General features: G+C 69.3%; 54 protein-coding genes, 2 tRNA genes and 1 pseudogene (1 of these 57 only partly in view). 31 read left to right on the top strand and 26 right to left on the bottom strand.

What is annotated here, in order from left to right; genetic code table 11:
* The first annotated feature begins 44 nt into the window (after positions 1-44).
* The 5 genes from ORI60_RS14690 (at position 45) to ORI60_RS14670 (ending at position 5,704) form a co-directional block, all read left to right on the top strand.
* Positions 45-653 (top strand): DsbA family protein, encoded by a 609-nt coding sequence (locus ORI60_RS14690; RefSeq protein WP_266037766.1) that lies wholly within the window; start codon positions 45-47, stop codon positions 651-653.
* Between the two features lie 50 nt (positions 654-703).
* Positions 704-1,549: a DNA-3-methyladenine glycosylase family protein gene (locus ORI60_RS14685; RefSeq protein WP_266037764.1), complete on the top strand. Its 846-nt coding sequence runs from the start codon at positions 704-706 to the stop codon at positions 1,547-1,549.
* A gap of 757 nt (positions 1,550-2,306) precedes the next feature.
* Entirely contained in the window at positions 2,307-3,659 is a 1,353-nt protein-coding gene (locus ORI60_RS14680) for an aldehyde dehydrogenase family protein (RefSeq protein WP_266037763.1), read from the top strand.
* A 41-nt stretch (positions 3,660-3,700) separates the two neighbouring features.
* Positions 3,701-4,915, top strand: coding sequence for a GNAT family N-acetyltransferase (locus ORI60_RS14675; RefSeq protein WP_266037762.1), 1,215 nt, complete (start codon positions 3,701-3,703; stop codon positions 4,913-4,915).
* A gap of 57 nt (positions 4,916-4,972) precedes the next feature.
* Complete coding sequence (locus ORI60_RS14670) at positions 4,973-5,704, top strand: hypothetical protein (protein ID WP_266037761.1); 732 nt, start codon at positions 4,973-4,975, stop codon at positions 5,702-5,704.
* Here the strand turns inward: ORI60_RS14670 and ORI60_RS14665 are convergent.
* Positions 5,701-6,501, bottom strand: coding sequence for an Fpg/Nei family DNA glycosylase (locus ORI60_RS14665; protein WP_266037760.1), 801 nt, complete (start codon positions 6,499-6,501; stop codon positions 5,701-5,703). The genes ORI60_RS14670 and ORI60_RS14665 overlap by 4 nt on opposite strands.
* The gene (locus ORI60_RS14660; RefSeq protein WP_266037759.1) at positions 6,494-6,943 is read right to left on the bottom strand and encodes a ribose-5-phosphate isomerase; all 450 of its coding nucleotides are present in this window, start codon (positions 6,941-6,943) and stop codon (positions 6,494-6,496) included. The genes ORI60_RS14665 and ORI60_RS14660 overlap by 8 nt, the downstream gene beginning before the upstream one ends.
* A gap of 21 nt (positions 6,944-6,964) precedes the next feature.
* Here ORI60_RS14660 and ORI60_RS14655 point away from each other — a divergent pair, with 21 nt between their 5' ends.
* Complete coding sequence (locus ORI60_RS14655) at positions 6,965-7,636, top strand: 2-phosphosulfolactate phosphatase (protein ID WP_266037757.1); 672 nt, start codon at positions 6,965-6,967, stop codon at positions 7,634-7,636.
* Positions 7,633-8,241, top strand: a complete 609-nt coding sequence (locus tag ORI60_RS14650) for an MBL fold metallo-hydrolase (RefSeq protein WP_266037755.1) — start codon at positions 7,633-7,635, stop codon at positions 8,239-8,241. Before ORI60_RS14655 ends, ORI60_RS14650 begins: the two co-directional genes overlap by 4 nt.
* Here ORI60_RS14650 and ORI60_RS14645 read toward each other — a convergent pair.
* From ORI60_RS14645 to ORI60_RS14635, 3 genes are read right to left on the bottom strand one after another with little or no spacing between them, the layout of a single operon-like run.
* Complete coding sequence (locus ORI60_RS14645; RefSeq protein ID WP_266037753.1) at positions 8,222-8,557, bottom strand: histidine triad nucleotide-binding protein; 336 nt, start codon at positions 8,555-8,557, stop codon at positions 8,222-8,224. The two genes, ORI60_RS14650 and ORI60_RS14645, sit on opposite strands and share 20 nt — an antisense overlap.
* A gap of 16 nt (positions 8,558-8,573) precedes the next feature.
* A complete protein-coding gene (locus ORI60_RS14640; protein ID WP_266037751.1) occupies positions 8,574-8,909 on the bottom strand; it encodes a VOC family protein in 336 nt (111 codons plus the stop codon).
* Positions 8,906-9,205: a winged helix-turn-helix transcriptional regulator gene (locus ORI60_RS14635; protein WP_266037750.1), complete on the bottom strand. Its 300-nt coding sequence runs from the start codon at positions 9,203-9,205 to the stop codon at positions 8,906-8,908. Before ORI60_RS14635 ends, ORI60_RS14640 begins: the two co-directional genes overlap by 4 nt.
* A gap of 57 nt (positions 9,206-9,262) precedes the next feature.
* Between ORI60_RS14635 and ORI60_RS14630 the strand changes: the two genes are divergently transcribed.
* The gene (locus ORI60_RS14630) at positions 9,263-9,817 is read left to right on the top strand and encodes an NAD(P)-dependent oxidoreductase (RefSeq protein ID WP_266037749.1); all 555 of its coding nucleotides are present in this window, start codon (positions 9,263-9,265) and stop codon (positions 9,815-9,817) included.
* A 150-nt stretch (positions 9,818-9,967) separates the two neighbouring features.
* On the opposite strand, the gene ORI60_RS14625 is transcribed toward ORI60_RS14630, so the two are convergent.
* Positions 9,968-10,038: transfer RNA gene (locus ORI60_RS14625), tRNA-Gly, on the bottom strand.
* Positions 10,039-10,098: 60 nt separating this feature from the next.
* Between ORI60_RS14625 and ORI60_RS14620 the strand changes: the two genes are divergently transcribed.
* Positions 10,099-10,172 (top strand) — tRNA-Pro (locus ORI60_RS14620).
* A gap of 47 nt (positions 10,173-10,219) precedes the next feature.
* Here the strand turns inward: ORI60_RS14620 and ORI60_RS14615 are convergent.
* Complete coding sequence (locus ORI60_RS14615) at positions 10,220-10,978, bottom strand: alpha/beta hydrolase family protein (protein WP_266037748.1); 759 nt, start codon at positions 10,976-10,978, stop codon at positions 10,220-10,222.
* A 19-nt stretch (positions 10,979-10,997) separates the two neighbouring features.
* Here ORI60_RS14615 and ORI60_RS14610 point away from each other — a divergent pair, with 19 nt between their 5' ends.
* Entirely contained in the window at positions 10,998-12,752 is a 1,755-nt protein-coding gene (locus ORI60_RS14610; protein ID WP_266037747.1) for a hypothetical protein, read from the top strand.
* 9 nt (positions 12,753-12,761) lie between these two features.
* On the opposite strand, the gene ORI60_RS14605 is transcribed toward ORI60_RS14610, so the two are convergent.
* Positions 12,762-13,700 carry an ABC transporter substrate-binding protein gene (locus ORI60_RS14605; RefSeq protein ID WP_266037746.1) on the bottom strand — a complete coding sequence of 313 codons (939 nt, stop codon included), beginning with the start codon at positions 13,698-13,700 and terminating at the stop codon, positions 12,762-12,764.
* A 342-nt stretch (positions 13,701-14,042) separates the two neighbouring features.
* Here ORI60_RS14605 and ORI60_RS14600 point away from each other — a divergent pair, with 342 nt between their 5' ends.
* The 3 genes from ORI60_RS14600 to ORI60_RS14590 are packed head-to-tail and all read left to right on the top strand — an operon-like array spanning position 14,043 to position 17,877.
* On the top strand, positions 14,043-14,960 hold the full coding sequence (locus tag ORI60_RS14600) for a quaternary amine ABC transporter ATP-binding protein (protein WP_266037745.1): 918 nt from the start codon (positions 14,043-14,045) through the stop codon (positions 14,958-14,960).
* A 1-nt stretch (position 14,961) separates the two neighbouring features.
* Entirely contained in the window at positions 14,962-16,902 is a 1,941-nt protein-coding gene (locus tag ORI60_RS14595) for an ABC transporter permease subunit (protein WP_266037744.1), read from the top strand.
* A 12-nt stretch (positions 16,903-16,914) separates the two neighbouring features.
* Positions 16,915-17,877 carry an ABC transporter substrate-binding protein gene (locus ORI60_RS14590; protein WP_266037743.1) on the top strand — a complete coding sequence of 321 codons (963 nt, stop codon included), beginning with the start codon at positions 16,915-16,917 and terminating at the stop codon, positions 17,875-17,877.
* Between the two features lie 71 nt (positions 17,878-17,948).
* On the opposite strand, the gene ORI60_RS14585 is transcribed toward ORI60_RS14590, so the two are convergent.
* Complete coding sequence (locus tag ORI60_RS14585) at positions 17,949-18,125, bottom strand: hypothetical protein (RefSeq protein ID WP_266037742.1); 177 nt, start codon at positions 18,123-18,125, stop codon at positions 17,949-17,951.
* Positions 18,126-18,294: 169 nt separating this feature from the next.
* Here ORI60_RS14585 and ORI60_RS14580 point away from each other — a divergent pair, with 169 nt between their 5' ends.
* Positions 18,295-19,431, top strand: a complete 1,137-nt coding sequence (locus ORI60_RS14580) for a cytochrome P450 (RefSeq protein WP_266037741.1) — start codon at positions 18,295-18,297, stop codon at positions 19,429-19,431.
* On the opposite strand, the gene ORI60_RS14575 is transcribed toward ORI60_RS14580, so the two are convergent.
* From ORI60_RS14575 to ORI60_RS14540, 8 genes are all read right to left on the bottom strand, one after another.
* Positions 19,428-20,903, bottom strand: coding sequence for a PKD domain-containing protein (locus tag ORI60_RS14575; RefSeq protein ID WP_266037740.1), 1,476 nt, complete (start codon positions 20,901-20,903; stop codon positions 19,428-19,430). The genes ORI60_RS14580 and ORI60_RS14575 overlap by 4 nt on opposite strands.
* Positions 20,904-20,916: 13 nt before the next feature.
* On the bottom strand, positions 20,917-22,425 hold the full coding sequence (locus ORI60_RS14570; RefSeq protein WP_266037739.1) for a PKD domain-containing protein: 1,509 nt from the start codon (positions 22,423-22,425) through the stop codon (positions 20,917-20,919).
* 120 nt (positions 22,426-22,545) lie between these two features.
* On the bottom strand, positions 22,546-23,445 hold the full coding sequence (locus tag ORI60_RS14565) for a glycosyl hydrolase family 18 protein (protein ID WP_266037738.1): 900 nt from the start codon (positions 23,443-23,445) through the stop codon (positions 22,546-22,548).
* Between the two features lie 3 nt (positions 23,446-23,448).
* Positions 23,449-26,358, bottom strand: a complete 2,910-nt coding sequence (locus ORI60_RS14560; RefSeq protein WP_266037737.1) for an alpha-mannosidase — start codon at positions 26,356-26,358, stop codon at positions 23,449-23,451.
* Between the two features lie 4 nt (positions 26,359-26,362).
* Positions 26,363-27,481 (bottom strand): glycoside hydrolase 5 family protein, encoded by a 1,119-nt coding sequence (locus tag ORI60_RS14555; RefSeq protein WP_266037736.1) that lies wholly within the window; start codon positions 27,479-27,481, stop codon positions 26,363-26,365.
* A gap of 20 nt (positions 27,482-27,501) precedes the next feature.
* Positions 27,502-28,323, bottom strand: a complete 822-nt coding sequence (locus ORI60_RS14550; protein ID WP_266037735.1) for a carbohydrate ABC transporter permease — start codon at positions 28,321-28,323, stop codon at positions 27,502-27,504.
* The gene (locus tag ORI60_RS14545; protein ID WP_266037734.1) at positions 28,320-29,189 is read right to left on the bottom strand and encodes a carbohydrate ABC transporter permease; all 870 of its coding nucleotides are present in this window, start codon (positions 29,187-29,189) and stop codon (positions 28,320-28,322) included. Before ORI60_RS14545 ends, ORI60_RS14550 begins: the two co-directional genes overlap by 4 nt.
* Before the next feature lie 7 nt (positions 29,190-29,196).
* A complete protein-coding gene (locus ORI60_RS14540) occupies positions 29,197-30,450 on the bottom strand; it encodes an ABC transporter substrate-binding protein (protein WP_266037733.1) in 1,254 nt (417 codons plus the stop codon).
* Between the two features lie 113 nt (positions 30,451-30,563).
* Here ORI60_RS14540 and ORI60_RS14535 point away from each other — a divergent pair, with 113 nt between their 5' ends.
* On the top strand, positions 30,564-31,553 hold the full coding sequence (locus tag ORI60_RS14535; RefSeq protein WP_266037731.1) for a LacI family DNA-binding transcriptional regulator: 990 nt from the start codon (positions 30,564-30,566) through the stop codon (positions 31,551-31,553).
* Between the two features lie 27 nt (positions 31,554-31,580).
* On the opposite strand, the gene ORI60_RS14530 is transcribed toward ORI60_RS14535, so the two are convergent.
* The 3 genes from ORI60_RS14530 to ORI60_RS14520 all read right to left on the bottom strand — a co-directional run bounded on the left by ORI60_RS14530 (position 31,581) and on the right by ORI60_RS14520 (position 34,402).
* Positions 31,581-32,480, bottom strand: coding sequence for a LysR family transcriptional regulator (locus ORI60_RS14530; RefSeq protein ID WP_266037730.1), 900 nt, complete (start codon positions 32,478-32,480; stop codon positions 31,581-31,583).
* Positions 32,481-32,773: 293 nt separating this feature from the next.
* Positions 32,774-33,514: a hypothetical protein gene (locus tag ORI60_RS14525; protein WP_266037729.1), complete on the bottom strand. Its 741-nt coding sequence runs from the start codon at positions 33,512-33,514 to the stop codon at positions 32,774-32,776.
* 180 nt (positions 33,515-33,694) lie between these two features.
* Positions 33,695-34,402 carry a hypothetical protein gene (locus tag ORI60_RS14520; protein ID WP_266037728.1) on the bottom strand — a complete coding sequence of 236 codons (708 nt, stop codon included), beginning with the start codon at positions 34,400-34,402 and terminating at the stop codon, positions 33,695-33,697.
* Between the two features lie 217 nt (positions 34,403-34,619).
* On the opposite strand from ORI60_RS14520, the gene tig reads away from it, so the two are divergent.
* The 6 genes from tig (at position 34,620) to ORI60_RS14490 (ending at position 41,358) form a co-directional block, all read left to right on the top strand.
* On the top strand, positions 34,620-35,966 hold the full coding sequence (gene tig / locus ORI60_RS14515) for a trigger factor (RefSeq protein ID WP_266037727.1): 1,347 nt from the start codon (positions 34,620-34,622) through the stop codon (positions 35,964-35,966).
* 198 nt (positions 35,967-36,164) lie between these two features.
* Entirely contained in the window at positions 36,165-36,752 is a 588-nt protein-coding gene (locus tag ORI60_RS14510) for an ATP-dependent Clp protease proteolytic subunit (protein ID WP_266038020.1), read from the top strand.
* 35 nt (positions 36,753-36,787) lie between these two features.
* Positions 36,788-37,402, top strand: coding sequence for an ATP-dependent Clp protease proteolytic subunit (locus tag ORI60_RS14505; RefSeq protein ID WP_188134676.1), 615 nt, complete (start codon positions 36,788-36,790; stop codon positions 37,400-37,402).
* 329 nt (positions 37,403-37,731) lie between these two features.
* Positions 37,732-39,012, top strand: coding sequence for an ATP-dependent Clp protease ATP-binding subunit ClpX (gene clpX, locus ORI60_RS14500; protein ID WP_266037726.1), 1,281 nt, complete (start codon positions 37,732-37,734; stop codon positions 39,010-39,012).
* Positions 39,013-39,077: 65 nt separating this feature from the next.
* Positions 39,078-39,656, top strand: a complete 579-nt coding sequence (locus ORI60_RS14495; RefSeq protein WP_266037725.1) for an RBBP9/YdeN family alpha/beta hydrolase — start codon at positions 39,078-39,080, stop codon at positions 39,654-39,656.
* Positions 39,657-40,059: 403 nt separating this feature from the next.
* Complete coding sequence (locus ORI60_RS14490) at positions 40,060-41,358, top strand: serine hydrolase domain-containing protein (protein WP_266037724.1); 1,299 nt, start codon at positions 40,060-40,062, stop codon at positions 41,356-41,358.
* Here the strand turns inward: ORI60_RS14490 and ORI60_RS14485 are convergent.
* The 3 genes from ORI60_RS14485 to fdhD are packed head-to-tail and all read right to left on the bottom strand — an operon-like array spanning position 41,355 to position 44,217.
* A complete protein-coding gene (locus ORI60_RS14485) occupies positions 41,355-42,233 on the bottom strand; it encodes an alpha/beta hydrolase (protein WP_266037723.1) in 879 nt (292 codons plus the stop codon). The two genes, ORI60_RS14490 and ORI60_RS14485, sit on opposite strands and share 4 nt — an antisense overlap.
* A gap of 39 nt (positions 42,234-42,272) precedes the next feature.
* Positions 42,273-43,403 (bottom strand): CaiB/BaiF CoA transferase family protein, encoded by a 1,131-nt coding sequence (locus tag ORI60_RS14480; protein ID WP_266037722.1) that lies wholly within the window; start codon positions 43,401-43,403, stop codon positions 42,273-42,275.
* Positions 43,390-44,217, bottom strand: a complete 828-nt coding sequence (fdhD, locus tag ORI60_RS14475) for a formate dehydrogenase accessory sulfurtransferase FdhD (RefSeq protein ID WP_266037721.1) — start codon at positions 44,215-44,217, stop codon at positions 43,390-43,392. Before fdhD ends, ORI60_RS14480 begins: the two co-directional genes overlap by 14 nt.
* A gap of 65 nt (positions 44,218-44,282) precedes the next feature.
* Here fdhD and ORI60_RS14470 point away from each other — a divergent pair, with 65 nt between their 5' ends.
* Complete coding sequence (locus ORI60_RS14470) at positions 44,283-45,797, top strand: phytoene desaturase family protein (RefSeq protein ID WP_266037720.1); 1,515 nt, start codon at positions 44,283-44,285, stop codon at positions 45,795-45,797.
* A 47-nt stretch (positions 45,798-45,844) separates the two neighbouring features.
* Positions 45,845-46,336, top strand: coding sequence for a hypothetical protein (locus ORI60_RS14465; protein WP_090071217.1), 492 nt, complete (start codon positions 45,845-45,847; stop codon positions 46,334-46,336).
* Here the strand turns inward: ORI60_RS14465 and ORI60_RS44750 are convergent.
* Positions 46,227-46,631, bottom strand: a pseudogene (locus tag ORI60_RS44750) (DUF2238 domain-containing protein); the annotation flags it as partial. The gene ORI60_RS14465 and the pseudogene ORI60_RS44750 overlap by 110 nt on opposite strands.
* Before the next feature lie 187 nt (positions 46,632-46,818).
* On the opposite strand from ORI60_RS44750, the gene ORI60_RS14460 reads away from it, so the two are divergent.
* Both ORI60_RS14460 and ORI60_RS14455 read left to right on the top strand, forming a co-directional pair.
* Positions 46,819-47,376: an ArsR/SmtB family transcription factor gene (locus ORI60_RS14460; protein WP_266037719.1), complete on the top strand. Its 558-nt coding sequence runs from the start codon at positions 46,819-46,821 to the stop codon at positions 47,374-47,376.
* Positions 47,377-47,399: 23 nt separating this feature from the next.
* Positions 47,400-47,558 carry a hypothetical protein gene (locus tag ORI60_RS14455; RefSeq protein ID WP_266037718.1) on the top strand — a complete coding sequence of 53 codons (159 nt, stop codon included), beginning with the start codon at positions 47,400-47,402 and terminating at the stop codon, positions 47,556-47,558.
* A 1-nt stretch (position 47,559) separates the two neighbouring features.
* On the opposite strand, the gene ORI60_RS14450 is transcribed toward ORI60_RS14455, so the two are convergent.
* Positions 47,560-49,848, bottom strand: coding sequence for an FdhF/YdeP family oxidoreductase (locus ORI60_RS14450; protein WP_266037716.1), 2,289 nt, complete (start codon positions 49,846-49,848; stop codon positions 47,560-47,562).
* 163 nt (positions 49,849-50,011) lie between these two features.
* Positions 50,012-50,767: a hypothetical protein gene (locus tag ORI60_RS14445; RefSeq protein WP_266037715.1), complete on the bottom strand. Its 756-nt coding sequence runs from the start codon at positions 50,765-50,767 to the stop codon at positions 50,012-50,014.
* An 85-nt stretch (positions 50,768-50,852) separates the two neighbouring features.
* Between ORI60_RS14445 and ORI60_RS14440 the strand changes: the two genes are divergently transcribed.
* The 6 genes from ORI60_RS14440 to ORI60_RS14415 all read left to right on the top strand — a co-directional run.
* Positions 50,853-53,480, top strand: coding sequence for a valine--tRNA ligase (locus ORI60_RS14440; protein ID WP_266037714.1), 2,628 nt, complete (start codon positions 50,853-50,855; stop codon positions 53,478-53,480).
* 5 nt (positions 53,481-53,485) lie between these two features.
* Complete coding sequence (folC, locus tag ORI60_RS14435; RefSeq protein WP_266037713.1) at positions 53,486-54,823, top strand: bifunctional tetrahydrofolate synthase/dihydrofolate synthase; 1,338 nt, start codon at positions 53,486-53,488, stop codon at positions 54,821-54,823.
* Positions 54,820-55,224, top strand: coding sequence for a DUF4233 domain-containing protein (locus ORI60_RS14430; RefSeq protein WP_266037712.1), 405 nt, complete (start codon positions 54,820-54,822; stop codon positions 55,222-55,224). The genes folC and ORI60_RS14430 overlap by 4 nt, the downstream gene beginning before the upstream one ends.
* A 187-nt stretch (positions 55,225-55,411) precedes the next feature.
* Complete coding sequence (locus ORI60_RS14425) at positions 55,412-55,708, top strand: PE domain-containing protein (protein WP_266037711.1); 297 nt, start codon at positions 55,412-55,414, stop codon at positions 55,706-55,708.
* 13 nt (positions 55,709-55,721) lie between these two features.
* Positions 55,722-56,075, top strand: a complete 354-nt coding sequence (locus tag ORI60_RS14420) for a hypothetical protein (RefSeq protein ID WP_266037709.1) — start codon at positions 55,722-55,724, stop codon at positions 56,073-56,075.
* Position 56,076: 1 nt separating this feature from the next.
* On the top strand, positions 56,077-56,162 hold the start of the coding sequence (locus ORI60_RS14415) for an ESX secretion-associated protein EspG (protein WP_266037707.1). The gene runs 613 nt beyond the window's last position; 86 of the gene's 699 nt are visible here — the first part of the coding sequence; the start codon lies at positions 56,077-56,079; the stop codon falls past the right edge of the window.

The raw sequence follows: 56,162 nt of genomic DNA, 5'->3' as shown, positions 1-56,162 counted from the left end.
CTGATGGGGCGATAACGCCACCGACCGTCACTAAAGGGGCACGCATGACCGACAAGGCGAAGGTCGACTTCTACTTCGACCCTCTTTGCCCGTTCGCCTGGATCTCCTCCCGGTGGATCCTCGAGGTGGAGAAGGTCCGCGACATCGACCTGAGCTTCCACGTGATGAGCCTCGCCGTGCTGAACGAGGGCCGCGACCTGCCCGAGCAGTACCGCGAGCTCATGACCAAGGGCTGGGGACCGGTTCGCGTGGCCATCGCCGCGGAGCAGAAGTTCGGCAACGAGGTGCTGCCGAAGCTGTACACCGCGATGGGCACGCGCATCCACAACGAGGGCAACCAGGACTTCGACGAGATCATCAAGCTGGCGCTGGCGGACGCCGAGCTGCCGGCCGAGCTCGCCGAGGCCGCGCACTCGACCGAGTACGACGAGGCGCTGCGGGCGTCGCACCACCGCGGCATGGACCCGGTCGGCATGGACGTCGGCACGCCGACCATCCACATCGACGGCGTCGCGTTCTTCGGCCCTGTGCTGACGAAGATCCCGCGGGGCGAGGAGGCGGGCACGATCTTCGACGGCGCCCGGATGCTCGCCGGCTTCCCGTACTTCTTCGAGCTCAAGCGGACCCGTTCGGGTGACCTCGACTTCAGCTGAGGCCGCTCGGCCGGATTTTCTGTCAGGGGTGCTCGCTAACGTCCCCTGACATGGCAGACCACCACGTCGAAGTCGCGGTGCAGGGCCCCTGGTCGCTGGCGACCTCCAGGGCGTTCTGGGAGGGCTTCACGCCGTCGGCGTTGCCCGAGCGCGAGGGAGAGGCGCTGCGCGCGGCGTTCCTGGTCGAAGGTGAGTGGCGCCGTGCTGAGGTCTCCGTGACCCAGCGCGGCGCCACTGCCGTTCTGTCCCTGTCCGGTGCCGGCGACCTCGACCTGGCGGCGGCGCAGGTGTGCCGGTTCCTGTCGCTGGACGTCGACGGGCGGGCCTGGCCGGAGGTCGCGCGGCGCGATCCGGTGATCGCGTCGGCACAGGCGTCCTTACCCGGCTTGCGGCCGTGCGGCTTCTACTCGCCGTACGAGGCCGCGGCCTGGTCGGTGCTGGCGCAGCGGGTCCGCATGTCGCAGGCGGCCGCGCTGAAGGCCTCGCTGCTGCGGGACGGCGTGTTCCCCGCGCCCGCGGAGCTGCTGGCGCTCGACCTCGACCTGCCCGGCCGCAAGTCCGAGTACCTGCGGGCGGTGGCCGAGGCGGCGCTGGACGGCCTGCTGGACGCGGTGACGCTGCGCGGGATGAAACCGGCCGCCGCGGTGCTCGCCGTGCAGCAGATCAAGGGGCTGGGGCCGTTCGCGGCCGAGCTGGTGGTGCTGCGCGGGGCGAACGCTCCTGATGCCGTGCCGCACAACGAGTCCCGGCTGACCGACGAGGTGGCTGAGCGGTACGGGCGGCCGTTGGCGGAGGTGTCCGAGGGGTGGCGGCCTTATCGGACTTGGGCGGCGGTGCATCTGCGGGTGCTGCGGGAGCGGCGGCTGGGAGGTGTGGTGGCTGCTTCGGGCCGGTGAGCGTTGAGCGGGTTCGGGCTGGTGGGGCTCGCGGTTGGTGAAGTCGGGGCTGCCGGGTTGCTGGGCAGCTTGGGTGGCGGGTTGCGAGGCCGGCCTGCCCAGGGATGGCGGGCTGCCTGGGTGGGCGGGTTGCGCCTCTGTCAGGAGGCCGGGTTGACGGGTTGCCCAAGGTTGGCGGCTGCTCGAGCTGGCGGGCTGTGCTGCTGTCAGGAGGCAGGGCTGGCGGGTTGCTCGAGCTGGCGGGTTGTACTGCTGTCAGGAGGCCGGTCGGTGGGTTGCCGGGCTGCCCAGGGCTGGCGGGCTGCTGGTGCGTTAGGGCTGTCTGGTCGCCGCGTTGACCCCGCTCGCCCATCCGCTTCCGTTGCTCGCCCTCTCCGCACCCGCTGGCGGCTCTGCCCGCACCCGCCACTCGGCCCGCCTGCTCCGCCGCGCCTGTACCCGCTGGCCCTGCCCGTCCGCCCGCACCCACCCAATCCGCGCTCACGTCTGCCAGCCCACCCCTGTCCTGCACAGCCCACCCGTCTGCCAGCACACCCGTCCCGCCTGCCCGCCCAGTCTGCCCCCCGTCCTGCCAGCCCCACTTCGTCTTGCTCCCGCCCCGCCTGCCCACCTCACCCCGCTTGCCGACCCCGCCTTACCTCCCGCCCCGCCCTCCACCGCCCACGCCTCCAGCGCTCCCGACGTGACCGCCGCAGCCGGATGTGACAGGCTGAGGCGTTGTCAGCGCAGTGGTGTCACATCCGCCTGGAGGGCTCTCGTGATCGAGGTCGTCAACCCCGCCACCGAGGAAGTCATCGGCACGCTCGCCGAGGGCACGCCGGCCGACGTCGACGCGGCCGTGGCCGCGGCGGTGGAAGCCTTCCCCTCGTGGGCGGAGACCTCGGTGGACGAGCGGGCCAAGGCGGTCCGGGCGATCATCGACGGGCTGAAGGAGCGGGCCGGTGAGCTCGCGGCGGCCATGACCCGGGAGATGGGGACGCCCCTCACCTTCAGTCAGAAGGTGCAGGTCGCGAACCCCGTCGCCATCGCGGAGGGGGTCGCCGCCGTGCTGGAGGGCGGGTACTTCGAGCCCGAGGAGATCGGCAACTCGCTGGTCTTCCGCGAGCCGGTCGGGGTGGTCGCGGCCATCACGCCGTGGAACTTCCCTCTGCAGCAGATGGTCGCGAAGGTCGTGCCGGCGCTCGCGGCCGGCAACACCGTGGTGCTCAAGCCGAGCGAGCTCGCGCCGCGCACCGCCGACCTGCTCGCCGAGATCGTCGCGGCGGCCACTCCGGCGGGGGTGTTCCAGCTGGTGCACGGCACCGGGGCGGTGGTCGGTGAGGCGCTGGCCGCGCATCCGGACGTGGACATGGTGTCGTTCACCGGCTCCACGAAGGCCGGGCGGCGGGTCTCCGCGGTGGCCTCGGAGACGGTGAAGCGGGTCGCGCTCGAGCTCGGTGGCAAGTCCGCGTGCGTCGTGCTCGACGACGCCGACCTCGGGCGGGCGGTGAAGATCGCGGTCGCGAACTCGTTCATGAACAACGGTCAGGCCTGCAGCGCGTGGACGCGGTTGCTGGTGCCCGCCGAGCGTCACGACGAGGCCGTCGAGCTGGCCGCGCAGGCCGCGAAGAAGTACACGCCCGCGGACCCGGCCGAGCCGTCCACGCGGATCGGGCCTGCGGTGTCGAAGGCGCAGCGCGACCGGGTCGTCGGGTACATCCGCAAGGGTGTCGAGGAAGGTGCGACGCTGGCCGCCGGTGGGCCCGAAGCGCCGCTGCCGCAGGGCTTCTACGTCGCGCCGACGGTGTTCGGCGGTGTGACGCCGGAGATGACGATCGCGCAGGAGGAGATCTTCGGGCCGGTGCTGTCGGTCATGCCGTACGCCGACGAGGACGACGCGGTGCGGATCGCGAACTCCACCATCTACGGGCTGGCGGGTGCCGTGTTCTCGGCGGACACCGACCGCGCTCTCAGGGTCGCCAGGCGGCTGCGCACCGGGCAGGTCGACATCAACGCCGCCGCGTTCAACACGAGCGCGCCGTTCGGCGGGTACCGGCAGTCGGGCAACGGGCGCGAGTTCGGCCGGTTCGGGCTGGACGAGTTCTGCGAGGTCAAGTCGGTCCAGCGGTAATTGAGCTGCGAGTCGGGCCGCACCCGCGTATCACTGCTGGCATGGCTGACTCGGCGCTGAGCATCCGGACCATCGACGAATCCGACCTCCCCGACTTCCAGCGGGTGATGGCCTGGGCGTTCCTCGGCGACCACCTGGGGGAGGACAGCAAGTGGCTCAAGGTCCTCGAACGGGACCGGGCGCACGCGGTGTTCGACGGTGACGAGCTGATCGGCACCAGCGGGATCCTGACCCGCGAGATCACCGTTCCGGGTGGTCGTCAGGCGCCGGCGGGCGCGGTGACCGTGGTGTCGGTGAAACCGGGCCATCGGCGTCGTGGCGTGGCGTCGTTGCTGATGAAGACGCAACTGCACGGCATGCACGAGAGCGGTGAGGCGCTCGCGATGCTGTGGGCCTCGGAAGGCTCCATCTACCGCAGGTACGGCTACGGCGAGTACGCGACGAGCATCGCCATGCTCAGGATGCCCACGCGTATGGCGTTCCACCCTGGTGTGCACGTCAGCGACGCACGGATCCGTCAGGTGACGCGAGAAGAAGCGCTGCCCGTCATGCGTGAGTTCCACGAGCAGGTGCGGACCACGCGGGTGGGCTGGCTGAGCCGCGTCGAACACACCTGGGACGTGCAGCTCGCGGACCGCGAGGTCGACCGCGACGGGCTCACCTCCTACCGCTACTGCCTGCATCCCGAGGGCTATGTGGTGTTCCGGGTCAAGGGGAACGGCGATGCGAGCGGACCGGCCAGCGAACTGCACGTGCGCGAGCTCGTCTGCACGACCGAACAGGCCTATGCCGACCTCTACCGGTTCCTGCTGGACATGGACCTCGCGGCGGAGATCTCCTTCTACACCGCCTGGGACGACCCGATCCTGCACATGGTCGACAACCCGCGGAAGGTGCGGCGCGAGGCCGGAGACGCGTTGTGGGTGCGCCTCGTCGACGTCGACCGCGCGCTGCCGCTGCGCACTTACTCGTCCGATGTGGACAGTGTGCTGGAGGTCGAGGACTCGTTCTGCCCGTGGAACTCCGGCCGCTGGCGCTTCACGGTCAAGGGCGGCGAAGCGACGGTGACGCGCACCGAGGACCCGGCCGACGTGTCGCTGGACGTCGCCGCGCTCGGCAGCGCCTTCCTCGGCGGCGTGCGGCTTTCCGTGCTCAGGCGGGCACACCGCGTGGTCGAGCACACGCCCGGACACGTGGACGCGCTGACGATGGCGTTCCTCGGTGTGATGGAGCCGCACTGCCCCGAGGTGTTCTGACGGAACTCACGGCGGTCATTGCTCGTTGACGGTTTACCTGGTGTGGGAGGTAAAGCCGTGGGCACCATCGTGTGGGTCGTAGTGCTGGTACTGCTGGTCGCAGGCGTGTTCTACCTGGTCAGCCAGAGCAACGCGCGCAAGGCGCGGGAGCTCGACGACGCCAAGGCGGAGGCCCGCCGCTGGGTCGAGCGGCTGGGCGGGCAGGTGATGAGCCTCACCGGCACCAACGCCGCCTCGACGCAGGCGATGGCGGACGCGTCCGAGCGCTTCACCGCCGCCGGCTCCCAGATGGAGCAGGCGCGCACGATCCCGCAGGCCAGGCTGGTCACCGAGACCGCGATGGAGGGCCTGCACTACGTGCGCGCGGCGCGGGAGGCGATGGGCATGGACCCCGGCCCCGCACTGCCCGAGAGCGCGGCCCAGAAGCAGGCGGGTGCCGTCAGCGAGGACCGGCAGGTCGCCGTCGAGGGCCACCAGTACGCCGCGTCGCCGCACTCCGGTTCGGGCACGCCCTACTACTACCCCGGTGGCATGGTCGCCGGACGCCCGGTGCCTCGCGGCTGGTACTCCGAGCCGTGGTGGAAGCCCGCGCTCGTGGCCGGTGCGTGGGGCGTCGGCACGTTCCTGCTGATGGACGCCATGTTCTCCGGCATGCACGGTGTCGGCGACTACGGCATGGGCGACATGGGCATGGGCGACGCCGGAATGGGAGACGTGGGCGGTGCCGCCGACATGGGCGACACCGGCGGCTTCGACTTCGGCGACATGGGCGGCGGGTTCGACTTCTAGGGCTGACAGGCAGGGCACCAGAAGAGGTTGCGCGCCGCCAGTTCGGTGGTCAGGACCTCGGTGCCGCAGACCAGGCACGGCTCCCCGGCACGGCGGTAGACGTACACCTCACCGCCGTGCCGATCCACGCGTGGCGCGCGACCCATGGCACGGGGCATGTGCTCGGCGCGGACGGTGTTGATCTGGCCGACCTTCACGCCGTCCTTCATCAGCACGACGAGATCCGCCCAGATGGCGTCCCACAGCTCGCGGCTGACCTTGTTGCCGACCAGCAACGGGTTCACGTTGTGCCGGAACAGCACCTCGGCGCGGTAGACGTTGCCGACGCCCGCGAGGACGCTCTGGTCCATCAGCAGCACCGCCAGCGACTGCTTCGACCGGATGATCCGCTCGTAGGCGCGGTCCGGGTCGGCGTCACGGCGCAACGGGTCGGGCCCGAGCCGGTCGCGGATCGCCTTGACCTCGGCCTTGTTCAGCACCTCGCACGCGGTGGGGCCGCGCAGGTCCGTCCAGTGGGTCTCGCCGACCATCCGCATGCGGACCTGGCCGACGGGCAGCAGGACCGGCAGCGGCGACTCGGTGAACGTCCCGTAGAGGCCGAGGTGGACGTGCACGATCGCGTCCGGGCCGTAGACGTGGAACAGGTGCTTCCCGTGCGCCTCGGCGCGAACGAGCGTGCGTCCGTCCACAAGGGACGCCGAGAAGCGTCCCTGCGGACTGGTGACGGACACGGGCCTGCCCGCGTACCGGCGCTGGTGCAGCCGCGCGAGGCGGTGCAGCGTGTGGCCCTCAGGCACGGTCTTCGTAGGCGCTGACCTGGTCGATCCGGCGCTGGTGGCGCGGCTCGCCCGAGAACGGCGTCTTGAGGAACGCCGACACGATCTCGGTCGCCTCCTCGGCGGTGTGCTGGCGGGCGCCGATGCCGACCAGCAGGGCGTCGTTGTGCTGGCGGGCGAGCTGCGCGGTGTCGACGTTCCACGCCAGTGCGGCGCGGGCGCCCTTCACCTTGTTCGCGGCGATCTGCTCGCCGTTGCCCGAACCACCGATCACGACGCCGAGGCTGCCGGGGTCGGCGACGACCTTCTCGGCCGCGTCGACGCAGAACGACACGTAGTCGTCCAGCGCGTCGTACTCGTGGGCGCCGACGTCGACGATCTCGTAGCCCTGCTCGGTGAGAGCCTTGGACAGGTGGGACTTCAGCTCGAAGCCAGCGTGGTCTGCTGCCAGATAAACGCGCACGTCAAGGAGTCTGACACGCTGGTGGGTGTGTTCAGCCAGGAGGGGTACCAGCTGAGGCTGGAATGGGGGCCCGAGGGCGTCGGCGCCCTGCGGGACTGCGACGTGCTGGTCATCGTCGACGTGCTGTCGTTCACGACGTCGGTCGACCTGGTGGTGGGCAACGGCGGCCGGGTGCGCCCGTCGCGGTGGAAGCCCGAATCGGGAAGGACGCTGCGACCAGCGTCACTCGTCGAGGAGACCGGACTGGTCGAGCTGCCGTCGCCGAACGGCTCGAACCTGTGCTTCCTCGCCGCCGAGACCGGCGCCCACGTGCTCGCGGCCTGTCTGCGCAACGCCACGGCGGTGGCCAGGCGGGCGCAGGAGCTGGGGAAGACCATCGGGGTGATCCCCGGCGGCGAACGGTGGGGGCTCGACATCCTCAACTCGGGGCCGCGCGAGTTCGGGCCGTTGCGGCCGTGCGTCGAGGACTACCTGGGCGCCGGGGCGGTGCTGGCCGCGCTGACGGGGAAGGCCTCGCCGGAGGCCAGGCTCGCGGCGACCGCGTTCCGGACCACCGACGTCCCGGCCGCGGTGAGGGGCTGCGGGTCGGGACGGGAGCTGGTCGAGAACGGCCACGCCGCCGACGTCGACCTCGCGGTGCGGATCAACGTCAGCACCGCGGCTCCCGTGCTGGTCGACGGGGTGCTGCGGTGATCGAGATCGCGGACGGGATCTTCGTCCGCAGGCACACCGAGCTCGACCTCACGCTCGGTCTCGTCACCGGGCGGGGCGACTCCCTGCTCGTCGACTCCGGCATGGACGTCGCTCTGGCGCGCGAGATCAGGCCGTCGCGGATCGTGTTGACGCACAACCACTTCGACCACGTGCTGGCCACCGAGGCGTTCCTGCCGTGCGAGGTGTGGGCGCACGAGGGCTGCGTGGTGGACGAGTCGCTGCTCGAAGACCGAGCCGAGTACTACGACGAACCGTTCGAGGGCACGCTCGTCGCGCCCACGCACACGTTCCGCGACACCGTCACGCTGGACGTCGGAGGCCGCCGGGTCGACCTGCACCACTTCGGCCCCGCGCACACCTCGCACGACGTGGTCGCGCACGTGCCGGACGCGGGCGTCGTGTTCGCGGGCGACCTGGTGGAGCAGGGCGCTCCCGCTCAGGCGGGCCCGGACGCGACGCCGGCGAACTGGCGCCACGTCCTCGACCTGCTGCTGGAGCTCGACCCGCGGATCGTCGTGCCGGGCCACGGTGACCCGGTCGACGCGGCGTTCGTGCGCGAGATGGTTATCCCGGGGGCCACGTGAGGCCGCGTCCGCCGAGGACGTGGCAGTGCACGTGGAAGACGGTCTGGCCGCCGTCCCGGCCGGTGTTGAAGACGAGGCGGTAGCCGGACTCGTCGACCCCCTCGGCCTTCGCGACCTGGTACGCGGTGGCGAGGATCTGGCCCGCGAGCGCCGGATCGACGTCGCCGATCGCCGTGTGGTGCTCCTTGGGGATCACCAGGACGTGCGTGGGCGCCTTGGGGTCGATGTCGCGGAACGCGAGCGTCGTGTCGGTCTCCGTCACGACGGTCGCCGGGATCTCGCCCGCGACGATGCGGCAGAACAGGCAGTCGGTCACGACGGCATCGTATTGCTCAGCGCACGAAGCAGAACTCGTTGCCCTCCGGGTCGCGCATGACCTGGAAGCTGCCCTTCTCGTCGGTGTGCACGACACCTTCGCGGGTGGCGCCGAGGCTCACCGCCTTCACGACCGCCGCCTCGATGTCCTCGACCTCGAAGTCGAGGTGGAACCGGTTCTTCACGTCCTTGCGCTCCGGCACCGGCTGGAACGACATCCGCACGCCACCGGGCGGCTCGACGTGCGCCCACCCGTGCTCGCGCTCCACCGGCTCACCGCCGAGCAGTTCCGCCCAGAACCGCACGAGCCGGCCCGGGTCGTTGCTGTCGAGCACGATCTGTTCGAGCCTCACGTCTCCACCAGGTTCTCTCGGGCCCAGTCACAACACAGGTCGAGCAGTCCGAGCACCCTGCGCCCCTGCTCCGTCAGCTCGTACTCGACCCGCGGCGGGTTTTCCGCGAACGCCTCGCGCGAAACCGTGCCTTCGCGCTCCATCGCCCGCAACGTCTCGGCGAGCACCTTGGGCGTCACCCGGGGCATTCCGGCCCGCAACTCGCCGAACCGCCGGCGCCCGCCCTGCAACCCGCGCAAGACGTGGGCGGTCCACTTGTCACCGATCTGGTACGGCAGGTCGTGCGTGCATCGCACCTGCTCACCCCCGATATCGTTGCGGAAACCGGCTGTCCGCACCCTACCTTCGCGCTCATGGCGAAGATCGTTGTTTTCGGAGCGTCCGGCAAGGCGGGACGCCGGATCGCGGACGTGGCGCAGGCCCGCGGCCACGAGCTGACCAGGATCGGGCGAGACCCCGGCGTGCAGGCGGCGGCGGAGGTGGCGGCGGGCCACGACGTGGCGGTGAGCGCGGTGGCGGACCTCTCCCGGGACCCGGCGGAGTTCTACACCGAGGCGGCCCGAGCCCTGGTCGCCTCCGGTGCCGGGCGCATCATCGTGGTCGGCATCTACACCCTGCTGGAGACCGCACCGGGCGTGCGCGTGATCGACTCCCCGGACTTCCCCGCCGAGCACAGGCCGTTCTGCCTGGGGCACGCGGCGGGCGTCGAGGTGCTGGCCGCCTCGGACGCCGACTGGCTGGTGATGAGCCCTGCGGGCAACTTCGGCGGCACGTCCACCGGCCGGTACCGGGTGGGCGCGGTCGATCCGGCCGACGAACTGACCTACGAGGACTTCGCGCTGGCCCTGGTGGACGAGATCGACCGCCCGACGCACCGCCGCAGGCAGATCGCCATCGCTTCGGCGTGACCTGGCTCACGGAGCCCCGCCCATCGGACTCCTGATGGGGGTCCAGGGGTGGGCCCCCGGCGTGGGGCTCGGGGGCTCGGCCCCCGGAGAAAAGACGAGAGGCCGACCTGGGTCTGCGCTCTCCGCAGACATAGGCCGACCTCGGTCGCGAGCGGGCGACGGGAATCGAACCCGCGTAGCTAGTTTGGAAGACTAGGGCTCTACCATTGAGCTACGCCCGCATTGCCACCCCGTGGGGCTGCGATCAATAGCTTAGCGGGTGGCGGTAAGCTGGGTGCAACCGGGGCGTGGCGCAGTTTGGTAGCGCACCCGCTTTGGGAGCGGGGGGTCGCAGGTTCAAATCCTGTCGCCCCGACGGTTGCCGAAAACCCGCAGCGACTCGGTCGCTGCGGGTTTTCGCGTTCAGGCCAGGTAGCGGCCGGCCCAGGCGGCGAGCACCTCCGCCACGTACGCGGCGTCCGCGCGGTCGGTCAGCAGGTGGTCGGCGCCGTCGAGTGAGATGAACGACTTGGGGTGGCGCGCCGAGTCGAAGACGAGTCTCGCGTTGTCGATGCCGACCGTGTCGTCCTGCGGCGAGTGCATGACGAGCAGTGCCCGGTCCAGCCCTGAGATGCACGCGGTCTGGTTCTGCTGGTTGATGTCGAGCAGGAAGCCGTTGCTGATCCGGAACGGGCGGCCGGCCAGCCGCACCTCGGCCACGCCGTGGGTCTCGATCTCGTCCTTGGACGAGCCGAGCAGGTGCTCGACGTGCGAGGTGTCGTAGGGCGCGCCGATGGTCACGACGGCCTTCACCTCAGGGACCTGGTGTGCGGCGGCCAGCACGGCGGCGCCGCCCAGCGAGTGTCCGATGAGGACGCTCGGGGCCCCGATGGTGTCGCGCAGGTGACGTGCGGCACAGACGAGGTCGTCGACGTTGGACGTGAACGTGGTGTTGGCGAAGTCGCCGTCGGACTGGCCGAGGCCGGTGAAGTCGAACCGCAGCACCGCCACGCCGCGTTCGGCCAGGCGGCGGGAGATCCGGCTGGCGGCCACCGAGTCCTTGCCGCAGGTGAAGCAGTGCGCGAACACGGCGGTGGCCACGACGTCCCCTTCGGGCAGTTCGAGGCGGCCCGCCAGTGCCTGGCCGTCGATGCCCGCGAAGACCGCTTTCCGGTTGTCCATGACCTCTATGGTGCGTCACGTGCGCTACCAGTACCTCGACGCCCGGCTGCGGCAGGCCTTCGACGACGCCGGGCTCGGTCGCGGGCAGCGGGCGTTGCTGCAGGGTGTGCTGCGTGCGCTCGACCCCGACGCGCACCTCGGTGAGCACGTCGCGGGCCTGAACAGCGCCGTTCTCGCCGTCACCCGCGCCCGGACGGCGTTGGAGAGCCACGCGGCGGAAGACCAGCCGCGGTGGAACCTGTTGCGCCGCATCGTCACCACGTCGCTGGCGTGCATGGATGCGGCGAGGCCCGCCTACGTCCACGGTGGTGCCAGGAAGCTCGCCGAGGCGCGCAGGGTCCTGCTGGGCGTCGACGCGGCCATCGCGGCGGACGGGCAGCGGCTCGATCCCGCCGTGACGGCCGCGGCCGCCGCGAAGCTCGACCCCGAAGCGCTCGAGAAGGCCGTCCAGGGATGGATCACTCCACTGTGGAACGGAGTGGAACTTCCGCTGCGCGCCAGGATGATCGCCGAGGTCGCGGTCGTCGTGGCGATGCACGGCCGGGACGGCAGGCAGCTCCGCACGGACCTGCTGCGGTGGCTCAAGAAGCCCGGTGACCTCGGTGAGGTGTTCTGGCCGAAGGAGCGCAAGCACGTCGTCGCGCTCGTGGTGCGGGGTGCGCGAGTGCTGCGGCACCTCGACGAGCTCCTGCCCCAGGCGCGGCAGGAGCCGCTGCACCGCAACAGGTTGCCCAGGGACGACTTCCTGAAGGAGGCCGTCAACGGGTCGTCGGTGCTGGTGCGGGTACCGGTCGAGGCGGCGGACGTGCACACGGCCGCGCTGAGGGGCCGCCGGATCCTGAGCGAGGTGCTCGACCAGTACGCGGCGGGGGAGCGGCTCACCGAGCTGCACATCGCGCCGGTCTGGCAGGTCAGCGAGCCGGGCGGACGGGTCACGCGCGGTACCGAGCACCAGCGCACGGTCGGCAACGCCTACCCGCTCACCGCCTACTGGCCGGCGGAGCTGCGCAGCGCGATGCGGGTGGCGAACCTGGCGCGGCAGGTCGACGCGCCGATGGCCAGCGCCGGGCTCGCGTGGAGTGCGCTGGAGGCCACCGGCCTCGATCCGGGCAAGATCGCGTGGCTGGCCAAGGCCTGTGCGCTGCAGATGCTGCGGCAGCACCTAGTCAGCCTGCACGTCGTGGTCACCAACCACGACACGGACCTGCGCGGACCGCTCGACGCGCACGTGCCGACCACCGGCGTGAAGCACCACCTGAAGTCGGTGGACGCCTGGCTGGAGGTGCTCATCGGCCACACCCGCCCGGACGCGGGGCTCGACGCCGCCCAGAAGGCCATCACGGCGCTCGCCGAGAGCGAGGGTGGCCTGGTGCAGGACCTCACGGAGCTCTGGCGCGCCAGGCTCGCCGACTCGAAGGTCCTGGCGAGCTGGCTGCGCGAACAGGAGGACACCACCGCCGCGCTGCTGGAGTGGCTCTACGTCACCAGGAACCTGGCGTTCCACGCGGGACGGTTCGCCTCGCCCGCGGACACGCTGACCGCGCACGCCGGTCAGGCCGTCGCCGACCTGACGCTCGAGTTCCTCGGCAACTGGCGCACCGTGGAGAGACGCCAGGGCCGGCGGGAGACCTCCGCGGTGGAGATCTACCGCCGGCTCGCGCAACGGGAGGACCAGCTGGTGGCCCGGCTCAAGCGCGCCGGATCCGTCCGCAGGCTCAGCGTCGAGGACATCTCCGGGCCCGACGAGAAGTGGTGGTCCCGCGGCCGGAACTGAGGCCGATAGTTACGGCTTGGCCTTCGTCAGCCAGTCCTCGACGCGGTCCGGGTTCGCCTCGACCCAACGCTTCGCCGCCTCGTCGGGCGACATCTTGTACTTCGCGATGAACGACGCGACCGTGTCCTGCTCGTCGTTGCTCCACTGGAAGTTCTGCACGAGCCTGGCCGCGGGGCCGCCCTTGTCCACGAACTTCTTGGAGGCGATCTTGTCGAGCTCGTAGCGCGGGTAGTCGCACGCGACCTTGGCCGGGTCGGCGTCGCAGCCCGCCGTGTACTCGGGCAGGTCGACCTTGACCAGCTCGATGTCGAGGTGCAGCCACTGCGGCTCGAAGAAGTAGCCGATGAGCGGCGTCTTCTTCTCCTGCGCCTGGCGGAACGCCTTGATCAGCGACTCCTCGCTGCCCGCGTAGACGACCTTGTAGTTGAGGTTCAGGTTCTTCACCAGAGCCTCGTCGTTGGTCACGAACGACGGGTCGCCGTCGAGCACCTGGCCCTTGCCGTCCGACTGCGCGGTCTTGAACTTCTCGGCGTACTTGTTGAGGTTCTGCCAGTTCGTGATGTCCGGGAACTCCTTCTTCATCCACGGGGGCACGTACCAGCCGATCACGCCCTTGTTGCCGGACGGGCCCACCCGCACGGCGGAGCGCTTCTCCTCGATGTACTTCTGCTTGAGGTCCTCGTGACCCCAGTTCTCCAGGATCACGTCGATCTCGCCTGAATCGAGGCCCTGCCAGGCGGTCTGCTCGTCAACTTCCTTCTTCGTCACCTTGCAGCCGAGCCGCTTCTCGGCGAGGTAGCCGACCACGGCGGCGTTCGCCTCGTAGCCGACCCACGGGTTGACCGCGATCGTGATGGAGTCGCAGGGTTCGGTCGGTGCGGCAGAACTGGAGCGCGGTGATGCCGTTGATCCACCGCCACAACCGGCAACCGTCAACACGAACGTCATTGCCAGAGCGATTCTGGGGGCTTGCACGAACAGCTCCTCGTCGGGGGGAAGAGCGATGCAGGAGACCGCTCAGTTCAGCTTTTCCCCATCGATCAGACAGAGTCAAGTCATGGGATGATTGGTTGTCCATAAAGGATCTGATTTGTATCGGCCCTTGACCGTATCCGTGCGAAGGTCGATGCTGTCGCGCATCGAGAAACGGTGTGCGCAGTCCGCAACAGGTCGGAGTGGTTTGGCGTGGATCCCGTGATTTCGGTCAGGGACCTGTGGAAGGTGTTTGGCCCCAACGCGTCTAAGCTGGTGGCCTCGGACGAGCTGAAAGCGTTGTCGCGGCACGAGTTGATGGAACGCACAGGTTCCGTCGCCGCCGTGCGGGGAGTCGACTTCGACGTCGCTCCCGGTGAGATGTTCGTGGTCATGGGACTGTCCGGTTCGGGCAAGTCCACACTGGTCCGGTGTCTCACGCGGCTGGTGGAACCGACCGCGGGCACGATCATGTTCGAAGGCGAGAACATTCTCGAAGCGGACGCCAAGCGCCTGCGCGACCTGCGCAGGAACAAGTTCTCCATGGTGTTCCAGCACTTCGGTCTGCTTCCGCACCGGACCGTCGCCGACAACGTCGGTTACGGCCTGGAAATACGCGGAGTACCGCGCGCGAAACGTGGGGAACGGTCGCAGGAGGTCATTGACCTCGTCGGGCTGTCCGGTTACGAGAAGTCCTATCCGGATCAGCTTTCGGGCGGTATGCAACAACGCGTCGGTCTCGCCCGCGCACTCGCCGGTGACCCCGACGTGCTGTTCTTCGACGAGCCCTTCTCCGCGCTCGACCCGCTGATCCGGCGCGACATGCAGTCCGAGGTCATCAGGCTGCACCGCGAGGTCGGCAAGACGATGGTCTTCATCACCCACGACCTGAGCGAGGCGCTCAAGCTGGGCGACCGCATCCTGATCATGCGCGACGGCCAGGTCGTGCAGGTCGGCACCGGTGACGAGCTGGTCGGCGCCCCCGCGGACGACTACGTGCGCGACTTCGTGAAGGACGTGCCGAAGTCGCACGTGCTGACCTTGAAGTGGATCATGCGCCCGCCGCGCCCCGACGACGAGCTCGACGGTCCCGAGCTGTCACCGGAAACCGTTGTGCGGGAGGCCGTCCGCAGCGTGCTGAGCGCGGACAAGCCGGTGAAGGTCGTGCGGGACGGCGAGTTGCTCGGTGTGGTCGCGGACGAGGAGATCCTCGGGGTCGTGGCCGGGGAGGCGTGACATGGTCGCCGTCGCCGCTCCCCGGCAGCTGCCCCGTCTGTTCCAGCACCGGAAGTCGCTGATCTTCGCCGGCATCGTGCTGGCCTGGCTGGCGCTGTGGCTGGTGTTCCGCAACGTCGGGACGCTCGCGCTCGGCGCCGCCGACCTCACCCCGCTGCACCGGTGGATCAACGACGTCAACGACGCCGTCGGCGCGTCCAGGAACTCCAACCCGGTGTTCCTGTACTTCTTCAACGAGATCCGCCTCGTCATCGACGAGTTCGTGACCTTCATCCAGGCCCTGATCGCGCAGCCGTCGTTCGGCCGGCCCGTGCCGGTGATCGGCTGGCTCGGCGTGGTCGCCATCGCCGGCTTCGTCAGCCTCGCGGTGGCCGGCTGGCGGGTCGCACTGCTCGCCGTCGCGGGTTTCGTGTTCCTCGGCCTGCAGGGCTTGTGGCAGGAGAGCATGGACACCCTCTCCCTGACGCTCGCCGCGGTCGTGATCTCGCTGCTCGCCGGCATCCCGCTGGGAATCTGGGCGGGACTGTCCGATCGGGCCAACCGGGTCCTGACGCCGGTGCTCGACTTCATGCAGACGATGCCCACGTTCGTCTACCTGGCGCCGCTGACGCTGTTCTTCCTGATCGGTCCTGCCTCGGCCACGATCGCGACGCTGATCTACGCGGCACCGCCCGCGATCCGGATCACCGCGCACGCCATCCGATCGGTGCCGCGCAACACCGTCGAGGCGAGCGAGTCCCTCGGCGCGACGTGGAAGCAGACGCTGGTGAAGGTGCTGCTGCCGTCCGCCCGCAAGACCATCGTGCTCGGTGTCAACCAGACGATCATGGCTGCGCTGGCCATGGTCACGATCGCCGCGCTGATCGATGCGCCGGGCCTCGGCAAGACCGTCGTGAAGGCGTTGCAGACCCTCGACGTCGGCACGGCGTTCAACGCCGGACTCGCGATCGTGGTGCTGGCGATCGTGCTGGACCGCGTGACGACCGCCGCCGCGAGCGAGCGCCGCCGGCTCCCGCGCTGGGCGCTGTTCGGCGGCCTCGGCGTCACCGGCGTCTGCGTCTACCTCTCCTACACCTACCTGTGGGCCGCCGAGTTCCAGTCGGACGTGGAGATCGGCAGCGCGATCCGCCGGGGCGCGACCGCCGTGACGGAGTGGGCGCAGGACTCGCTGCCGGTGATCACGGACGGCTTCAAGGACTTCGTCACGCTCGCGCTGATCAACCCGCTGCAGGCGTTGCTGGCCGAGTCGCCGTGGTTCCTGGTGGCACTGGTGATCGTCGCGCTGTCGTTCATGGTCGGCGGTGTGCGGTCCGCGATCGTCTCCGCCGTGTGCGTCGGCCTGCTGATCGCGACCGGCCTCTGGCAGGACTCGATGATCACGCTGGCGTCCACGCTGGTCGCCACGATCATGGTGATGGTCCTGGGTGTCGTCGTGGGCGTCTGGATGGGACGGAGCAGGCGCGCCGACCGGCTCATCCGGCCGGTCCTCGACGCCGCGCAGGTGATGCCCGCCTTCGTCTACCTGGTGCCCTTCCTGGCGTTGTTCTCCGCCTCGCGCTTCACCGCGATCATCGCGGCCGTGGTGTTCGCGGCGCCGGTGGCCATCAAGATCATCGCGGACGGCGTCCGCGCGGTCTCGCCCGCGACCGTCGAGGCGTCCACGGCGCTGGGGTCGAGCTCGTGGCAGACGATCGTGAAGGTGCAGCTGCCCATGGCGCGCGGCGCGCTCACCCTCGCCGCCAACCAGGGCCTGATCTACGTGCTCTCGATGGTCGTCGTCGGCGGACTCGTCGGCGCCGGCGCGCTCGGCTACGACGTGGTGGCCGGGTTCTCCCAGGGCCAGTTGTACGGCAAGGGGCTCGCGGCCGGTGTCGCGATCGTCGTGCTGGGCGTGATGCTCGACCGCCTCACCCAGGCGGCCGCCAAGCGGTGGACCAACTAGGAGGTCTGGAAAGTGGCTAGGCACAGCGTGCTGGGAACTGTGAGCGCCGGGCTCGTCGCGCTCGTGGTGCTGGCTGGTTGCGGTGGCGCCAAGGTCGGTGACACCTCCTCGGGTGCGACCGGCGACTGCGGCACGTTCAACCTCGCGATCAACCCGTGGGTCGGTTACGAGGCGAACGCGGCCGTGCTCGCGTACGTGGCCGAGAAGGAACTCAAGTGCAAGGTCACCAAGAAGGAGCTCAAGGAAGAGGTGGCCTGGCAGGGCTTCGGCACCGGTGAGGTCGACGCCGTCGTGGAGAACTGGGGCCACGACGACCTGCGCAAGAAGTACATCGACGAGCAGAAGACCGCCGTCAGCGCGGGGTCCACGGGCGTGAAGGGGCAGATCGGCTGGTACGTGCCGCCGTGGCTCGCCAAGGAGCACCCCGACATCCTCGACTGGAACAACCTCAACAAGTACGCCGACAAGTTCAAGACCTCGGAGTCCGGCGACAAGGGCCAGCTGCTCGACGGCGACCCGTCGTTCGTGACCAACGACGAGGCTCTGGTGAAGAACCTGAACCTCAACTACAAGGTCGTCTACGGCGGCAGCGAGACCGCGCTGATCCAGGCCTTCCGCCAGGCGGAGAAGGACAAGAAGTGGGTGCTCGGCTACTTCTACTCGCCGCAGTGGCTGCTCAACGAGGTCAAGCTGGAGAAGGTGAAGCTGCCCGCGTACACGCCGGGCTGTGACGCCGACGCCGAGAAGATCGCCTGCGACTACCCCGACTACGACCTCGACAAGATCGTGTCGAAGAAGTTCGCCGACGCGGGCGGCCCGGCCGCCCAGCTGGTCAAGAACTTCAAGTGGACCAACGAGGACCAGAACACCGTGGCGAAGTACATCGCCGAGGACAAGATGAAGCCCGAGGACGCCGCCAAGAAGTGGGTGGAGGCCAACGCCGACAAGGTCAAGGCCTGGCTGCCCAAGGCCTAGTCAGAGCACGGGCCGCAGGGGGTGTGGTTCCTGGACGAGAGGAACCACACCCCCTGCGACCACCCCCGGCATCACGCGGCCTGTTGTCCGGCGGGACCCTCAGGCTCGTGGCGATGTGTCACGCGGTGCCACCACGACCGCTGCTTCCCGCCGTGGCGGTAGTACTCCCGCGCCCGGCGGGCGTCCTCGCGCAGGGCCTCCTGCCGGTAGTCCATCTCCGCCTTGATCGCTTCGGGCGTCCATTCCATCCGACTCACTCCTCAGTTCGTTCTCCGACGAGAGTGAGATTGCTGCTGAGGGGTGGCCCCTCACATCGGACGATCACCTAAGGTCGCGCCGTGAGACCCCTTACGCCGTACCCGCGGTAGCCGGATCAGCGGATCCCGGCGGTGGGCGTAAGGGGTCACGATCGAGGGCATGACTGTCGCCCACCTGCCCACGCGACCTGCGAAGTTCTTCGATCCCACCACCGAGGTCCACTTCGACGAGGCACTCGACACCTGGCACGTCTTCAGCCTCGGCGACGTCCAGCGCGTGCTCTCCGACGAGGAGTGCTTCTCGTCCGGCTACGGCCTCACCGACGAGACCAGGCCGCTCGCCAACCCCGTGCTGAGCGGCATGTGGGCCGCGGACGGGCGGCGCCATCGCGACCTGCGGGCCGCGGTCGCCGACCCGTTCAGCCCCAGGGTGATGTCCCGGCTCGAGACGCAGATCCGCGCCATCGCCACCGAGCTCGTCGACGGGCTCGACCCCGGCGGTTTCGACGTGGTCCCGAGCGTCGGCAAACCCTTGCCGACCAGGGTGATCTGCCACCTGCTCGGTCTCGACCTCAGCGCGGAGCAGCGGATGACCGAGTGGCTGGAGCAGTGGTACCAGGACTCCGTCACGACCAACACCGTGCCGCGGCAGGCCGAGATGGCCGAGTTCTTCGCCGCCGAACTGGACCGCCAGCGCGCGGAGCCGGGGGACGGGCTGATCGCCGAGCTGCTCGCCGTGCAGGCCACCGGCTACCTCGTCGACGGCAGGCCGATGTCGGACTGGGACCTCATCGGCTACTGCGCGATGCTGCTCGGCGCCGGCGTCGACACGACCGCCGCGACGATCCCGAACGCCGTGCTGTTCCTGACCGAGTTCGGCTGCTGGGAGGAGCTGCGCGCGGACCCGTCGCTGATTCCGGGGGCGATCGAGGAGACCATGCGCTGGTACCCGGTCTTCCCGGCCCCGCGCAGGCTGGTGCTGCGCGACGTCACGATCGGCGGCCAGGAGATCAGGGCGGGGCAGTGGGTGAGCGGATGGCTCAGCGCGGCCAACCGCGACCCCGCGCGCTACGCCGACCCGGACACGTTCGACATCCGGCGCAGGACTCGGATCATGAGTTTCGGCCACGGGCCGCACCACTGCCTGGGTGCCGGGCTCGCGCGGCTGGAGAAACGGGTGCTGCTCGAGGAGATGGTGCGCCGGCTTCCCCTGCTGCGCAGGGAGACCGGCGCACCGCTCGTGCGGCGTCAGTGGATGCTCGACAACCTCGAGACAGCCACCTTCCGCTTCGACTAGTCGATCACGGCGCTGGTGCCCGCCGCCTTGCGCACGCTGGTCGTCTTCGCACGTGCCTGGTTGTCCTCCGGCCTTGCCTCCGCGTCCCAGGCGCGTTCGGGCAGGGTGGCCTGCACCCGGAACTCCACCGAGCCCTTCACGGCGTCCTCCGCCGAGTAGGTGTAGGCGAACGGGAAGTCGGACACCCCGGACGCGGACGCCGGGACCCACTGCGTGGTGTGGCCGATCTCCAGGTCGTAACCGCTGCCCGCGGCGCCGACCTTGTAGAGCGTCACGCGGACGGTCTCGTCCTGCCGGGTGTTGGCCACGCTCACCTTGAACTGCTTGGTCTGGCCCGCCCGTGCCGAGGCCGGGACGGTGAACGCGGTCACCGCGACGTCGTGCGTGTCGACCTTCAGCGTCCGCGTCCCGGTGCCGGTGCGGCCGTCCTTCGTCGAGCCGGTCACCGTGACCGTGTACTGGCCGTCGGCCGCGTACCGGTGCTTGATCGGCTGACCGGGCACGATCTGCGCCGAGCCGCCGTCACCGAACTGCACGGTTCCGCTGACGAGCGGCCGCTGCACACCGGAGTAGGGCTCCATCGTGAGCTCGGTGAACACCGACGGGTTGCTGGGGTACGAGGACACACCGGGGCTCAGCGGAGGGGCCTCGCCGAACTCCGCGGAGAACGGCCCCGCGTACGCCGGTGAGTCCGCCACCCGGACCAGGTACGACTCGCCCGGCACCGCCGAGAAGACGTTGTCCTGGTAATTGCCGCTGCCGGACGGTTCGCAGTCCACTTCGGACAGGTCGGAGGCGCGGTACACGCTCACCGCCGCGCGGTCGGCCTGCACCCGCACGAACTTCGCCTGCGCCGGCGTGTAGCGGTACCAGACCGACTGCGTGGCACCGGCGTCGCAGCTCGCCGCCGGCTCACCCGGCTCCGCCGACGCGCGCCGCAGGTCGCCCTCGTGCCGTTCGGAGATCTCCACGGGCGCCGCCGCCGCGCGGTCGTCGTTCGGTGAAGGGGCGACGGGGGTCAGGGACACGTTGACCGGGCCCGCGTACCACGAGTAGTACTCGACGAGCATGACGTGGTACGTCACCCCCGCCTGGACGGAGAAGATGGTGTCGTGCGGGCTGTTGGAGTCGCAGGCACCCGGCACCGGCGCGAGCGCACCGCGCTGGCCGGTGAACACGCCGAAGAACGGCCCGAACCGCGTGGACTCGGCCCGCAGCCGGACGAGGCCGTCGGCGGGTGCGGTGTAGCGCAACCAGACCGACGCCTCACCCCAGTGGTTGCACGCGTTGGGGTCGTCGGCCGCCTTGGTGGCGCCGGTCGTGTCGACCGCCGACTGGAACGGCAGCGCGGTGACGTCGGTCGCGCTGTCGAAGTCGTCGCCCGCGGCAGCGGCCAGCGCCACCACGGGCGCGAACGTCGCGAACACGGCCGCGGCGAACGCGGACGCGAGAATCCTCTTGGACAGTCTCATGATCTCCCCCGGATCAGTTCGCGACGGCGGCGGCGGACAGCAGCGCCGGCCTGACGGTCGTCGCGGTCGTGATGACCTCGTTGTCGGACGGAACGGCGTCGCGCACCGGGTACTCGAGCTGCGGCTCGACGACCGCGCGGAACGAGACCTTGCCGGTCACCGCGTCCTGCGGGGTGAAGGTGTGGGCGAACGGGAACTTCACCAGGCGGGTCGGGTGCGCCGGCACGTCGATCGTGAGCGTCCCGACCTCCTGCCAGCCGTTGCCGTTGTTCCGGTAGACGGTGGTCTTCACCTTCTCCAGGTGGCGGGTGTTCGACACGTGGACCGAGATCTGCTTCTGCTCGCCCACCCGTGCGCTGGTCGGCACGGTGAACTTGGAGATGCCGACGTCGTGCGTCTTCACCGTGACGACGGTCGTGTCCGTCGCCGTGCGGCCGTCCGAGGCCTTCGAGCGCACGGTCACCGTGTAGACGCCGTCCGCGGCGTAACGGTGCGCCTGGTGGTTCTCCGCGCTGGGCGGCGCGGTCGTGCCGTCACCGAAGTCCCACTCGGTCGTGACGGGGTCGTCGTAGTCGTTCGTGTGGTCCAGTGAGAAGCCGACGTCCTCGAAGATCGACCGCTCGTGGGAGTAGCCGGTGTAGACGCTCGTCTGGAACGGCTCCGACTCGGTCAGCTCGAGCGTGGAGGGGTAGCTGTAGTACCCGCCGCCGGCCCACTGGAAGTAGTAGGTCTTGCCGGCCGTGACCGCGACCGACTTGCCGTTGTAGTGCTGAGGGCCTTCGCAACCGAGGAAGGTCAGGTCGTTGATCGAGGTGCCCTCGTAAACGGTCACCAGCGGGCCGGAACCCCACCCCTCGACGTGCATCAGCACCGAGTGGTTCCGCGTGGGGGTGTAGGCGTACCAGACGGAGGGCGCGCCAGAACCGGAGCACGTGGAGGCCACCGGCTCGTTCGGCTCACGGGAGGCGCGGGTGTAGTCCGGCTGCGGCGCGCTGAACGGCAGCGCCGTCACCTGCTCGGCTCCGGCGAGATCGTCGTTGGGCAGGCGGGAGATCCTGTCCAGCGCGAGCTTCACCTGGCCGCCCGCCGAGCTCGTGCCGCTCACCATGAAGTGGTAGGTGGTGCCGGCCTTCGCCGGGAACGTGAGCGGCGTGCTCCGCTGGGTCGTGCAGCCGTCGTAGAACGCGTTCCAGACGGGGTCGAGGTCGCCGCGCTCACCGGTGAAGGTGGCGACGTTCAGATCGCGGTCACTGCCCTCGGTCTTCAGCCGCAGCAGGCCGTCCTCGGTCGCGGTGTAGCGGAACCAGGCCGAGCCCGGCACCGAGTACCCGCGGCAGCCGGCCGGGTCGTCGGACGCCTTGGTCGACTCCGTCGTGTCCTGCTCGACGGCGTACGGCAGTGAGCCGACGACCGTGGCGGAGTCGAAGTCGTCGTTGGACGGTGGTGCCGCTTGTGCCACACCCGGCACCAGCACCCCCAGCAGCACGGCGGCCGCGACCGCCAGCGATCTTGCAGAAGGCATGCGAAATTCCCCCCAAGTCCCCAGAACCCCCGTGCCTCCAGTGGCCGGAGGTACCCCGGCCCCTTAATCGCGACGGGTGGGGTGCTCGTTGCACACCCCACCCGAATTACGCCGTACGGCCTACTTCTGCCAGGCCGTCACGTCCGCCGCCCACCGCCACGGCTCCGCGGTGCCGCCGGGCAGCGAGTTGAAGTACTCCCAGCCCGCCACACCGCCGAAGTTCGCGTACTTGGTCTTGAGACTCGTGACGGTGTTCTTCAGCGTCGTCGTGCTCACGTAGCCGGACCCGCCGTTGGCCGTGCTGGTGAGGGTGCCGAGCACGACCTTGTCCGCCGGGACCACCCGCCGGTTGATGATCTGGTCGTAGTGCGCGGTGCTGCCCGCGTTGCCCCAGCCGTTGTAGAACTGGCCGTTGAACCACGCGATCTTCGAGCCGTGGCTGCGGTACAGGTCCTCGTAGTTGAAGCCCGAGAGGTTGCCGCCGCCCCACAGCGCGCTCGCCACCGGCGAGAGCGTGACGATGAAGTTCGCGCCGAAGTCGGCCTTGAGCTGGTCGATCACCCGCCGGATGCCCGCGATCGACATCCGCTCCTCGACGTCGAGGTCGACGCCGTTGAGCCTGTAGGTGCGGATCGTGTCGCGCAGCAACGGGTAGTACTCGGAGAACCGGGTGTCGAGCCGCTGGAACGAGCCCGGCGCCGCGCCGCCGACCATGCCGATCACGTTGACGCCGCGGGCCTGCATCGCGGCGAGGTCCTGCCACATCTGGGTGTACCGCGAGTGCGACGGCGGGTGGTCGTTGAGGTGGACGATCTTGTTGTCGTTGAGGTGGATGGCGGCGACGAGGACGTCCGTGACGCCGGTGTTGCGGTCCACCAGGGGCTTGGGCGAGACGTACGTGCCGGTCGCGCCGTTGCTGTACTGGGTCTGGTAGTAGACGACGGTTCGCTTCTGGGTGGCCGCCTGGGCCGGTGGCGCGGCGAGCGCCACCAGCAGCAGGGCGAGGAACAGCTTCTTCATGCGCTACCTCGTGAATCGCAGGGTGATCACTTGGAACGGGCGCAGCACCACCTCGGCCGACGCGTCGGCCAAGGGCCGTTCGAGCAGGTCGGTCTCCTGGATCCGGGTGTGGGCGAAGGAGGTGCTGATCGAGGCGCGGGCACGGCCGCCGTGCGCCTCGTAGAGCCGGACGACGACGTCGCCCGACCGGTCGTCGGCCAGCTTCACGGCCTCGACCCTCACCGCCGGGTTGTCCGTGCGCACCAACGGTTCCGGTGCGCGCGAACCCCGGACGGCCTGCGGCGGCAGGTTGATGCGGTACCCGGCGTCGATCGCCTCCGGGATGCCCGCGCCGACCACGAGGGCGTAGCGGAAGCGGTGCTCGCCCTGGTCGGTCTCGGGATCGGGGAACCTCGGTGCGCGCAGCAGGGACAGGCGCACGGTCGTGGTGGTCCCGCCGTCGTCACGGGTGGTGCGGGTGACCTCGTGGCCGTAGGTCGAGTCGTTGACCACCGCGACGCCGTAGCCGGGTTCGCCGACGTGCAGGTAGCGGTGGGCGCAGATCTCGAACTTCGCCGCCTCCCACGAGGTGTTGGCGTGCACCGGGCGGTGCAGGTGGCCGAACTGCGTCTCCGCCGTCGAGACCTCGGCGCGCAGGTCGAGCGGGAATGCGATCTTGAGCAGCTTCTCCCGTTCCTGCCAATCCACCTCGGTCTCGAAGTCGACCTGCTTGGCGCCCTCCCTCAGCCGGATGGTCTGGGTGAGCACGGAGTCGCCGAACGTCGCCCGCACCACCACGCCGTCGGAGGCGTCGACTCGTTCGGACGGGGCCAGGTCGGCCTTCCAGTTGCGGTAGAACGGGTCGATGTCCCAGGCGTCCCACTGGTTCGGGTTGTCCCGGTGCAGCTGCGGCATGCCCGCGAACCCGTGCGGCGGCAGGACTTCGCGGTCCTCCTCGAGGTCGAGGATCGAGAGCACGACGCCGTCCGCGTCGATCGTGACCCGCAGCCTTCCGTTGTCCAGCACGCCGTCCACGGGCGCGACGAACGCGCGAGGGGCGTCGCCGCCGAGCACGTCGAACGTGAGCTCGTCGTCGCCGTCGCCCTTCAGCGCGTCGATCGCCCGTGCCGTCAGGGCCTCGAGCTCGGACGCCACGCGGGCGTAGGTGGCCTCGGCCTCGCGGTGCACCCAAGCGATCGAGCTGCCCGGCAGGATGTCGTGGAACTGGTGCAGCAGCACGGTCTTCCACAACCGGTCGAGGTCGTCGTACGGGTACTCGTGTCCAGCCAGGGCAGCCGCGACAGACCAATGCTCGGCCTCGCGCAGCAGGTGTTCGCTGCGGCGGTTGCCCTGCTTGGTCCTGGCCTGGGTGGTGTAGGTGGCGCGGTGCTTCTCCAGGTACAGCTCGCCCGCCCACACCGGCGCGTCCGGGTACTCGTCCTGCGCGGCCTGGAAGAACTCCCGCGGAGGCTCCACGCGCACGGTGGGGGAACCTTCGAGGTCCGCGACGCGGTGCGCGGTCTCCATCATCTCGCGGGTGGGGCCGCCACCGCCGTCGCCGTAGCCGAACGGCACCAGCGACCGCGAAGCCTTGGCGTGCTCGGCGAACTGCCGCGAGGCGCGGGCGAGTTCCTCGCCGGACAGCGACGAGTTGTAGGTGTCGACGGGAGGGAAGTGCGTGAAGATCCGCGTGCCGTCGATGCCCTCCCACCAGAACGTGTGGTGCGGGAACTTGTTGATCTGGTTCCACGACAGCTTCTGGGTGAGGAACCAGCGCGAGCCCGACAGCTTGATCAGCTGGGGGAGCGCGGCGCTGTAGCCGAACGAGTCCGGCAGCCAGACCTCCTCGGTCTCGACGCCGAACTCGTCGAGGAAGAAGCGCTTGCCGTGCACCAGCTGGCGGGCCATCGCCTCACCGCCGGGCATGTTCGTGTCCGACTCGACCCACATGCCGCCGACCGGCACGAACTGCCCGGTGCGGACCTTCTCGCGGACGCGGTCCCAGACGTGCGGGTGGTCTTCCTTCATCCACGCGTACTGCTGGGCCTGCGAGCACGCGAAGTAGAAGTCCGGGTACTCGTCCATCAGCCTGGTGACGTTCGAGAACGTGCGCGCGCACTTGCGGACGGTCTCGCGCAGCGGCCACAGCCAGGCCGAGTCGATGTGCGCGTGGCCGATCGCGGAGACCTTGTGCGCGGAGGCGTTGGCGGGCAACGCCAGCACGCCCGCCAGTTCCTCGCGGGCGAGATCGGCGGTCGCGGCGACCTCGTTGAGGTCCAGCGCGTCCATCGCCCGGTCCAGCGCGTGCAGGACCTTGTGCCGGCGCGGGTCGTGGTCCGGCAGTTCCCCCATCAGGGACTGGAGGACCTCGATGTCGAGCATCAGGTGCCACACCTGCGGCTGGAACACCGCGAGCTCGGCCTTGAGGATCTTGTACAACGGCTCGGTGCCCGCCGTCTCCTTGTCGCCCAGCGGGGTCGGCAGGAACGGGTGGAAGTCGAGGATGGTCGGGTTGCCGGCGGCCTCCAGGTAGAAGAGGACCTCACGACCGTCGACGGGCAGGTAGGAGTTGCGCGGCTCGATGCCCTTGATGGGCAGGCCGTCCGCCGTGTAGGCGAGGCCTTCGGACTGGAATCCGGGGCCGGGGTGGGTGAAGCCGAGGTCCAGCACGACCTCGACCTGCTTGCCCTGCCACGACTCCGGGACGCTGCCGGTCAGCCGGAACCAGCTCGTGCTCCAGGGCGCGCCCCAGGCGTCACCGACCTGGGCCGGTTCGTAGGTGGCCTCCAGCGCCTCGGCGACCGGGACGGGTTCGTCCGGCACGGTCCAGACGGCGAGTTCCAGCGGCGCTGTCTCGCCGTAGACGGCCGGGCGGATGCGTTCCTTCAGCGTGCGGTTGAGTCGTTCCTCCAGCAGTGCGCGTTCGTCGTGCACGTGTTCACCCCAACTCGATCGAGGCCCGCACGCCGTCCCGCGCGAGGCTCATCCACTCTTCGAAGAAAGCACCGCCCGGTCCCCACGAGGGCCGGTCGCCGTGCAGCTTGATCGGCGTGCGCCCGACCGGCTCGTACGCCGCTTCGCGCACGATCCGGGCGATCGCCGCGCCGAGCGGCTTGACCTCGCGTTCCGTCGTCAGCAACCCCAACTCGTACTCGCGTTCGGGGAAGTCCACCAACGCACGGTCGACGTCGTGCGAACACCACCACGTGACGCCCCACAGGTTCGAGCAGGTCAGCACGTTCGCAAGCGTTTGCTCAGCGAACCGCGGCGCCTGCTCGGCGGTGATCTCGGGCTGGGCGGCGCCGACCTCCTGCAGCCACACGGGCCGTTCCGGGTCCTCGGCGTGCGCCTTCGACAGCTCGATGAGGTACTCGGCGTGGTGCACGCTCTCCGGTGACATCGACCCGTAGCGCTGCGCGGTGCCGTTGAAGACCCACGAGTGCACGGTCGTCATCGCGCCTTTGTTGGCGGCGTGCTCCGGCAGGAACGCGTGCTCGCTCTCGTACCAGACGGCGTCGTACTCGGAGTGGACGTGCGGGCGGCCGGGTGCGGCCTTCTCGCACTCGTCGAGCAGCGCGTCGATCCACTCGCCGGCCTGCGCGGGCGCGCACGGGTTCGACTCGGTGAGCAGGTTGACCTCATTGCCCAGGGTGAAGCCGAGGAAGTTGGGCTTGTCCCGCAGCGCCTCGGCGAGCGTGCGGACGTAGAACCTCTGCCCGTCGATGACGTCGGGGTCGGTGAAGATGTTGCGGCGGTGCCAGGTCTGCACCCACGACGGGTAGAAGTCGAAGCTCGACAGGTGGCCCTGCAGCACGTCGACCTGCACGTCCAAGCCTGTGTCGTGGGCCGCGTCGAGCATCTGGGCGAGCTGCTCGACGGCCTTGGGGCGGACCAGGCCCCTGTTGGGCTGGAACACCGGCCACAGCGGGAAGATCCGCACGTGGTCGAGGCCGAGGCCCGCGATGGACTCGAAGTCGGCTTTGACGTCGTCGAGCGAGAAGTCGAGCCAGTGGTGGAACCAGCCGTGGGAAGGGGTGTAGTTCACGCCGAAACGCAACGCCGAACTCCTTCTGGGGATCATCCCTTGATCGCGCCTTCTCCCACTCCGCGGAAGAAGTGCTTCTGCAGCAACAGGAACAGCAGGATCAGCGGGACGACGGCGATGATCGTGCCCGCCGCCACCAGCCGCTGGTTCTGCACGAACGTGCCCTGGAGGTACGCCAGGCCGATGGTGAGCGTGTACTTCTCCTGGTCGCTCAGCACGATGAGCGGCCACAGGAAGTCGTCCCAGCTGAACATGAACGAGAACAGCGCCACGACGACCAGCGTGCCCTTCACCGACGGCAGCGCGAGGCGGGTGAAGCGCTGCCACGCGTTGGCGCCGTCGATGATCGCGGCCTCCTCGACCTCGGCGGGCAGCGCGAGGAACGCGTTGCGCAGCAACAGGACGTTGAGCGCGGCGATCGCGCCGGGCAGCACGACGGCGGTGAGGGTGTTGGTGAGCCCGAACCCGCGCATCACCAGGAACAGCGAGATCATGATCGCTTCGAACGGCACCAGGATGCTGCTCGCGAAGATCACCGCGGCGAACCTGCGGCCCCGGAACCTGAGCCGTGCCAGGGCGTAGCCCGCCATGGCGGCGCCGAGGCAGTTCGTGATGACGTTGACGCTCGCGACACCGAGCGAGTTGAGCGCGAACGTCCAGACCGGCACGACGTCGGCGACCGCGGCGTAGTTGCCGAACGTCGGGTCGTCCGGGATGAAGTCGGGGACGAAGACGTCCTCACCCGGACCCTTGATGCTCGTGGCGAACTGCCACAGGAACGGCCCGATGCTGATCGCGAGGATGCTCAGCAGCCCGAGGTAGCGCAGTGCCAGGAAGAGGTGCGCGCGCTTCACAGCCGGTCCTCCCTGCGGTTGAGCTTGAGGGTGACCAGCAGCAGCCCCAGCAGGATCACGAACAGCACGATGCTCAGCGCCGACGCGTACCCGACCTCACCGGTCAGGCCCCGGCCGACCGACTGGATGAGCATCACCAGCGTGGTGCTCGCCCCACCAGGCCCGCCGGACCCGCCCGACAGCAGGTAGATCTCCGAGAACACGCGGAACCCGTTGACCGCGCTCAGCGCCGCGACGAGCACCATCGTCGGCCTGATGCTCGGCACGGTGACCGACCAGAACCTCCTGACCGGTCCCGCGCCGTCGACCATCGCGGCCTCGTGCAGGTCCTTCGGCACGTTCGCGAGCGCGGCCAGGTAGATCACCATGTAGTAGCCCAGGCCGCGCCAGATCGTCACCACCATCGAGCTGATCAGCAACAGCGTCGAGTCGGTCAGGAACCCGATCCTGCTGCCGCCCAACGCCTCCACCAGGTTGTTCACCAGGCCGCGGCTGTCCAGCAGCCACGTCCAGATGAGCCCGACCACGACCGTGGACGCGATCACCGGCGTGAAGAACGCCGTCCGGAAGATCCCGATGCCCGGCACGATCTTCTGCGCGAGCATCGCGATCAGCAGCGGCAACAGCACGAGCGGCGGTACGACGCCCGCCATGTAGAGCAGGCTGTTGCGCGCGGCCGCCCAGAACTTCGGGTCCTGGGCCATCCGCACGAAGTTGTCCACACCGGTGAACTCGCCGCCACCCAGCGCGCTCGCGTCCGTGAACGCGAGCACGATCATGTTCAGGAACGGGAAGATGACGAACAACAGGCAGACGGCCAGTCCTGGAGCCAGGAACAGCCACGGCGTGTACGGGCGATGAGTCATCCGGTGCCTACTTGAGGAGCCGGTTGCACTCGGCGACGGCGTCGTCCAGGGCCTGCTTCGGCGACTTCTTGCCGAGCATGGCGTCGGCCAGCTGCTGCAGGAGGGCCTCGCGCATCTGGTCGCTGAACTGCACGGGCGTGTAGTTCACCGCCGTCTTCAGCTGCTTGGCCGCGGCCACCCGCACACGCGCCTCGTCGGTGCCGTCCTCCGTGGTGAAGTACGGGTCGTCCCCGCCCTTGCTGGTGCTCGGGAAGATCGAGGCGAGCTTGGCGAACTTCACCTGGTTCTCGGCGTTGGTGACGAACCTGCCGAACGCGAGCGCCGTCGCCTGGTTCTTGCTGCTCTTCGGCACGCTCACGCCGTGCAGGAACATGTTGGCGCTGCCCGTGTTCGTGATGGGCGTGGTGATGCCGATGTTCGCGTAGAGGCTCGGGGCGTCGGTCTTGAACTTGCCGAGGTCGTACGCGCTGCCGGGGTTGAGCGCCGTCTGCTGCGCCATGAACTTCGCGCCGGCACCGGTGTAGTTCTGCGTGAGCGCCTCGGGAATGAGCGCGCCCGCGTCGTACATGCGCTTGTAGCTCTCGACGAACTCGACGCCCTTGGGCTCGTTGAACGTGAACTTGTCGTTCTCGAACAGCTTCACGCCGTACAGCCCGAAGTCCGCGATGCTCGGCGTCTGGCCGAGGATCGCTATCTTCTTCGCGGCGAGCTTGAGCGCCTGCTCCTCGAGCTCCTTGAAGTTCGTCGGCGGCTTGTCCGGGTCCAGACCGGCCTGGCTGAACAGGGCCTTGTTGTAGAAGATCGGCCCGGTGTTGAGGTACCAGGGGAAGCCGTAGCAGCCGCCCTTGCCGGGGATCTCGAACGCCTGCCAGGCGTTCTGCAGGTACTCGGCCTTGGCGTCCCTGAGCGACTCGTCGAGGTTGACGAGCTGGCCGGCCTTGGCGAGCGGGAAGCTCAGGTCGGGTGGCACGTTGATGACGTCGGGAAGGCTCCCCGCGCTCGCGTCCGCCATGACCTTGGCCAGGTACCCGTCCGCGGGCTGGTCGACCCACTTCACCGAGGTGCCCTGGTGCTGCTTCTGGAACGCGTCGACGACACCGTTGACGTAGTCGGTGTACTTGGGCTTGAGGGACCAGGTCTGGAACGTGATCTCGCCCGTGACCTGGCCGTTTCCCCCGGCCGCGGTGTTGGAAGTACCGGACAGTCCGCATCCTGCGACGGGCACCGCCGCCAGGCCCGCGAGGAACGTGCGCCTCTTCATTGACACCCACCTCCTTGGTCGCGGACCCTAGCTAAACCGGTTTATCTCCGGCTAGCCTCCGAACGTCTTGTTGTCTTGTTCCGGACAGGGTTGCGGCGCTCGAAGGGCACTGGGTGAAGAGGCCAACGATCAAGGACATCGCGGCGGCGGCCGGGGTGTCCAAAGGAGCTGTGTCGCTGGCGTTGAACGGACGCTCCGGCGTGTCCGAGTCGACGCGGTCCCGCGTGCTGGGGGTCGCCTCGTCACTCGGGTACCGGCCGTCGGTCACGGCCCGGGCGTTGTCGTCCGCGTCCGCCGACGCGGTGGGGCTGGTGCTGGTGCGGCCGCCTCGTGCCCTGGGGGACGAGGCGTTCTTCTTCCAGCTGATCGCCGGGATGCAGTCCGAGATGTCCTGCGCCCTGCTGCTGCAGGTGGTCTCCTCCCGTGAGGAGGAGATCGAGCTGTACCAGCGGTGGTGGGCCGAGCACCGGGTCGACGGGGTGTTCCTGGTGGACCTGCTGGTGTCGGATCCGCGGATCGAGCTGATGCCCTCGCTCGGGTTGCCGGCCGTCGTCGTCGGCGGGGCCGGGCACCACGGGGAGCTGGCCTCGGTGTGGGCCGACGACTACGCGGCCATGACCTCCGTCGTGGAGCACCTGAAGGCGTTGGGGCACCGACGGATCGCCCGAGTGGCCGGGCTGGCCTCGCTGTTGCACACGGTCCGGCGGGACTCGGCGTTCGCCTCGTCCGTTGTGGACGGTGTCGTGGTGGCGGGGGACTACACCGCGGAATCGGGGGCTCGCGCGACGCGGGAGCTGCTGGGGATGGCCGAGCCGCCCACGGCGATCGTCTACGACAACGACGTGATGGCCGTGGCCGGGGCGGAGGTGGCCGCCGAACTGGGAGTCGCCGTGCCGTCCGAGTTGTCGATCGTGGCGTGGGACGACTCGGTGCTGTGCCAGCACGGGAGGTTGACCGCGTTGTCCCGGGACACGTTCGCGTTCGGGGCCCGGGCTGCTCGGGCGCTGGTGGCCGTGATCGGCGGGGCCTCGCCGACCGATGTCGAGGACGTGCTGCCCGAACTGGTGGTGCGGGGGAGCTCCGGGCCCGCGCCGGTGGGGTAGGTGGGGTGGCGGCACCCCACCCACGCGTCAGGTCAGGGAGGCGACCTGGTCGCTCACCACTTGCGCCGCCGCCGACACCAGGGCCGTCACCGCGGGGTTCGTCGAGTTGTCCTGGCGCCAGCCGAACTGCGTGTAGACGCGGAACGTCGGGGACCAGGGCAAGCGGACCAACCTGCCGTCGGCCAGTTCCGAGGACACCGTGACCTCCGGCATCAGGGCGATGCCCAGGCCCGACGCGACCGCCCGCTTGGCGGCGTCCACCGAGTCCAGTTCCAGGACCGGCGCGCGGGTGTCGTCGTAGCCGAGGGAGTGTTCGAAAAGCTCGTGGTACGACGCGCCGTTCTCGGCCCGGATCAGGGTGCTGCTGGTGATGTCGTCCTCGGCCAGCGACTGGCGCTGCGCGAGCATGTGGTTCGGGCCCGCGACCATGACCAGCGGCTCGGGGCAGAGGACCGTGGTCTCCAGGCCCTCGCGCGGTTCGATGGCGCCGATGAAGAAGGCGCAGTCGAGCTGGCCGTCGCGCACCGAGTTCAGGTTGTTCAACGCGTTGCGCGAGTGCAACGAGAGTTGGACCGACGGGTAGCGCCAGCACATGTATTCGATGAGCGGTAGCAGACGGTAGTCGGTCAAACTCTGTGCGGAACCGATGACGAGTTTGCCGTGCGGCTCGCCGTTCATCGTGATGGCTTTTCGGGCCTTTTCGGTGAGGTTGATGATGTTTCGCGCGAACGGGAGGAGTTCCACGCCCGCGGACGTCATCTGGATACCTCTGGGGAGGCGCCGGAAAAGGACGACGCCGAGGGCCTCCTCCAGCGCCTTGATGCGGGTGGTGATGGTCGGCTGCGAGCAGTTGAGCGTGGCAGCGGCCTTGGTGAAGCTCCCTGTCTGAACCACGGTCGTGAACGCGAGAAGCTGGCGTGTCTCCATCAGGCGGATCCTCGGGGGTAAAACAGTGCGACGACTTTTTCTCGTTCGTTCCCGTGGTCCTGTTACGGATGGTGCGGGAGCAGTAACGCTACCTGTCCGCCGCGCAGGACAGATTGGTGCTTATGGAGTCATCTTGATCGGTCGCGAAAGGCGGTTTCGGCCGAAAGAGTGAAATTGTGCGGAGTGCTTTGACGGGCCGTAGCTGGGCGACTCTTTTCAGTTAAGCCTTTCGCGAGGCGAACAAAATGACGCCGCCACCCGGTGGGTGACGGCGTCGCGAGGCGGTGCAGGGACTAGCAGGAGACGGCCTGGGCGCCCGCCAGCAGGCGGTGGGTCTTGGGCGTGCCCGTGGCCGCGTCTTTGTGGGTCAGGACGAGTTCGAAGCCGTCCGTTCGTACGCGTTCGCGCGTCGCGTACTTCGCGAACGGGCCGTACGCGGCGATCTGTGCCGCCGAGGTCACCCTCTTGGCCTCGACGGTGACGGTCCCGGCCGTGGCGATGGCCGCGGAGTCGGCGGACGTGACGTACTCGGCGACCGCGGGCTTGGTCAGGTCGGTCGCTTCGTACAACTCGCCGTTGGCCTTGCGGACGAACAGGCGCGGGACCTCGTACCCGACCAAGCCCTCGCAGACGACGTTGTCCCCGCCGAACCGGAAGACCAGGAAGGGCGTGCCGACGCTGCTCCCGTCGACGAGTGAGATGAACCCCCTCGTCCACGCGAAGGTCTCGTAGGTCTCGCCCTGGCCCGCGTTGGCCCTGATGTTCTGCTTCGGCAGGCCGGCGCCCACCGTCTCGTCGGAGAGGTGGATCGACCAGCCGGGGTGTGCGGGAGTGCGGTGCGCGACGTGCTCCGGCTGGCTCCAGAGCTGGTTCTCGATCGCGACGGACTCCTGGCCCCCGCCGCTGCCGATGAACGCGTACAGCCCTGCGGTGGCCTCGCGGGGGCCGGCCGCCTGGGCCGCCGAGGTCGTGAGGCCGAGCAGCACCGCGCCGGCGGCTGCCGTCGCGACGAGTCTGGAACGGTTGTGCGCCATGGTGATCCCCCAGGTGAAGTGATGGCGGCAGCGGTCACCGCGACCACTGCCGGGAAGCCGATCGCCCGGACCTCGCACTCACGGGCGGAGGCCGGGGCGTGCGGGCACTGCCGTCGACGAGGAACTCGTGGACGGCGGGAGAACGCGTGACGGCCGCGGGCCGTCACGCGTGAGGTGGACCTAGCAGGAGGCGGCCACGGCGCCGACGAGGACGCGGTAGGTCTGGGCGCCCTGGGTGATCTCCAGTTCCCAGCCCAGCGTGCCGGCCTTGGCGCGGCCGTCGTACTTCGCGAACGCGGAGTAGCCGGAGAGCTGGCCGACCACCGAGTACCGGTTGACCTTCACCGTGGTCGGGACGTGGGCTCCGCCCGCCTGGCCGGCGGGAACGGCGGTGGTCACGCCGGTGGCGTCGACGTCGACGAGTTCGAGCGCGCCCGAGGCCCCGCGCACCCACACGCCGTAGCCGCCGCCACCGCCGGTGAAGAGCGGGCCGTCGACGGTGCAGGACACGCTGCGGCTGTGGGGCCTCACGACGGCGAACGGAACGCTGCCGCCGTCGACCAGTGAGACGAAGCCGCTCGTGCTCGCGCCGGCACCGGTGCCGGTGTGGGAGGCCTTGGCGCGGTAGTCCTGCACGCGCATGTCCGCGGGAGCGTAGGTCTCGTCGGACAGCCGGATGTCCCAGCCGGGGTGGGCGGCGGTGTAGCCGGACGCGAGCAGCGGGGCGGCGATGTCGGCGTTCTCCGCCGTCAGGCCCTCGGTCGCGGTGCCGTCGGTGAAGACGTAGGCGGCGGCAGTGGCCTCGGGCGGTGTCGCGGCGGTGGCGGCCGGTGCGGTGACGACGCCGAGCAGAGCGGCGGCGAGCAGGCTGAAGGAAGTCTTGGACATGGGTGTCCCCCAGGACGGTGTTCGTGAAGCCCCCAGAGCGGACCGGTGCGGCCGCTGAAGGGCACGCTATCGGCGAGCGCAAGTGCCTGTCACTGGCCCAAAGCGGGGTGGCGGCGGTCACAGTGCGGGTCTCGCCTAGACTCGCTGGGAATCCGGGCGTCCCGAAGTGGCGGTACCGGCTGTCTTGCACGTTCTTGTTCGTATCGAGGAGTCCACGTTGAAGAGCACCGTCGAGCACCTGAGCCCGACGAGGGTCCGGATCAACGTCGAGGTGCCGTTCGACGAGCTCAAGTCGAACTTCGACCAGGCGTACCGGAAGCTCGCGAAGCAGGTCCGCATCCCCGGCTTCCGTCCGGGCAAGGCCCCCGCCAAGGTCCTGGAGAACCGAATCGGCCGCGCCCCGGTGCTGGACGAGGTCATCCAGGAGGCGATCCCGGCCAAGTACCTGGAGGCCGTCAACGCGGGTGAGGTGCGCACGCTCGGCCGTCCCGACTTCGAGGTCACCAAGATCGAGGACGGGCAGACCCTCGAGTTCACCGCCGAGGTCGACGTCCGTCCCGAGATCACCGTGCCCGCCTTCGGCGAGCTCGCCGTGACGGTCGACGAGCAGGAGGTCACCGACGAGGACGTGACCACCCAGCTCGACGAGCTCCGCGCCCGCTTCGGCACGCTGACCGGTGTCAGCCGCCCGGTCGAGACCGGTGACTTCGTCATCGTCGACCTGTCCGCGACCGTCGACGGCGAAGAGGTCGAGGAGGCCCGCACCAGCGGCCTGTCCTACGAGGTCGGCTCCGGCCAGCTCGTCGAGGGCATCGACGAGGCGCTCGTCGGCGCGACCGAGGGCGAGACCAAGACCTTCACCACGACGCTCGTCGCCGGCGAGCACGAGGGCCGCGAGGCCGAGGTCACCGTCGTGCTCAGCAGCGTCAAGGAGCGTCAGCTCCCCGAGCTCGACGACGAGTTCGCGCAGCTCGCCAGCGAGTTCGACACGCTCGACGAGCTCAAGGGCGACCTGCAGACCCGCCTGGCCCGCGTCAAGAAGATGCAGCAGGGCGTGCAGGCGCGCGACAAGGTCCTCGAGGCGCTGCTGGAGACCACCGAGGTCCCGCTGCCCGAGGGCATCGTCCAGGGGGAGATCGACGCGCGCAAGCACGACGCCGTGCACGCCTTCGACCACGACGACGCGAAGTTCGCCGCCTGGCTGACCGAGCAGGGCCAGTCGGAGGAGGAGTTCGACGCCGAGCTGCGCAAGGCCGCCGAGCAGGCCGTCAAGACGCAGCTGGTGCTCGACTCGATCGCCGACGCCGAGCAGGTCACGGTGTCCGACGGCGAGCTGACCGAGCGGATCATCTACCAGGCCCAGCGCTTCGGCATCAGCCCGGACGAGTACGTCAAGCGCGCGCAGCAGTCCGGCCAGCTCGGCGCGATCTTCGCCGACGTCCGCCGGGGCAAGGCGCTCGCGAGCGTCGTGCGCCAGGCCGAGGTCAGCGACTCGACCGGTCAGAAGCTGGACCTCGAGGAGCTCTTCGGCGAGACGAAGTCCGATGAGGACGGCCAGGAGTAGCGAAGACCGAGTTGTTCGCCCTTTCCCCGCGAGCGGGCGAGCACCGGAAATACAGCTGATAGCGAACGCGGGCGGTGTCGGGCATCTGACGCCGCCCGCCTTCGTTAAGGTCGATCGCAGAGAGTTTTCGCTTCCAGATTCGTTCCACCTGGAGTTAGGCAGGCAGACGTGACGCAGCACTCCTTCCCGACCCCCGAGATGCGGTCGGCCACCGCCGGGATGAACCTCAACGACTCGGTGTACGAGCGGCTGCTCCGCGAGCGGATCATCGTCCTGGGATCACAGGTCGAAGAGGGCATCGCCAACCAGATCACCGCTCAGCTGCTGCTGCTGGCCGCTGAGGACCCCGAGAAGGACATCACGCTTTACATCAACTCGCCGGGTGGTTCCGTCACGGCGGGCATGGCCATCTACGACACGATGCAGCTGATCCAGCCGGACGTGGCCACGTACGCGATGGGCCTCGCGGCCTCGATGGGGCAGTTCCTGCTCTCGGCGGGTGCGCCCGGCAAGCGCCACGCGCTCCCGCACGCCCGGATCCTCATGCACCAGCCGTCGGCCGGTGTCGGCGGTACGGCCGCGGACATCGCGATCCAGGCGGACATGCTGACGCGCACCAAGCGCGAGATGGCCGAGCTGATCGCCGAGCACACCGGGCAGACCCTCGAGACCATCACCCGCGACTCCGACCGCGACCGCTGGTTCACGGCGCAGGAAGCGCTGGAGTACGGCTTCGTCGACAGGGTCGTCACCAGGGCCCAGCCCGTCGGCGACTCGAACAACTGACGTCAGCTAGGAGACCTCAAGTGAGCCAGTTCCACATGCCTCAGTCGCGGTACGTGCTGCCGTCGTTCGTGGAGCGCACCAGCTACGGCATGAAGGAGTCGAACCCGTACAACAAGCTCTTCGAGGAGCGCATCATCTTCCTCGGCGTGCAGGTTGACGACGCTTCGGCGAACGACGTCATGGCGCAGCTGCTCGTGCTCGAGTCCGAGGACCCGGACCGCGACATCCTGATGTACATCAACTCGCCGGGTGGCTCGTTCACCTCGCTGATGGCCATCTACGACACCATGCAGTTCGTCCGCCCCGACATCCAGACGTACTGCCTCGGCCAGGCGGCCTCCGCCGCGGCCGTGCTGCTCGCGGCTGGAACGCCTGGTAAGCGCCACGCGCTGCCCAACGCGCGAATCCTGATCCACCAGCCTTCGATGGAGGGCGCGTACGGTCAGGTGTCCGACCTGGAGATCCAGTCGAACGAGATCCAGCGCGTGCGCCGCCTGATGGAGTCCACCCTCGCGCGGCACACCAACCGGACGGCGGAGGAGGTTCGCGAGAGCATCGAGCGCGACCGCATTCTGACGGCCGAGGAGGCCAAGGAGTACGGCATCGTCGACACGGTGCTGCCCTACCGCAAGCTTTCCGCCAAGTCCTGACGGGCGACGGTGGGTGAGGTGCGCTCGCGACGAGCGCTCGCCTCGCCCACCGCCCGGCGTTCGCCTGGGGACGTCCCAGGCGCCGGGCCTTGTCCTGACGGCTGGGAAAACCCCCAGCCCCGGGGCATCGCGCACCCACTCGACACGCCGATGTGACCGGATGTCCGGCCTGATCGGCGCGTTGGGGGCCGCGGGTCCTCCCCTGAAACGGGGTCGGCCAGGTACCGTCAGGAGAACGGGCTCAGCACCCACAGCCAGTGGGACTGCCACAGCAAGTCAGCAGGCGCACTACAGCAGGTGTGCGCCGGAGGGGACATAGGTCAGCGGTCATGGCGCGTATCGGTGACGGCGGCGACTTGCTGAAGTGCTCTTTCTGCGGAAAGAGCCAGAAGCAGGTGAAGAAACTCATCGCCGGCCCCGGCGTCTACATCTGCGATGAGTGCATCGATCTCTGCAACGAGATCATCGAGGAGGAGCTGGCCGAAGCCGGCGACGTGAAGCTCGACGAGCTGCCGAAGCCCGCCGAGATCCACGAGTTCCTCGACCAGTACGTCATCGGACAGAGTGACGCCAAGCGCACCCTCTCCGTCGCCGTCTACAACCACTACAAGCGCATCCAGGCGGGCGACCGCGGGCGCGAGGGTCGTGACGACGGCGTCGAGCTGGCGAAGTCGAACATCCTGATGCTCGGCCCGACGGGGTGCGGCAAGACCTACCTCGCGCAGACGCTCGCGAAGATGTTGAACGTGCCGTTCGCCATCGCCGACGCGACGGCGCTGACGGAGGCCGGGTACGTCGGTGAGGACGTCGAGAACATCCTCCTGAAGCTCATCCAGGCCGCCGACTACGACGTGAAGCGCGCCGAGACGGGCATCATCTACATCGACGAGGTCGACAAGATCGCTCGAAAGAGTGAAAATCCGTCGATCACGCGCGATGTGTCCGGCGAGGGCGTGCAGCAGGCACTGCTGAAGATCCTGGAAGGCACCACCGCCTCGGTGCCCCCGCAGGGCGGCCGCAAGCACCCGCACCAGGAGTTCATCCAGATCGACACGACGAACGTGCTGTTCATCGTGGCCGGTGCCTTCGCGGGTCTGGAGAAGATCATCCAGGACCGCGTCGGCAAGCGGGGTCTGGGCTTCGGTGCCGAGGTCCGCTCCAAGGCCGAGGTGGAGTCGTCGGACTTCTTCGCCGACTCCATGCCGGAGGACCTGATCAAGTTCGGCCTGATCCCCGAGTTCATCGGGCGTCTGCCGATGGTCGCCTCCGTCACGAACCTCGACAAGCCGTCGCTGGTGATGATCCTCACCGAGCCGAAGAACGCCCTGGTCAAGCAGTACCAGAAGCTCTTCGAGATGGACGGCGTGGAGCTCGAGTTCACCAAGACCGCGCTCGAAGCGGTCGCCGACCAGGCGATCCTGCGCGGCACCGGTGCTCGTGGCCTCCGGGCGATCATGGAAGAGGTCCTGCTCCCGGTGATGTACGACATCCCGAGCCGCACGGACGTCGCCAAGGTCGTCATCACCGAGCAGACGGTGAAGGAGAACGTGAACCCGACCATCGTGGCTCGGCAGCCCTCGCGCCGGGAACGCCGGGAGAAGTCCGCGTAGGTGATCTTCTTGGAACGGCCCCGGCGACTCGTCGCCGGGGCCGTTCTTCGTTCTAAGGTGGAGCCATGTCGCTGCCTCACGTGCTCCTGCTCCACGGCTACACCGGTTCCGGCCCCGGCCACTGGCAGCGCTGGCTCGCCCAGACGGTGTCCGAGCGCGGCGGCCTCGCCGACCTGCCGCACTTCAGCAGCCCCGAGGCACCCGACCGCGACACGTGGCTGCGCGAGCTCGACACGCACCTCGAAGCACTGCCCACCGACCGCGAGCGGGTCGTCGTGGCGCACTCGCTCGGCTGCTACCTCTGGCTGCACCACGCGGCCCGCGAGTCCATCGCCCACGTCGACCGCGTGCTGCTGGTGGCCCCGCCGGCGCTGGACCACCCGGAACCGGCCATCAAGTCGTTCTTCCCGGCCCCGCTCGACCCGGCGAACCTGCGCCGCGCCGCCACCGAGACCCGCCTGGTCGCGGGCGAGGGCGACCCGCACTGCTCGATGCAGGCCGCGAAGGAGCTCGCCGAGGCGTTGCGGATCGAGATCGACGTCCTGCCCGGTGCCGGGCACATCAACATCGACGCGGGCTACGGGGAGTGGCCGGCGGTGCTCAAGTGGGTGCGGTCGAGGACGGTGCCGCTCTCACCGCGCTAGACGTCGCTTCCTGGGGGGAACGTGAACGGAGCAAGCGACTGGCTGCGGCGCAAGCTGCCCGTACGACGAGTACCCGCGCCACGAGGTCGCGGACGGCCACCTGCCCGTCGCAGGAGCGCAGCGGCCCGTCACCAGGACGATGCCGGGTTCCGACGCTCCCGCCGGTTCGGCGTTCGCCATGAACGCGCGCTCTCTCGTGCAGTTGGCTCGCATGCACCTGGAGACGACGACCTACGACTCGCCGCCGGTGCCGCCGATCCCCGTGGACGCCCGCCCCTGCCGGCCGGGTGCGGGTCCGGTACGAGCCGAGGCACCGTATCGCCGAGACCACGATGGCCGACGAGGAAATGGCTGCACTTCGGGCGGATCGCCGCCCGGATCTGACGAACTCCTGGGGGAGAACATGATCAAGTTGGACGAACTGGTCGAGGAACACGGCGTCGTGGGCGCCCAAGTCGCCGTGCTGCACAACGGCGCAATCGTCGACATGGCAGCAGGCGTGCTGAACAACGTCACCGGCGAGAAGGTGACCACGGACTCCATCTTCCAGATCGGGTCGATCACCAAGGTCTGGACGGCCACGCTCGTGCAGCAACTGGTCAACGAGGGCCTGCTCGACCTCGACCGCCCGGTGCGCGACGTGCTGCCGGAGTTCACGCTCGCCGACGAACAGGTCGCTCGGATCATCACGCCGCGGCACCTCCTCACGCACACCGCGGGCTTCCAGGGCGACCTCTTCCACGACACCGGCAACGGTGACGACATGCTGGCGAAGTACGTCGAGCGCTTGGCCGAGGCGCGGCAGGAGGTTCCGCCCGGTGAGCTCTACAGCTACTGCAACAGCGGGTTCACATTGCTCGGCCGGATCGTGGAAGTGTTGCGCGGCAAGCCTTTCCGCGTCGTCCTCAGGGAACGTCTGATCGACCGCCTCGGTCTGCGCACGGCGGCCGCGAGCCACGCCGAGTACGCGTCGCAGACCCTCGCCACCGGGCACGTGGGCAAGGAACCGAAGCCCGCCGGCAAGTTGATGGCCGAGGGCGACGCACCGGCGGGCACGGTGCTCGCGATGAGCGCGCGGGACCTGCTGGAGTTCGTGCGGATGCACCTCGGCACCAGCGAGTTCGACGCGATGCGCGAGCTCCAGGTCGTGCCACCGGACTTCGGGCACGGTGGCAGGCAGGGGCTCGGCTGGGCGCTGCACGAGTACGCGAACGGTGTCACCGGCATCGGCCACTCCGGATCGACCCTGGGATACCGGGCCTACCTGCGGGTGCTTCCCGAGGCCGGGCTCGCGATCGCCGTGCTCACCAACGGCGGCGACAGCCTGTCGCTGGCCCGCGCGGTCTTCGACGAGGTGCTGAGGGACCTGGCGGGCGTCGCGATGCCCTCCTTCCCCACCCCGCCCCAGCTGCCGGTACCGGTGGACGTCGAGCGGATCGTCGGCGTGTACCGGTCCACCGGCCTGGAACTGCACGTCACCGAAGGTGACGGCGGCCGGGTCAAGCTGCGCTACGAGCGGCTCGACCCCGGCTGGGAGTCCTTCGTCGACGGGGACGAGCACGAGTTCACCGGACTGCGGGACGACGCGCTCATCGCCGTCGAGAGCGAGGGCGGCTACCACTCGGTGGTCGTCCTGTGCGGACGCGACGAGCAGAACCGGGTGAGGTACATGCACTGGGGCCGGGCGGCCCAGCGGGTCTAGACGGCCCGCTTGGCGTACTTGGCGAGGAACTGCACGACGTCGGGCGTCACCTTGCGGTACAGCCCGTCGTCGTGCCCGCCGGCCTTCACCGTGCCCACCTGGGGCCGCGCCTCGCGGATGAACCGGCGGGTGCCCTCGATGAACCTGTCGCGGTCGCCGATCCACACGCCCAGCGCGGTCGGTCCGGTGGCCTTCAGGTGGCGCAGCGGGTCGAGCGACGCCCACTCGCCCTCGTTCTTGAACGCACGCCGCTTGGCCATCTCCGGCCACGTCGTGATCAGGCCGGGGGAGATGGCCGCGGCGGCCGCGACCGGGTCGCCGCGTTCGGCCCTGCGCCTCGCGTAGAGCAGCGAACCGAAGCCGCCCATCGACACGCCCGTCACCGCGAACGGTTCGCCGTAGCCGCGTTCCTTGAGCCAGCGCGGGACCTCGTCGAGCAGCATGGCCATCGGGTCGTCGCCGGGAACGTTCTCGTGCCAGTAGTTGTCCCCGCCGTCGACCGCGACGAAGCCGAACGCGGGCACCGAGCCCTTCGCGACGGCGGCGGCCAGGACCTCGGGCAGGTTGCCCACGGCGGCGTGCCTGGCGTCGCCGTGCAGGCCGTGCAGGAGGATCGACATCGGCAGGCCGCGGGTGTTCGCACCGGCCGGGAGGTAGAAGGCGAGGGTGACCTCGCGGTGGCGGGCGGCCGAGTACACGCGCTCGAAGCGGATCGCGGGCTTCGCGGCGGACGTGGCGCGCACCTTGTCGGCCGTCGCGATCTGCCGCTCGACGGCGGTGGGCGACGACACGTACGTCGCGACGCCGGTGGCTGTCGCGATGACCACGCCGATCGCCGCGAGGAGGCTGCGGCGGCTGTACCTCGGTTCCCCCATGCTCACCTCATCGCGTGGGCACCGTTCCTCGTTTCCTTCTCAGAGGACGGAACGCACGCGCAAGGAAGTTCGTTCCTCACCCGAATAGCCCAGCCAGCTGAGCACGTCGTCATTGTGCTCGCCGAGGGCGGGGACCGCACCCGGCGACCACTCGAAACCGGCCACCGGCGGCGGCAGCATCCGCGCCGTTCCGCCGGGAACCCGCACGTCAACCCACGTGTCGAGCTGCGGGTGGGTGGGCAGGTCGGTGATCGGGCGGGTCATCGCGGCAGGCACGTCGGCGCCGTCCAAAGTGGTCAGCAACTCGGCCGCGGTGAGGTCCGCGAAGGCCCGTTCGAGCAGCTTCTGCAGCTCCTCGCGGTGCTCCACGCGGGACGCCACTGTGGCGAACCTCTCCTCGGGCGCGAGCCCGATCAGCTCGCAGAGGCGCTGCCACTGCCCGTCGTTCTGCACGGCGAGGTGCACGGCACCATCCGCGCAGGCCACCGGCCCGTACGGCGCGATGCTGGGGTGGTGGGCACCCGAGCGCGGGGCCGCGGCGCCCGTGCCGGCGGCGTAGAGCATCGGCTGGTGCATCCACTCGGCCATCGCCTCGAAGAGCGACAACCGCAGCCGGGCGCCTTCGCCCGTCCGGGACCGTCGCAGCAACGCGGCCAGCACCGCCGCCTGCAGCTGGACACCCGCCGCGATGTCCGCGACCGAGATGCCGGCGCGGGCCACCACGTCGCCCTCCCCGGTCAGCGACACCAGCCCGGCCTCGGACTGCACCAGCGCGTCGAACGCCTTGCGGTCCGCGTACGGGCCGTCCCAGCCGTAACCGGACAGCTCACCGACGACCAGCTCCGGCGGCAGCTCCAGCGCGAGCCGCTGCCACACCCGCGGCGACAGGTTGCACAGCAGCACGTCGGCGCGCGCCACGAGCCGGTCCAGCACCTCGCGGCCGTCGGGGTGGGTGATGTCCAGCGACACCGACTCCTTGCCCACGTTCGTCCACGCGAAGTACGACGACACCTCGCCGCACGACGCGTCGTAGTGGCGCGCGAAGTCGCCCGTCCCGGGCCGTTCGACCTTGATGACCCGTGCGCCCAGGTCCGCCAGCAGCCGCGTCGCGTACGGCACGGCGACGGCCTGCTCCAGGCTCACCACCACGACGCCGTCAAGCGGTCTCAACCACGCGCTCCCCACCGGTGTAGACGTTCATCGAGTCGCCGCGCAGGAAGCCGATGAGCGTCATGCCCTGCTCCTCGGCCAGCTCGACCGCGAGCGACGACGGCGCCGACACCGCGGCCAGGACCGGAATGCCGGACATCGCGGCCTTCTGCACCAGCTCGAACGACGCCCGGCCGGACACCATCAGCACCGCGCCGCGCAACGGCACGAGGTTCTGCAGCACCGCCCAGCCCAGCACCTTGTCGACGGCGTTGTGCCGGCCGACGTCCTCGCGCACGACCAGCAGCTCGCCGTCGACGAACAGCCCGGCCGCGTGCAGCCCGCCGGTGCTCTCGAAGACCTTCTGCCGTTCCCGCAACGCGTCCGGGAAGCCCGTCAGCGCCTCGGGGGTGACCGTGACCTCGTCCAGGGCGGGCGAGTAGCGGGTCTTGAGCTTGACCGCGTCCAGCGCGCCCTTGCCGCACACCCCGCACGACGACGTGGTGTAGAAGTTCCGCTCCACCCCGGTGTCCGGCGGCGGCACGCCCTCGGCCAGCGCGATGTCCAGCACGTTGTAGGTGTTCATCCCGTCCGGCCCGGTGCCCTCGCAGAACCGGGCGATCGAGATGTCCTCCGACGACCCGATGACGCCCTCGCTGAGCAGGAAACCGTGCGCGAGCTCCACGTCCTGGCCCGGCGTGCGCATCGTGACGGCCAGAGCCTTGCCGTTGACCCGCAGCTCCAGCGGTTCCTCGGCGGCGAGCGCGTCGACTCTGCGGCGACGCCCGCTCGGCGACACCCGCTCGACCGCCCGGCGCACCGTCACTCGGCCCATGTGCACATCTCCTTCGGACCGCTATGTTCCCCACCGACCAGGCTACGTGGGAGGGATTCCGGGGCATGGACGACGTCGTGATCGTGGGGGGCGGCCACAACGGGCTGGTGGCGGCCGCGTACCTCGCCAGGGCGGGCAAGTCGGTCAGGGTGCTCGAGAAGCTGCCGCACGTCGGCGGGGCGGCGGTGAGCGCGTCCCCGTGGGAGGGCGTCGACGCCCGGCTCTCGCGCTTCTCCTACCTCGTCTCGCTGCTGCCCGACCGGATCGTGTCGGACCTGGGGCTGAAGCTCGCGCTGAAGTCCCGCGCGGCCTCGTCCTACACGCCGAACGGCAAGGGCGGGCTGCTGGTCGAACGCTCGCCGGGCGAGGCGACCCTGAAGTCGTTCGAGGCCGTGTGCGGGTCGCTCGACGACTGGGAGCGCTGGCAGCGCTGGTACGCCGACCTGGAGCTGATGGCGCAGGCCCTGGCGCCGACCCTGCTGGAACCGCTGGTGTCCCGCGAACACCTGCGCGTGCACGTCGACGCCGTGGCGCGCGGCCGGTTGTGGGAGCAGGTCTTCGAACGGCCGATCGGCGCGACGCTGCAGGAGCTGTTCGAGGACAACCTGGTGCGCGGCGTCGTCGCCACGGACGCGCTGATCGGCACGCACTCGTCGCTGCATTCGTTGCGCGCCAACAAGTGCTTCCTCTACCACGTGATCGGCAACGGGACAGGGGAGTGGAAGGTCCCGGTCGGCGGCATGGGCGCGGTCACCGCCGAGCTGGAACGGGTCGCGCGCGAGGCCGGTGCGCGGATCGTCACCGGCGCGGAGGTCACGTCCGTCGAGTCGGACGGCCGGACCGCCGCGGTGACGTACGGGGACGAGACGGCCGAGGCCCGGTTCGTGCTCTCGAACGTGGCGCCGTCGGTGCTGGGACGCTTGCGGGGCAAGGAGGTCCACGACGCCCCGGGCTGCCAGCTGAAGATCAACATGCTGCTGCGGAAGCTGCCCGAGCTGAGGTCCGGTGTCGACGCGCGGCTGGCGTTCGCGGGCACGTTCCACCTCGACGAGTCCTACGACCAGCTGGAGACCGCGTACCTGGAGAGCGCCGCCGGGCAGGTGCCGTCGGTGCTGCCGGGCGAGATGTACTGCCACTCGCTGACCGACCCGTCGATCCTCGGGCCGTCGCTGCAGGGCCACGAGACGCTGACGCTGTTCGGCCTGCACCTGCCGGCGTCGTTGTTCGAGGGCCGCAACACCGAGCTGCGCGACGAACTGACGCGGCGCTATCTGGACCAGCTCAACGCCCACCTCGTGGAACCGATCCAGGACTGCCTTGCCGTCGACGCCCACGGCGAGCCGTGCATCGAGGCGCGCACTCCGCTCGACCTGGAGTCCGAGCTCGGCCTGCCGGGTGGCAACATCTTCCACGGCGAGCTCGACTGGCCGTTCGCCGAGACCGACGAACAGGTCGGCACGTGGGGTGTCGAGACCGACGTGGCCAACGTCTTCGTCTGCGGCGCGGGCTCCCGGCGCGGCGGCGGGGTCAGCGGCATCGGCGGCCACAACGCCGCGAGGGCGGTTCTCGAAGCCGGTTGAGACATTTTTGATGACACTCCGCGTCATCTCTGGTTACATTTGGCGGCGTGGGGGACTTCTACGGGATCGCGGAGATCGCCGACGCCATGGGGCTCAGTCGGCAGTTGGTGGCTGTCTGGCGCAAGCGCCGCTCGCACGGCATTCCGGAGCCTGACGCGGAACTCGCGTCCGGCCCGATCTGGCGGCGGGAGACGGTCGAGCCGTGGATCGAACGCACGCGCGGCCGGCTGGGTCTCGCCGGTACGCGGGAGTCCGCGAGCCGGAGCCTCCGGCTGCGCACCTGCCGCCGCGTGCTGCGGCTGGCAGCGCTGATGCTGGAGGACCCGCAACGGCCGCGCGTGCTCAACGAGGCCGCGGACCAGTTGCGCGACCTGATCCACGAGGTCGACCAGTCCGCGGACGACGTCGTCGGCGCGCTGCTGCGCGAGCTCATCGAGCCGGTGCGCGACCCGGACGTTCCCGCGGAGTTGTTGCGGGTGCCGGTGATCGAGTCGTTGCCGCTGGTGACCGCCGTCGCGCGCAACTCGCCAGACTGGTGACGAGCGCGCCGAGCGCGGCCAGCGCCATGTCGGCGTGGGCGTCCCACATGTCGCCCTGCTGGCCGTTGTAGGCCTCGGCGACATCGGGGGCGAGCGTCATCGCGATCGCCCACTCCAGCAGTTCGTAGAGTGCGCTCGTCGCGAGCACGACCTCCAGCGATTGCAACCACTTCCGCCGCAGCACCGCGGTCAGGCAAACGCCGTACGTGAAGTGCACGAGCCGGTCGAAGTGGTTGCGGTCCCAGGAGAACGCCTCTGACAGCCGTACGCCGAACAGCGCGTCCGTCCAGGTGTCGTACGGGACGAAAGAGCAGTGCCCACGCCCACTGCGCGGTGTCCCGCCTGTGCCTCGACAGCCACAGCGCCACGAGCGCCACCGCCGTCAGCGAGCTGTGCAACGCCTGTTCTTGGGCCGCGTTATAACAAGGTTCTTATATCAAGGAACCTTGCTAAAGACTTCCTGATACGCGTACCGTGGTGTCATGACCGACGCTCCCCTCAGTGACCCCAAGGCACTTCGTGCGCTGTCGCACCCGTTCCGGTGGAAGCTGATCCAGCTGCTCACCGAGCAGGGGCCGCGCACCGCCACGCAGTGCTCCGAGAAGCTGGGCGAGAGCGTCGCGAGCTGCTCCTACCACCTGAACATGCTGGCCAAGTACGGCTTCGTCACCGAGGTCGAAGGCCCGGGCCGGCAGAAGCCGTGGCAGATCGTCCGCGGGCGCCAGTCCATCTCGCCGGAAGGGCTGGAGGGTGAGGCCGCGATGGCGGCCGAGGCCGCGGCGATGGCCTACCTGGACCAGGAGTTCGAGCGCACGCGTGAGCGCCTTCGCCAGCGCGAGCACCTGCCGGAGGACTGGCGCAGGTCCGTCGGCACGGAGGGGCACATCAAGTTCCTCACCGCCGAGGAGACCGTGGAGTACCTCGCGGAGCTGCAGGCGGTGCTGAACAAGTACGACGAGCGCAGGACCGACGAGTCGCTGAGGCCTGAAGGCGCCAAGCCCGTCCGGGTGTTCCTGAGCCTCACGGTCGCCACCGAATAACAACGCACCCAAGGAGAACTGCCGTGATTCCGCACCACGAAGCGTTTGCTATCGCGAAGTACCGTCAGCAGGATTTCGAGGCCGACGCGGCCGCGCGCCGGCTCGTCAAGAAGACCGAGAAGGTCGAGACCGAACCCGAACGACGCCGGTTATGGCTCTTCGTCCGGGTCCGGCACGCGTAGATCAGGCTGCGGCTTCGAGCCGCACGATCACCGACTTGGAGGTCGGCGTCCCCGAGATGTCCGCCTTGGAGTCCAGCGGCACCAACGGGTTCGCCTCCGGGAAGTACGTCGCCACGCACCCGCGCGCGGTCGGGTAGGAGACGATCCGGAACGACTCGGCGCGGCGTTCGACGACGCCCGTCGGGTCGTCCTTCCACTCCGAGACGATGTTGACCATCTGACCGTCCTCGAAGCCGAGTTCGGCGATGTCGGCGGGGTTCACGAACACGACGCGACGGCCGTCCTTCACGCCGCGGTAGCGGTCGTCCAGGCCGTAGATCGTGGTGTTGTACTGGTCGTGGCTGCGCAGGGTCTGCATCAGCAGCCGGCCCTCCGGCACCTCGATGACCGTCATCTCGTTCGCCGTGAAGTTCGCCTTGCCGGTCGCCGTCGCGAACTCCTGAGAGTCGCGCGGCGGGTGCGGCAGCACGAAACCGTCGGGCTGGCGCACGCGCGTGTTGTAGTCGGCGCAGCCCGGCACGACGCGGGAGATGTGCTCGCGGATGACGTCGTAGTCCTTCTCGAACTCCTCCCACGCCACGGGGTGCGCGGCGCCGAGGGTCTTGCGCGCGAGCCGGCACACGATCGACACCTCGGACAGCAGCTGGTCCGACGCGGGCTTGAGGCGGCCCCGTGAGCGGTGCACGACCGACATCGAGTCCTCGACCGTCACGAACTGCTCGCCCGAGTGCTGCACGTCGCTCTCGGTGCGGCCCAGCGCGGGCAGGATCAACGCCGTCTTCCCGTGCACCACGTGCGAGCGGTTGAGCTTCGTGGAGACGTGCACGGTCAGGGAGCACTGCTCCAGCGCCTTCTCGGTCACCGGGGTGTCCGGGGTGGCGCTGACGAAGTTGCCGCCCATCGCGATGAACACCTTGCCGCGGCCGTGGCGCATCGCGTTGATCGCGTCGACGGTGTCGAAGCCGTGCTTGCGCGGCACGGAGATGCTGAACTCGCTCTCCAGGGCCTGCAGGAACTTCTCCGGCATCTTCTCGTAGATGCCCATCGTGCGGTCGCCCTGCACGTTCGAGTGGCCGCGCACCGGGCACAGGCCCGCGCCCGGCTTGCCGATCATGCCGCGCAGGAACATGACGTTCGTGATCTCGCGGATCGTCGGCACGCTGTGCTTGTGCTGCGTGAGACCCATGGCCCAGCAGGCGATGGTGGCCTTCGAGTCGACGAACATGCCCGCCACGCGCGTGATCTGCTCGCGGGTCAGGCCGGTCGCGGCGACCACCCGGTCCCAGTCGAGCTCGCGCAGGCTCGCCGCGTACGCCTCGAACCCGTGGGTCTTCGTCTCGACGAACTTCTTGTCGAGCTTGTCCCACTGCAGCAGCAGGTGACCGATCGCCTGGAACAGCGCCTGGTCGCCGCCGACCTTGATCTGCACGAACTCGTCGGACAGCGCGGTGCCCCTGCCGACGACGCCCGCGACGTTCTGCGGGTTCTTGAACCGCATCAGGCCCGCTTCCGGCAGCGGGTTGATCGCGATGATCTTCGCGCCGTTCTTCTTGGCGTCTTCCAGGGCGCTGAGCATGCGCGGGTGGTTCGTGCCGGGGTTCTGGCCGATGACCACGATCAGGTCGGCGAGGTCGAAGTCCTTGATGGACACCGAGCCCTTGCCGATGCCGATCGTCTCGTTGAGCGCGGAACCGGACGACTCGTGGCACATGTTCGAGCAGTCCGGGAGGTTGTTGGTGCCGAACGAGCGCACCAGCAGCTGGTAGAGGAACGCGGCCTCGTTGCTGGTGCGGCCGGAGGTGTAGAAGATCGCCTCGTCCGGGGACGACAACGCTGTCAGCTCGTCGGCGATGAGCGTGAACGCCTCGTCCCAGGCGATCGGTGTGTAATGCGTCGCACCGGGCCGCAGGACCATCGGTTCGGTGAGCCGGCCCTGCTGGCCGAGCCAGTAGTCCGTCTTCGTCCGCAGGCTCTCCAGGGAGTGCTCGGCGAAGAACGCGGGCCCGATTCGTCGTTTGGTGGCTTCCTCCGCGACGGCCTTCGCGCCGTTCTCGCAGAACTCCGCCATCTTGCGGTGGCCCTGCGGTTCGGGCCACGCGCAACCAGGACAGTCGAAACCTTCACGCTGGTTGAGCAGTCGCAACGTCTTGACCGTGCGCCCGACACCCATCTGCTCGACCGCGCGGTCGAGCGACACGAGCACGCCGGGAATACCCGCTGCCCAGGTCTTGGGGGTGCTGACTTCGAGCGCGGACTCGTCGACGTCGTGCTGCGGGGGCTTGCTGCTCATGCGTCCATTGTTCGCTGATCGACGTCGGCGCCGCCAGCGCCCCCGAAGAACGCGGCGGCGTCGCCCGTCACGGGCCCCAAGGGGTTGAACGGTCCGTGACGGTCAATTGTGATCGCCGTCACGGCGTCCCGGCACCTCTGAAAGAGTGATCAATCGAGGCGGTTCAGACGCTGACCCCGCAGGTCGAGCCCTCGGTGAACCGCGGCGCCAGGAAGCCGTCGGACCTCGTGGTGCACGCCGCGTGGTCGATGCGGATCTTCGTGGCCCTGATCTGCAGGCCCTGCGGGATCAGCCCGTAGTCGGCGATCGCGTGCAGCAGGACGACGAAGTCCTCGTGGCTGTCCACGGCGGCCCGGTCGGCGGGCGTGAAGGCGTAGGCGATCAGGAAGTCGCTGCGGACGACGTTCACGCCCTCGTCGTCGACGGCGGGGGCGATGGTGCCCTTGACCTTGATGCCGCCGGGCAGCAGCGTGGTGCCCTGCTTGAGCCGGGTCACCAGCGACGGCAGGACCGGCTCGAAGGCCTCGCGCGCCCCCGCAGGCGCCAGCGAGAAGAACGCGGCGGGGTCGTGTCCCACCAGCACCGCGGGGTCCAGCCTGGCCGCGATGACGGCCTTGCGCACCTGCTCGTGCTCGGGTGCGGCGACCACACCCTGCTCGCCGTCCGCCCAGGTCTCGAACTCCGTGCCGGCGAACGGCCGGTCGAAGTCCACGGCGGACGCGGGGCCCGGCGGTCCTTCCGCGACACCGCCCCACATCAGGCCCGCGGCCACGAGACCGGTCACCGCGAACGCCGCCACGAGCCCGCCGAGAAGACCTCTTTTACCGCGTCTCTCCCGCCTGAACTCGCGTTCGACCCGACGGCCCCACTCGGCGTCGTTCAGGTCCGGATGATCTTCAAGGCCCCCATAAAGACTCACGAGGCGGGGATCGTAGAGGTTGGCCCGCGCGTTAGCAGGTATCTCGGTGTAAGTCGATAGCCTGCCCTCCGTAGACTTCACCGCTGTGACTGAACTCGACACCGCAACCCAGCGTCCTGACCTCCCCGCCGCGTGGACTCCGGCGGAGGTAGAGGCGGAGCTGTACCAGCGGTGGGTCGACCGGCGGTACTTCGAGGCGGACGTCAAGAGTGACAAGCCGCCGTTCACGATCGTGCTGCCCCCGCCGAACGTCACCGGCAGCCTGCACATGGGCCACGCCATGAACCACAGCGTGATGGACGCGCTGTCGAGGCGCCGCCGCATGCAGGGCTACGAGGTGCTGTGGCTGCCGGGCATGGACCACGCCGGCATCGCGACGCAGAACGCCGTCGAGCGCGACCTCGCGAAGCAGGGCCTTTCGCGGCAGGACCTCGGGCGCGAGAAGTTCGTCGAGCGCGTCTGGGAGTGGAAAGAGGAGTACGGCGGCAAGATCCTCGACCAGATGAAGCGGCTCGGCGACGGCATCGACTGGTCGCGCGAGCGCTTCACCATGGACGAGGGGCTGTCGCGCGCCGTCCAGACGATCTTCAAGAAGATGTACGACGACGGCCTGATCTACCAGGCCGAGCGGATCATCAACTGGTGCCCGCGCTGCCAGACCGCCCTGTCGGACATCGAGGTCGACCACAGCGAGGACGAGGGCGAGCTCGTCTCGATCCGGTACGGCGACGGGGACGCGTCGATCGTCGTCGCGACCACGCGCGCCGAGACGATGCTGGGTGACACCGCGGTCGCCGTCCACCCGGACGACGAGCGCTACCAGCACCTCATCGGCACCGAGGTCGAGCTGCCGCTGACCGGCCGCCGCATCCCGATCGTCGCCGACGCGCACGTCGACCCGAAGTTCGGCACGGGCGCCGTCAAGGTCACGCCCGCCCACGACCCGAACGACTTCGAGATCGGCCAGCGCCACGGCCTGCCGAACCTCACGATCATGGACGGCCGCGCCACGATCACCGCGAACGGCCCGTTCCTCGGCCTCGACCGCTTCGAGGCGCGTCCGGCGATCGTCGCCGCGCTGCGCGCCGAGGGCCGGATCGTCGCGGAGAAGCGGCCGTACGTCCACTCCGTCGGGCACTGCTCGCGGTGCAACACCGTCGTCGAGCCGCGCCTGTCGCTGCAGTGGTGGGTCAAGGTCGAGACCATCGCCGAGGCCGCGTCCGCCGCCGTCCGCGACGGGCGCACCAAGATCCACCCGGCCGAGCTGAACAAGCGGTACTTCGACTGGACCGACAACCTGCACGACTGGTGCATCTCGCGTCAGCTGTGGTGGGGCCACCGGATCCCGGTCTACTACGGCCCGAACGGCGAGGTCGTCTGCGTCGGACCGGACGACGAGGTGCCCACCGGCGAGGGCTGGCGCCAGGACGAGGACGTCCTCGACACGTGGTTCTCCTCGGGCCTGTGGCCGTTCTCGACCCTGGGCTGGCCGGACTCCACCGAGGACCTGAAGAAGTTCTACCCGACCTCGGTCCTCTCGACCGGCTACGACATCCTGTTCTTCTGGGTCGTCCGGATGATGATGTTCGGTCTGTACGCGATGGACGAGGTCCAGCCGTTCGACCACGTCTTCCTGCACGGTCTGATCCGCGACCAGTACGGCAAGAAGATGTCGAAGTCCAAGGGCAACGGCATCGACCCGCTGGACTGGATGGAGCGCTACGGCGCCGACGCCACCCGCTTCACGCTGCTGCGCGGCACGAACCCCGGTTCGGACATGGCCGTCGCCGAGGAGTGGGCGGCGGGGTCGCGCAACTTCACCACGAAGCTGTGGAACGCCACGAGGTTCGCGCTGGCCAACGGCGCGACGGTCGCCCGTGCGCTGCCCGCCCGCGAGGAGCTGACCGCGGCCGACCGCTGGATCCTCGACGAGCTCGACGCGCTGGTGTCCACTGTGGACTCCAACTTCGAGGCGTTCCAGTTCTCCCGTGCCTGCGAGGCGCTGTACAGCTTCACGTGGGACGAGTTCTGCGACTGGTATCTGGAGATCGCGAAGGTCCAGATCGCGGACGGCCGCGCCGAGGCCACGCAGGCCGTCCTGGGCCACGTCCTCGACGTCCTGCTGCGCCTGCTGCACCCGGCGATCCCGTTCATCACCGAGACGCTGTGGACGTCGCTGACCGGCGGTGAGTCGCTGGTCGTCGCCGACTGGCCGAAGGCGTCCGGCGCCGAGCGCGACGTCGACGCGCTGGCCGAGATCGAGGGCCTGAAGAAGCTCGCGACCGAGATCCGCCGGTTCCGTTCCGAGCAGGGCCTCAAGCCCGGCCAGAAGGTCGCGGGCAAGGTCCGCGGCGCGTGCTGCGTCGGCCTGACCGACCAGGTCCCGTCGGTCCGCGCGATGACGCGCCTGACCGAGCCGGGCGAGGAGTTCACCGTCTCCGCGACGCTCGAGGTCGGCCTGCCCAAGGGCGCGGTGAAGGTCGAGCTGGACCTGTCCGGCACGATCGACGTCGCGGCCGAGCGCAAGCGCCTCGCGAAGGACCTGGCCGCCGCGCAGAAGGAGCTCGAGGGCACGACCAAGAAGCTGGGCAACGAGGCGTTCCTCGCCAAGGCGCCCGCCGAGGTCAAGGCCAAGATCGAGGAGCGCAAGGCCGTCGCCGAGTCCGAGATCGCCCGCATCAACGAGCGCTTGGCCGCGCTGCCGGAGGCGTAACAACCGTGGAAACCAACCTCGACGAGTTCCTCGACGTCGAGAACGAGCTCAACCAGCGGTGGCCCGAGACCAAGCTCGAGCCGTCGCTGGAGCGGATCAAGGCGCTGGCCCACGTGCTGGGCGACCCGCAGACGTCCTACCCGGTCGTGCAGCTGACGGGCACGAACGGCAAGACGTCGACGTCGCGCATGGTCGACGCGCTCTTCACGCGCATCGGCCTGCGCACCGGCCGGTTCACGAGCCCGCACCTGCAGCTCGCGACCGAGCGGATCAGCATCGACAACCAGCCGATCTCGCCCGAGCGCTACGTCGAGGTCTACCGCGACATCGAGCCCTACGTCGCGATGGTGGACTCCCGGTCCGAGATCCGGATGAGCAAGTTCGAGGTGCTCACCGGCATGGCCTACGCGGCCTTCGCGGAAGCGCCGGCGGACGTCGCCGTGGTCGAGGTCGGCATGGGCGGCACGTGGGACGCGACGTCCATCGTGGACACCCGCGTCGCCGTGCTCACCCCGATCGGCGTCGACCACACCGAGTACCTCGGCAACCGTCCCGAGGACATCGCGGTGGAGAAGTCCGGCATCATCAAGCCGGGCTCCGTCGCGATCGTCGGCGAGCAGACGCCCGAGGTCATGCGGGTGATCCTGGAACGCGTCGCCGAGGTGGACGCGATGGTGGCCCGTTTCGGCAGCGAGTTCGGCGTCCTGTCGAGGGCGGTGGCCGTCGGCGGCCAGATGATCACGCTGCAGGGCCTGGGCGGCGTCTACGAGGACATCTTCCTGCCGCTGCACGGCGAACACCAGGCAGCGAACGCCGCGCTGGCGCTGGCCGCGGTCGAGGCGTTCTTCGGCGCGGGTCCCGAGCGCAAGATCGACATCGAGATGGTCCGCGAGGGCTTCGCGTCGGTCGTCACGCCGGGCCGCCTGGAGCGCGTCCGCTCCGCGCCCAACGTCTTCGTCGACGCGGCGCACAACCCGCACGGCGCCGCCGCGCTGGCCCGCGCGCTGGAGTCGGAGTTCGGCTTCCGCAAGCTCGTGGCCGTGGTGGCCGTCATGGCGGACAAGGACGCCGAGGGCATCCTCGCCGCGCTGGAGCCGGTCGTGCAGGAACTGGTGATCACCACCAACTCCTCGCCCCGCGCCATGGACCCGGACGTGCTGGCCGGCCTGGCCGTCCCGATCTTCGGCGAGGACCGCTTCGAGGTGCGTCCCCGCCTGGTCGACGCCATCGAGGAAGCGATCCACCTCACCGAGGACGAGCAGTCCGGCGGCGGCATCATCGTCACCGGCTCGATCGTCACCGCAGGCGAGGCCCGCGCCCTGTTCGGAAAGGAGCCGGCATGACCACCCCGGCCCCGCTGAAGAAGGACCCGATGAAGGCGTTCCGGGGCATCATGGCCGGCACGCTGATCCTCGAGGTCATCGTCGTGGCCCTGGCCCTCCCCGTGATCGCCAAGCTGCACGGCGGCGTCACGTCCCTGGTCGGCTGGGTCGCGTTCGGCTTCATCGCGGTGTTCATCGCGATGTGCGCCTTCGTCCGCAAGCCCTGGGCGATCGGCGCCGTCGTGGGCCTGCACGTGCTGCTGATCGCCACCTGGCTGCTGCTGCCCGCGATGGGCGTGATCGGCGTGATCTTCGGGCTCGTCTGGGCGTACCTGCTGTGGCTGCGCAAGGACCTGCTCAAGCGCATGGCCGAGGGCCGGCTCCCGGCTCAGCAACAGCAGCAGACCGAACAGCAGTCCTGACCGGACGCATTCCACACAAATTCGGCGACGACATTCACCGGACGGTTTCCGGATTTCGCACCCCCGCTGATCGCAATGCGACGGCGGGGGTTCGTCGTTTTCACCCGATCGTGCTTTGGAACCCCGACTGGTGCCGCGACCTGGCGCTATGCTGCTCGGCGCACGATTCTGCGGGGAGGGCCTGGGGATGAGCGGGACCAAGGTCGATCTGGAGACACTGCGCGCGGCCATCAAGGAGTACGAGTCGATCAAGGAAGACCTCGTGGTCGCTCAACTCAACGGCGAGGTTCTGACGACCATCCAGGGCGCCGGCCGGGACGCCCCGAGCCAGGTCTACGCGAACTGGGCGAACGCCGCGGCCAAGGGACACCAGCTGTCCAACGACCAGCTGCAGCGGACACTGACCACCCGGATCGAGAACCTGAAGGCGACGCTGCGCCAGTACGAAGAGACCGAGCAGGGCAACCGGGACAACCTCAAGTAGAAGGACTGAGCTGTTGCGCATCCGAACCATCGCCGCAGGAGCCGCAGCACTCGCACTGCTGGCCGGCTGCGGCGACAGCGGCGGCACGCCGGCCGGTGGCACGGCGGCCCAGCAGCCAGGTGGCAAGGCCGGGGTGTTCGGCGTGATGGGCGAGACCGGCCAGAACACGGGGGCTCGCGGCGGTGCCGCAGGCGCACCAGGACGTGCCGGTGCGGCAGGAATGGCCGGGATGGGCGCTCAAGGGCAGAAGGGTCGGGGAGAGGACGACCTGGAGCACAAGTCCGCCGACTACCTCGTCACCGAGGAGAACACGAACGAGCTCATCGGCGACATGCCGATGGTCGCACCGCCGACGATCGGGGGCTGACGTGCTGCGCTCGTCGATCCAACTGTCCGACCTCGCCTTCGGCGTGCTGTGGAAGCAGGAGAAGCTGGGGCAGCACCACCCCGCGCT

Origin of the sequence: Lentzea sp. NEAU-D7, assembly GCF_026242055.1 — a bacterium.
Classification (GTDB): Bacteria; Actinomycetota; Actinomycetes; order Mycobacteriales; family Pseudonocardiaceae; genus Lentzea.
The sequence above is the reverse complement of the archived record's forward strand: the minus strand, read 5'-3'. Positions and strand labels throughout refer to the sequence as shown.

What these genes read in the sequence shown, in the direction of transcription:
- ORI60_RS14690 (WP_266037766.1), top strand. Translation starts at nt 45, where the DNA reads ATGACCGACAAGGCGAAGGTCGACTTCTACTTCGACCCTCTTTGCCCG.
- ORI60_RS14685 (WP_266037764.1), top strand. Translation starts at nt 704, where the DNA reads ATGGCAGACCACCACGTCGAAGTCGCGGTGCAGGGCCCCTGGTCGCTG.
- ORI60_RS14675 (WP_266037762.1), top strand. Translation starts at nt 3,701, where the DNA reads ATGGCTGACTCGGCGCTGAGCATCCGGACCATCGACGAATCCGACCTC.
- ORI60_RS14630 (WP_266037749.1), top strand. Translation starts at nt 9,263, where the DNA reads ATGGCGAAGATCGTTGTTTTCGGAGCGTCCGGCAAGGCGGGACGCCGG.
- ORI60_RS14615 (WP_266037748.1), bottom strand. Translation starts at nt 10,978, where the DNA reads ATGGACAACCGGAAAGCGGTCTTCGCGGGCATCGACGGCCAGGCACTG.
- ORI60_RS14605 (WP_266037746.1), bottom strand. Translation starts at nt 13,700, where the DNA reads ATGACGTTCGTGTTGACGGTTGCCGGTTGTGGCGGTGGATCAACGGCA.
- ORI60_RS14600 (WP_266037745.1), top strand. Translation starts at nt 14,043, where the DNA reads ATGGAACGCACAGGTTCCGTCGCCGCCGTGCGGGGAGTCGACTTCGAC.
- ORI60_RS14595 (WP_266037744.1), top strand. Translation starts at nt 14,962, where the DNA reads ATGGTCGCCGTCGCCGCTCCCCGGCAGCTGCCCCGTCTGTTCCAGCAC.
- ORI60_RS14585 (WP_266037742.1), bottom strand. Translation starts at nt 18,125, where the DNA reads ATGGAATGGACGCCCGAAGCGATCAAGGCGGAGATGGACTACCGGCAG.
- ORI60_RS14580 (WP_266037741.1), top strand. Translation starts at nt 18,295, where the DNA reads ATGACTGTCGCCCACCTGCCCACGCGACCTGCGAAGTTCTTCGATCCC.
- ORI60_RS14575 (WP_266037740.1), bottom strand. Translation starts at nt 20,903, where the DNA reads ATGAGACTGTCCAAGAGGATTCTCGCGTCCGCGTTCGCCGCGGCCGTG.
- ORI60_RS14570 (WP_266037739.1), bottom strand. Translation starts at nt 22,425, where the DNA reads ATGCCTTCTGCAAGATCGCTGGCGGTCGCGGCCGCCGTGCTGCTGGGG.
- ORI60_RS14565 (WP_266037738.1), bottom strand. Translation starts at nt 23,445, where the DNA reads ATGAAGAAGCTGTTCCTCGCCCTGCTGCTGGTGGCGCTCGCCGCGCCA.
- ORI60_RS14545 (WP_266037734.1), bottom strand. Translation starts at nt 29,189, where the DNA reads ATGACTCATCGCCCGTACACGCCGTGGCTGTTCCTGGCTCCAGGACTG.
- ORI60_RS14540 (WP_266037733.1), bottom strand. Translation starts at nt 30,450, where the DNA reads ATGAAGAGGCGCACGTTCCTCGCGGGCCTGGCGGCGGTGCCCGTCGCA.
- ORI60_RS14530 (WP_266037730.1), bottom strand. Translation starts at nt 32,480, where the DNA reads ATGGAGACACGCCAGCTTCTCGCGTTCACGACCGTGGTTCAGACAGGG.
- ORI60_RS14525 (WP_266037729.1), bottom strand. Translation starts at nt 33,514, where the DNA reads ATGGCGCACAACCGTTCCAGACTCGTCGCGACGGCAGCCGCCGGCGCG.
- ORI60_RS14520 (WP_266037728.1), bottom strand. Translation starts at nt 34,402, where the DNA reads ATGTCCAAGACTTCCTTCAGCCTGCTCGCCGCCGCTCTGCTCGGCGTC.
- ORI60_RS14510 (WP_266038020.1), top strand. Translation starts at nt 36,165, where the DNA reads ATGCGGTCGGCCACCGCCGGGATGAACCTCAACGACTCGGTGTACGAG.
- ORI60_RS14505 (WP_188134676.1), top strand. Translation starts at nt 36,788, where the DNA reads ATGCCTCAGTCGCGGTACGTGCTGCCGTCGTTCGTGGAGCGCACCAGC.
- clpX (WP_266037726.1), top strand. Translation starts at nt 37,732, where the DNA reads ATGGCGCGTATCGGTGACGGCGGCGACTTGCTGAAGTGCTCTTTCTGC.
- ORI60_RS14495 (WP_266037725.1), top strand. Translation starts at nt 39,078, where the DNA reads ATGTCGCTGCCTCACGTGCTCCTGCTCCACGGCTACACCGGTTCCGGC.
- ORI60_RS14490 (WP_266037724.1), top strand. Translation starts at nt 40,060, where the DNA reads ATGATCAAGTTGGACGAACTGGTCGAGGAACACGGCGTCGTGGGCGCC.
- ORI60_RS14485 (WP_266037723.1), bottom strand. Translation starts at nt 42,233, where the DNA reads ATGGGGGAACCGAGGTACAGCCGCCGCAGCCTCCTCGCGGCGATCGGC.
- fdhD (WP_266037721.1), bottom strand. Translation starts at nt 44,217, where the DNA reads ATGGGCCGAGTGACGGTGCGCCGGGCGGTCGAGCGGGTGTCGCCGAGC.
- ORI60_RS14470 (WP_266037720.1), top strand. Translation starts at nt 44,283, where the DNA reads ATGGACGACGTCGTGATCGTGGGGGGCGGCCACAACGGGCTGGTGGCG.
- ORI60_RS14460 (WP_266037719.1), top strand. Translation starts at nt 46,819, where the DNA reads ATGACCGACGCTCCCCTCAGTGACCCCAAGGCACTTCGTGCGCTGTCG.
- ORI60_RS14450 (WP_266037716.1), bottom strand. Translation starts at nt 49,848, where the DNA reads ATGAGCAGCAAGCCCCCGCAGCACGACGTCGACGAGTCCGCGCTCGAA.
- ORI60_RS14430 (WP_266037712.1), top strand. Translation starts at nt 54,820, where the DNA reads ATGACCACCCCGGCCCCGCTGAAGAAGGACCCGATGAAGGCGTTCCGG.
- ORI60_RS14425 (WP_266037711.1), top strand. Translation starts at nt 55,412, where the DNA reads ATGAGCGGGACCAAGGTCGATCTGGAGACACTGCGCGCGGCCATCAAG.